36 protein-coding genes, 1 tRNA gene and 1 pseudogene (2 of these 38 running past the window's edge) are annotated in these 57,671 nt (G+C 37.2%); 17 read left to right on the top strand and 21 right to left on the bottom strand.

Features of this window, described 5'->3' with window-relative positions:
* From pncB to aroA, 5 genes are all read right to left on the bottom strand, one after another.
* Window positions 1-397: the 5' end (the start) of a nicotinate phosphoribosyltransferase gene (gene pncB / locus ACFIMG_RS07975; protein ID WP_375678818.1), read on the bottom strand. Its footprint begins 908 nt before the window's first position; only the first 397 of its 1,305 coding nucleotides appear in the window; its start codon is at window positions 395-397; its stop codon lies off the left edge, out of view.
* A gap of 132 nt (window positions 398-529) precedes the next feature.
* A complete protein-coding gene (locus ACFIMG_RS07970; RefSeq protein WP_375678819.1) occupies window positions 530-9,100 on the bottom strand; it encodes a GH36-type glycosyl hydrolase domain-containing protein in 8,571 nt (2,856 codons plus the stop codon).
* 225 nt (window positions 9,101-9,325) lie between these two features.
* On the bottom strand, window positions 9,326-11,026 hold the full coding sequence (gene rpsA, locus ACFIMG_RS07965) for a 30S ribosomal protein S1 (protein WP_026500132.1): 1,701 nt from the start codon (window positions 11,024-11,026) through the stop codon (window positions 9,326-9,328).
* Between the two features lie 131 nt (window positions 11,027-11,157).
* The gene (cmk, locus tag ACFIMG_RS07960) at window positions 11,158-11,805 is read right to left on the bottom strand and encodes a (d)CMP kinase (protein WP_375678820.1); all 648 of its coding nucleotides are present in this window, start codon (window positions 11,803-11,805) and stop codon (window positions 11,158-11,160) included.
* The gene (gene aroA, locus ACFIMG_RS07955; RefSeq protein WP_375678821.1) at window positions 11,802-13,130 is read right to left on the bottom strand and encodes a 3-phosphoshikimate 1-carboxyvinyltransferase; all 1,329 of its coding nucleotides are present in this window, start codon (window positions 13,128-13,130) and stop codon (window positions 11,802-11,804) included. The genes cmk and aroA overlap by 4 nt, the downstream gene beginning before the upstream one ends.
* Before the next feature lie 187 nt (window positions 13,131-13,317).
* Here aroA and ACFIMG_RS07950 point away from each other — a divergent pair, with 187 nt between their 5' ends.
* Window positions 13,318-13,698, top strand: coding sequence for a TIGR02300 family protein (locus tag ACFIMG_RS07950; RefSeq protein ID WP_375678822.1), 381 nt, complete (start codon window positions 13,318-13,320; stop codon window positions 13,696-13,698).
* A 118-nt stretch (window positions 13,699-13,816) separates the two neighbouring features.
* Window positions 13,817-13,892, top strand: a tRNA-Ala gene (locus ACFIMG_RS07945).
* Between the two features lie 1,598 nt (window positions 13,893-15,490).
* On the opposite strand, the gene ACFIMG_RS07940 is transcribed toward ACFIMG_RS07945, so the two are convergent.
* Both ACFIMG_RS07940 and ACFIMG_RS07935 read right to left on the bottom strand, forming a co-directional pair.
* Complete coding sequence (locus tag ACFIMG_RS07940) at window positions 15,491-16,078, bottom strand: hypothetical protein (protein ID WP_375678823.1); 588 nt, start codon at window positions 16,076-16,078, stop codon at window positions 15,491-15,493.
* 111 nt (window positions 16,079-16,189) lie between these two features.
* Window positions 16,190-17,371 (bottom strand): DNA recombination protein RmuC, encoded by a 1,182-nt coding sequence (locus ACFIMG_RS07935; RefSeq protein WP_375678824.1) that lies wholly within the window; start codon window positions 17,369-17,371, stop codon window positions 16,190-16,192.
* 90 nt (window positions 17,372-17,461) lie between these two features.
* Here ACFIMG_RS07935 and def point away from each other — a divergent pair, with 90 nt between their 5' ends.
* The 3 genes from def to truA are packed head-to-tail and all read left to right on the top strand — an operon-like array spanning window position 17,462 to window position 19,672.
* Window positions 17,462-17,998: a peptide deformylase gene (gene def / locus ACFIMG_RS07930; protein WP_375628478.1), complete on the top strand. Its 537-nt coding sequence runs from the start codon at window positions 17,462-17,464 to the stop codon at window positions 17,996-17,998.
* Window positions 17,998-18,927 carry a methionyl-tRNA formyltransferase gene (gene fmt / locus ACFIMG_RS07925; protein WP_375620855.1) on the top strand — a complete coding sequence of 310 codons (930 nt, stop codon included), beginning with the start codon at window positions 17,998-18,000 and terminating at the stop codon, window positions 18,925-18,927. The genes def and fmt overlap by 1 nt, the downstream gene beginning before the upstream one ends.
* Window position 18,928: 1 nt before the next feature.
* The gene (gene truA, locus ACFIMG_RS07920; RefSeq protein ID WP_375678825.1) at window positions 18,929-19,672 is read left to right on the top strand and encodes a tRNA pseudouridine(38-40) synthase TruA; all 744 of its coding nucleotides are present in this window, start codon (window positions 18,929-18,931) and stop codon (window positions 19,670-19,672) included.
* Between the two features lie 32 nt (window positions 19,673-19,704).
* On the opposite strand, the gene ACFIMG_RS07915 is transcribed toward truA, so the two are convergent.
* Entirely contained in the window at window positions 19,705-20,568 is an 864-nt protein-coding gene (locus ACFIMG_RS07915) for an LOG family protein (RefSeq protein ID WP_375678826.1), read from the bottom strand.
* Between the two features lie 106 nt (window positions 20,569-20,674).
* Between ACFIMG_RS07915 and dapD the strand changes: the two genes are divergently transcribed.
* Window positions 20,675-21,523: a 2,3,4,5-tetrahydropyridine-2,6-dicarboxylate N-succinyltransferase gene (dapD, locus tag ACFIMG_RS07910; RefSeq protein ID WP_375611393.1), complete on the top strand. Its 849-nt coding sequence runs from the start codon at window positions 20,675-20,677 to the stop codon at window positions 21,521-21,523.
* Between the two features lie 578 nt (window positions 21,524-22,101).
* Here the strand turns inward: dapD and lepA are convergent.
* From lepA to dnaK, 5 genes are all read right to left on the bottom strand, one after another.
* Window positions 22,102-23,907, bottom strand: a complete 1,806-nt coding sequence (gene lepA, locus ACFIMG_RS07905; RefSeq protein ID WP_375611467.1) for a translation elongation factor 4 — start codon at window positions 23,905-23,907, stop codon at window positions 22,102-22,104.
* 1,448 nt (window positions 23,908-25,355) lie between these two features.
* Window positions 25,356-26,270: a DMT family transporter gene (locus ACFIMG_RS07900; RefSeq protein WP_375617501.1), complete on the bottom strand. Its 915-nt coding sequence runs from the start codon at window positions 26,268-26,270 to the stop codon at window positions 25,356-25,358.
* 32 nt (window positions 26,271-26,302) lie between these two features.
* Window positions 26,303-27,208, bottom strand: a complete 906-nt coding sequence (argB, locus tag ACFIMG_RS07895; RefSeq protein WP_375612884.1) for an acetylglutamate kinase — start codon at window positions 27,206-27,208, stop codon at window positions 26,303-26,305.
* 1,732 nt (window positions 27,209-28,940) lie between these two features.
* Complete coding sequence (gene dnaJ / locus ACFIMG_RS07890) at window positions 28,941-30,083, bottom strand: molecular chaperone DnaJ (RefSeq protein ID WP_375611466.1); 1,143 nt, start codon at window positions 30,081-30,083, stop codon at window positions 28,941-28,943.
* A 158-nt stretch (window positions 30,084-30,241) separates the two neighbouring features.
* The gene (dnaK, locus tag ACFIMG_RS07885) at window positions 30,242-32,134 is read right to left on the bottom strand and encodes a molecular chaperone DnaK (RefSeq protein ID WP_375678827.1); all 1,893 of its coding nucleotides are present in this window, start codon (window positions 32,132-32,134) and stop codon (window positions 30,242-30,244) included.
* Window positions 32,135-33,093: 959 nt separating this feature from the next.
* On the opposite strand from dnaK, the gene ACFIMG_RS07880 reads away from it, so the two are divergent.
* Window positions 33,094-33,648: a copper chaperone PCu(A)C gene (locus tag ACFIMG_RS07880; RefSeq protein WP_375611390.1), complete on the top strand. Its 555-nt coding sequence runs from the start codon at window positions 33,094-33,096 to the stop codon at window positions 33,646-33,648.
* 110 nt (window positions 33,649-33,758) lie between these two features.
* On the opposite strand, the gene lysM is transcribed toward ACFIMG_RS07880, so the two are convergent.
* Window positions 33,759-34,214, bottom strand: a complete 456-nt coding sequence (lysM, locus tag ACFIMG_RS07875; RefSeq protein WP_375611389.1) for a peptidoglycan-binding protein LysM — start codon at window positions 34,212-34,214, stop codon at window positions 33,759-33,761.
* Between the two features lie 386 nt (window positions 34,215-34,600).
* Here lysM and ACFIMG_RS07870 point away from each other — a divergent pair, with 386 nt between their 5' ends.
* The 6 genes from ACFIMG_RS07870 to thpR all read left to right on the top strand — a co-directional run bounded on the left by ACFIMG_RS07870 (window position 34,601) and on the right by thpR (window position 39,647).
* On the top strand, window positions 34,601-35,323 hold the full coding sequence (locus ACFIMG_RS07870; RefSeq protein WP_005774392.1) for a response regulator transcription factor: 723 nt from the start codon (window positions 34,601-34,603) through the stop codon (window positions 35,321-35,323).
* Window positions 35,324-35,362: 39 nt separating this feature from the next.
* A complete protein-coding gene (locus ACFIMG_RS07865; RefSeq protein WP_375678828.1) occupies window positions 35,363-37,147 on the top strand; it encodes a stimulus-sensing domain-containing protein in 1,785 nt (594 codons plus the stop codon).
* 23 nt (window positions 37,148-37,170) lie between these two features.
* Window positions 37,171-37,635: an HPr kinase/phosphatase C-terminal domain-containing protein gene (locus tag ACFIMG_RS07860; RefSeq protein WP_375678829.1), complete on the top strand. Its 465-nt coding sequence runs from the start codon at window positions 37,171-37,173 to the stop codon at window positions 37,633-37,635.
* 136 nt (window positions 37,636-37,771) lie between these two features.
* Window positions 37,772-38,170, top strand: a complete 399-nt coding sequence (locus tag ACFIMG_RS07855) for a PTS sugar transporter subunit IIA (RefSeq protein ID WP_375611386.1) — start codon at window positions 37,772-37,774, stop codon at window positions 38,168-38,170.
* Window positions 38,171-38,187: 17 nt separating this feature from the next.
* Window positions 38,188-38,481: an HPr family phosphocarrier protein gene (locus tag ACFIMG_RS07850; RefSeq protein ID WP_012754483.1), complete on the top strand. Its 294-nt coding sequence runs from the start codon at window positions 38,188-38,190 to the stop codon at window positions 38,479-38,481.
* A gap of 626 nt (window positions 38,482-39,107) precedes the next feature.
* Window positions 39,108-39,647 (top strand): RNA 2',3'-cyclic phosphodiesterase, encoded by a 540-nt coding sequence (gene thpR, locus ACFIMG_RS07845; RefSeq protein WP_375611385.1) that lies wholly within the window; start codon window positions 39,108-39,110, stop codon window positions 39,645-39,647.
* Window positions 39,648-39,753: 106 nt separating this feature from the next.
* Here the strand turns inward: thpR and grpE are convergent, their stop codons facing one another.
* Together grpE and hrcA are read right to left on the bottom strand one after the other, a co-directional pair.
* Window positions 39,754-40,416 (bottom strand): nucleotide exchange factor GrpE, encoded by a 663-nt coding sequence (grpE, locus tag ACFIMG_RS07840; RefSeq protein ID WP_375611384.1) that lies wholly within the window; start codon window positions 40,414-40,416, stop codon window positions 39,754-39,756.
* 124 nt (window positions 40,417-40,540) lie between these two features.
* Complete coding sequence (hrcA, locus tag ACFIMG_RS07835) at window positions 40,541-41,611, bottom strand: heat-inducible transcriptional repressor HrcA (protein WP_273790224.1); 1,071 nt, start codon at window positions 41,609-41,611, stop codon at window positions 40,541-40,543.
* A 512-nt stretch (window positions 41,612-42,123) separates the two neighbouring features.
* On the opposite strand from hrcA, the gene rdgB reads away from it, so the two are divergent.
* Both rdgB and hemW read left to right on the top strand, forming a co-directional pair.
* Entirely contained in the window at window positions 42,124-42,771 is a 648-nt protein-coding gene (rdgB, locus tag ACFIMG_RS07830) for an RdgB/HAM1 family non-canonical purine NTP pyrophosphatase (RefSeq protein ID WP_375678830.1), read from the top strand.
* On the top strand, window positions 42,768-43,967 hold the full coding sequence (gene hemW, locus ACFIMG_RS07825) for a radical SAM family heme chaperone HemW (RefSeq protein ID WP_375678831.1): 1,200 nt from the start codon (window positions 42,768-42,770) through the stop codon (window positions 43,965-43,967). Before rdgB ends, hemW begins: the two co-directional genes overlap by 4 nt.
* Window positions 43,968-45,569: 1,602 nt before the next feature.
* Here hemW and dapE read toward each other — a convergent pair.
* From dapE to ACFIMG_RS07810, 3 genes are all read right to left on the bottom strand, one after another.
* Window positions 45,570-46,742: a succinyl-diaminopimelate desuccinylase gene (dapE, locus tag ACFIMG_RS07820; protein WP_375678832.1), complete on the bottom strand. Its 1,173-nt coding sequence runs from the start codon at window positions 46,740-46,742 to the stop codon at window positions 45,570-45,572.
* A gap of 222 nt (window positions 46,743-46,964) precedes the next feature.
* Window positions 46,965-47,711, bottom strand: coding sequence for a M48 family metallopeptidase (locus ACFIMG_RS07815; protein ID WP_375611379.1), 747 nt, complete (start codon window positions 47,709-47,711; stop codon window positions 46,965-46,967).
* A gap of 31 nt (window positions 47,712-47,742) precedes the next feature.
* A complete protein-coding gene (locus ACFIMG_RS07810) occupies window positions 47,743-48,522 on the bottom strand; it encodes an alpha/beta hydrolase (protein ID WP_375612802.1) in 780 nt (259 codons plus the stop codon).
* Window positions 48,523-48,718: 196 nt separating this feature from the next.
* On the opposite strand from ACFIMG_RS07810, the gene infC reads away from it, so the two are divergent.
* Both infC and ACFIMG_RS07800 read left to right on the top strand, forming a co-directional pair.
* A complete protein-coding gene (infC, locus tag ACFIMG_RS07805; protein WP_026500140.1) occupies window positions 48,719-49,237 on the top strand; it encodes a translation initiation factor IF-3 in 519 nt (172 codons plus the stop codon).
* 599 nt (window positions 49,238-49,836) lie between these two features.
* A complete protein-coding gene (locus ACFIMG_RS07800; RefSeq protein WP_375678833.1) occupies window positions 49,837-51,603 on the top strand; it encodes an ABC transporter ATP-binding protein in 1,767 nt (588 codons plus the stop codon).
* A gap of 1,508 nt (window positions 51,604-53,111) precedes the next feature.
* Here the strand turns inward: ACFIMG_RS07800 and ACFIMG_RS07795 are convergent.
* Window positions 53,112-53,389: pseudogene (locus tag ACFIMG_RS07795) on the bottom strand (integrase arm-type DNA-binding domain-containing protein); the annotation flags it as partial.
* 438 nt (window positions 53,390-53,827) lie between these two features.
* On the bottom strand, window positions 53,828-57,671 hold the 3' portion of the coding sequence (locus ACFIMG_RS07790) for a translocation/assembly module TamB domain-containing protein (RefSeq protein WP_375678834.1). 815 nt of this gene lie beyond the right edge of the window; 3,844 of the gene's 4,659 nt are visible here — the last part of the coding sequence; its start codon lies beyond the right edge, outside the window — the gene reads right to left on this strand; the stop codon is at window positions 53,828-53,830.

Here is a 57,671-nt window from a genome sequence, read left to right as displayed (position 1 = left end):
GTCCATGAAAATGAAGGATATATTGGCCATCTTTGCGGGTGAGTTCATATTCTGGAAGTTGAAAATTCTCAAGCCACTGAAGAAAATCCGGTTCAAAAATTTGTTTGCGTCCATAAAATGTATTACCAGCAAGCCAAATCATTTCTTTTTTTGTAAAGCGCAAACTAAGAGCATGATCAAGTTGGGCACGCAATTCACTCTCATCAATATCATCGACAAGACGTATTGTTTTAGAGCGATTTATGAGGGAAAAAGTAACATTAACATTAGGATATAACCCCCAAATCATCTGCACCATTAGAAGCTTATAAAAATCCGTATCAAGAAGTGACCGAATAATGGGATCAAGTTTCCAAGTGTGATTGTAAACACGTCTAGCAATATCCGGATGATTCATAACCTTTTTCTTTCATTTTCATAAAATCTAAAATATTATGCACCAACACGGCTAATATAGGCGGTGCAATATAACAACTCTACAGTTTTGGACAAGAATAAAAAGTCTGCTCTCTTTTTTCATCTTTAATCTTTAAGATTTGACAATACGTATAATTTCATGCTGACCTGTTTTTTGTAACTTTATCCCTGTATGAACTTCGGTATATTCTTTGCTATTAATATAGAGCATATTTTTAGGTCCCCATTTTACTTTAATGCAATAAACGGCATCATAAAACTTCATTGTTGCTTCATATTTTGGCCAAATAGAGGGTAAATGTGGCTGCAAAAACAATAGGTCTCCCTGACGCTGTATTCCAAGAATAGCTTGTGTTGCGGCGCGATAAAACCAACCGGCTGAACCTGTATACCAAGTCCAACCGCCTTGACCACATCGTGGTTCAACAGCATAAATATCTGCGACCATTACATAAGGTTCAACACGATAAATTTCAGGATCTTGTCCATGGGTAATTGGGTTTATCATAGAAAATAAAGCATAAGCTTTATCGTTTTGTTCCATTTCAGCCAACGCAAAAATACTCCAAATGGCACCATGCGTGTATTGACCACCATTTTCTCGAATTCCTGGAGGATAACCTTTTATATAACCAGGCTCGAGCGTACTTTTATCAAAAGGCGGCCAAAAAAGGCGAATGAGTCCGCCTTTTTTATCATAGAGATGTTCCAACATTGATGTCATTGCTTGTTTTTGACGTTCAGGCGATGCCATTTGAGAAATGACAGCCCAAGATTGAGCAATGGTATCAATTTGACATTCATCATTGATTTTAGAGCCAAGAGGTGTTCCATCATCAAAATAACCACGTCGATACCAAGCACCATCCCAACCATTTTTCTCTAGGGATTTTGTTAAATGTTCAAGGTACGTACTCCATATTTGCATATGGCTATTGTCACCACGTTTTTTGGCTAAAGGGATAAATGCTTGTAATGTGTACCCAAGAAACCATCCTAACCAAATGCTTTCGCCTTTTCCTTCCACACCGACCAAATTCATGCCATCATTCCAATCCCCACCTAAAATAAGAGGGAGACCATGTGGTCCGCAGCGTTTAATGGCAAGGTCTAAAGCTAAAACACAATGTTCATAAACTGTTGCAACCTTTGGGGATTGGGTGGGTTGAAAATAAGCATCCTGTTGCCCACTTTTGAGAACATCACCTTCAATAAAAGGAATGAGCGTATCAAGAAAAGCGTCATCACCAGTGGTAGTGACATAGAGAGCTGTTGCATATGCAAGCCAAACGATATCATCAGAAATGTATGTACGAACACCAGCATTTGTGTCAGGCAACCACCAATGTTGCACATCACCTTCAAGAAATTGGTGCGCTGCTGCATTTAACAATTGTTCACGTGCTAATTGTGGTTCCAGCAATAACAAAGACAAGCTATCTTGTAACTGGTCACGAAAACCAAATGCACCACTCGCTTGGTAAAAGCCTGCGCGTGCCATGATGCGGCATGCGTAGATTTGATAAGGAAGCCAATGGTTGACCATAAGATTAAAAGAAGCATCAGGTGTTTTGACTTGGAAAGGAGAAACAAAATCACTCCATTGCTGTTTTTGTTTTGTGAGCTGAATTTCAAAATCACTTGCACGTACTTGATTGAGTAATTTTTCAGCTTCTTGCCTATTTTCAGCACTGCCAAGATAGAAGATGATTTCTTTTGTTTGCCCTGGTTGAAGATCAATATCATAGGCGAATGCTGAACAAGGATCACATCCTGCTTCAATGGTATTTGAAAGAGCAGCGGCTTTACGGATCGCATTTGGACGTGTTACGGTTCCCGTTGCACCAATAAATTCAGCGCGATTGGTCGTCGTGCTGGTTGGCATTTCGGATGCTGATAAAAATGTAACTTGTTGAGATTTCTCGATGTGATAGGGATTTTGAATAAAATGTGCACCCCATCTGGTCTCATAAGAGGAAACAATAAAGGGGGCATATTTTGTACGGACATTTCCCAAAACCCATTCAACATAATTATAAAGGCGTAAACTGCGTGGTTTTTTCCCTTCATTCGTAAGGATAAGACGTGAAAAGCGAATAGGTTTTTCGGGATCAAGTGTATGAGTCAGTTCTAATGCGATTTCTGAATGTGTTGATTTAAAAGTTGAGAATCCAAACCCATGACACGCCTCATAGACAATATTTTCGTCACATTCAACAGTAGAAACGGGTGAGAAACGTTTTAAAGACTGGCGATCAACCAGATAAAGAGCTTCTCCTGGCCGGTTAGACGTTGGATCATTCGCCCAAGGAGTTAGTTGATAATCGCGGCTATTGTTAGCCCAAGTAAAAATTGCACCTTCAGCAGAGACATGAAAACCAAATCTGTGATTAGCAATGACATTAATCCACGGATGCGGTGTAGTGGTACGTCCATGAAGACGTATTACATAATGATTGTGCTGATTAAAACCACCGTAACCATTCCAATATCTTAGATCTTCTCCATTTGGGAGTAAAGAGGATGGTTTTTGTTGGCTAATAAGACCAATGGAAGAAAAAAGATTTTGTTCAGTTTGTGTTGTAAATTGCTGTCCTTCATTATATCTTGGCAAGTCTAATTGATCATAAGGTTCTTGATAATTTTTACGAACTGTGAGATTAAAATCATTCTCATCAAGTCGTTTAAGTTGTTCAGATAAAGAGCCATTTTGGGCATCAAGAACGATACGCGCTGATGCAAGAAGCGTTTTAAAACTCTGTTCACTCATTTGATCGCGTCGAAGCATGAAAATATGTTGGCGTTCATCTGCTTTTTGCATGTGGTGATAATAAGATTCACAGACCCACTCAAGAGCGCGTTGTGTACTTTGTATATAAGAAAATGTTTGTTCATTAAGAATGACCAAATCAACAACAAGACCGCGCATACGCCAATATTCATGTGCTTTAAGGAGCTCGCGCAGTACAGTTATATTTCCCTCGTTATTTAATCTAAGAAGACAGAGTGGATTGTCTCCTGAGATAGACATGGGCCAAAGATTAGACTGTTTTCCTAGCGTTTTTGCTAATATTTCAGAAGGAAGACGCCACGTTCTTTCTGGATAAATAAGCGGTGTTGCATATTTTTGATAGATAATAGCTTCTTTAAGCTGGGTTCCGCTCTGATACAGTGCGACTTGTGAGCGCGTCCATGCCATTGAAAGTTCTTTTTGAAACATATCAGGTTGTCGATAATGTTTAATATGATTATTTAGTGCTTCTTTTGTATGAGCAGCGAAAGTCCAAAAAATAAGTTCTGCTTTTTCATGGGCTGAAATTTTTATACGGCATCGCAATGACATAACAGGGTCAAGAACACAACCTTGACTGTTACTAAAACGAGTATTTTGGTCAAATGCAGCGGGACGATGAATAGATCGCCCCCGACCAATAAACAGAGAGCGATCTGTTTCAGCTTCTGTCTCTTGGAGAGTATCTGTTGTACTAGAAACAAAATGAGCAATATGAATATCAGGGTCGCTAGGTGAGCGTTTACGCCTTTTGGCAAAAATTGTTTTACCTTCTTCAGTAATTTCTGTCTCTATAAACATACGGGAAAAAACAGGATGAACTTGGTCTGTATCCATTGTGGCAAGTGCTAATTCACCATAAGAAGTCACTTCAATGAGTCGGTCTTTATTTGTCGTATTCATCAGTTGAATACGTCTCCCTTCGCCACATCCTTCAGATGTAATAAGACATTCAAGTGTTGATTTAATACCATCAACCATTTTTGTATATTCAGCCTTTTCATCTGTAAAAATGCTGACAGCGTCTTCTTCAATAACACGTGTTGGCTCACCAGTAACAGACCACCACCGTCCACTATGCGTGTCACGTAAGAAGAATAAAGTACCTTGTTGATCTTCTGTTGCATCAGGAATAAAGCGCGTAATCGCATAATCGTGCCAACGACTGTAACCAGAACCGTTCGCTGTTAACATGGTAGAATAAAAGCCATTAGACAAAAGTAAAGTTGCTCGTGGTTTGAGTAACGGGTTTGTAATAATGCGCAAAGGGGCTGCGTCAAATGCTTGAGACTTATTGCGCATACGATTAACAGCTTTGGTATGAATAATAGGAATGAGATGAGGCGCTCTTTCCTGTAAGAGCAATTGTGTTGCTTCAATAACGGGATCACGATGAAAACGATCACGCATTCGCCCTTGAAAAATAACATTGTTAAGAGCAAGAATAGACATGCCATGATGGTGCGCATAATAATTGCGTACAATGGCGTATTTTTCCCCTGTTTTCACACGTGTTGGAGTAAAATCAACAGAGTCATAATAACCATATGTTCCTAAAGCTCCAAGATCACGGAGTCGTTTTAAATTAGCGACAGCGCAAGCAGGAGCATATTGTGCCGCTAGAAGGCTGGCATAGGGAGCAATGACAGCATTGCGTGAAAGACCACGTTGGAGTCCGAGGTTTGGAACACCAAAATGAGCGTATTGGTAATTCATTAAATGATCGCGAGCATTAAATGCGGCTTCTGAAATACCCCATGGCAATTCCCGTTTATGGGCATATTGTATTTGACAACGAATAATCAATCGATTTGTTTGATCTAGGAGAGATCCTAAAGGTTCATGCATTACGAGAGATGGCATAAGATATTCAAACATTGATCCAGACCATGATAGGAGTGCACCTTTCCCACCTATGGGTACGAGAAGTCGACCAAGACGAAACCAATGTTTAAGTTTTATATCTCTTTTTGCGATGGCAAAAAAGCTTGCAAGACGTGCTTCTGAAGCAAGTAGGTCATAACAATTTTCATCGAGTTTGTTTTCTTGAACACGATATCCAATGGATAAGAGATGCCGTTTAGGCTGTTCTAAAAAGTCAAATTTCATATCAAAGGCTATTTGCCGTGCTGCTATAGCCAGCCTGTTTAGTTTTTTACGTAATTTTTCAGTATCACAATGAGCAGTCGCATCATTATGATGAGCGTTACAGGTGTCGATAAGGCATTTAGCCCAAGAAAGCGCACCAGCAGATTCTATCGTTTGAATTTTGTGGTCAAGTTCACCGACTAAGTGCACAATATCGTGGGCTGCAAGTGAAAGATCTATGATGTGAGAAGGGACCGTATTTTCTTGTTCTAAAAAAGTGAAGACAGAGTCATGAAAACGAGTGATGTTTTCTTCGATTTTTTGGCGTAAAGAGCGTAAACTGGGTTGATGATCTGGAATTTCTCTGACAGTTTCTTCAAGAATAGCAAGAACATCCGATAAGCCTTCTCGATCACTTTGGAAAAAAAGAGGCGGTTTTTCAGCCCATTCACTTAAAGCAGAAGAGAGTGTTACCAAATGACCAGCAAGATTTCCTGAATCAACGGTTGATACATAAGTAGGTAAAAGAGGCCTGAGTGTATCCGTTTCATACCAATTATAGAGATGACCGCGGAACTTTTCCATTTTTGTAAGAGAGCGTAATGTACATTCAATACGGGTAATGGTCTCTTCAAAACCAATCCAACCAAAATCACGTGCTGCAATAATAGACAGGAGATAAACGCCAATATTCGTAGGCGATGTACGTTGAGCAACAAGAGGTTCAGGATCTTCTTGAAAATTATCGGGAGGCAGATGGTTGTTTTGTGCATTGACAAAGGTTGCATAATAAAGCCATGTCCGCCGTGCAATAGAACGGAGTTTTTTTTCATCTTTTGAAGAAAGATCAAAGCTATCTTGAAAGGTTGAAGGTTGACTCACAATCCAAGCAATGAAGGGTGAAAAAAACCATGCTATCCCAAAAGGCAAAGCAACCAAGCTTGCAAAACTATCAGAAAAAAGAGGGAGTGCTATAGTAAGAATACCAATAAGCGATGCTGGTGCCATTGTAAAAACATAGAAACGCAAACTATTGGGTATTGATTTTGTTGCGGCAGAAGTTTTCCATTCAAGAAGATGCTGTTTTGAAATCGTCATACGATAGAGTGTACGAATAATCGCATCGGTCATAAAATACGCCGAATGAGCAAGAAACGTCGTTTTAAGAAATATATCAGCGCTTGTAAGAGCAATTTTGTTCCAAATTAATTGAAAATGTCCACGCAAAGAATGATCTATATTGGATGAGACAAGCGTTTTTAATACACATAGAATGGGTGAAATGAAGGAGCTAAACAACAAGAATAGTTGCCAGACGATTGCACTCTTTAAAGACAAAAAAGCCCATCCTGCAAATGCTGCGATTAACCACATAAGTGGAGTGAGAGAACGACGTAAATTATCCTGCATTTTCCAACGCGTCACGGAACTTATTTGACGGTGGGGAAAAAGATAAGGCAAAAGCTGCCAATCACCACGGACCCAACGATGATAACGCATAACATCAATATTGTAAGCGGTTGGATAGTCTTCAATGACTTCTATGCTACTTACCAGAGCAGTACGAGCATAACCTCCTTCTAAGAGATCATGACTAAGAATAGTATTTTCTTTAATTTTTCCATCAAGTGCTTGTTCAAATGCATCAATATTATAAAGACCTTTACCGATAAAGGTGCCTTCTCCTAAAAGATCTTGATAAGTATCAGAAACAGCAAAAACATAAGGATCAATGCCACGGTTGATAGAAAAAACCCGTTGGAGAATTGATGTTTTTTTTCCTGTTGTAAGAGAAGGAATAATGCGTGGTTGTAAAATGCTATAGCCCTTTACAACCTTTCCACTTTGTGGATCAAAAACGGGATAATTGAGTGGATGGTTAAGCTTTCCAACAAGTTTCGCGACGCTCTCTGGAGTAAGACGTGTATCACAATCTAGCGTCATAACAAAACGGCAATCCATAGGAAGATGTGGATTGGGAGGATAAAAGCTTGTATTTTTATCGCCTCTTAAGAGCCGATTAAGTTCATGAAGTTTTCCTCGCTTTCGTTCCCATCCCATCCAACATTTTTCGCTTGTATTATAAAGGCGTCGGCGATGTAAAAGGAAAAAAAGCGGAAGTTTATCACGATGATAACGACTATTGAGTTTATCAATACTCTTTTGCGCATAGTGCAATAAATCAAGATCATCTTGCGTTTCTCTCAATGGAGCATCCACCCAATCTGTAATGAGTGCAAAATGAATGGCACCTTTAGGATTGGAAAGATAGCGCACTTCAAGATTGCGCACTTGTTCATCAATGTCAGCGCGTGATGTCATCAAAGTAGGTACAACAACCATTGTCCGTGCATGTTTTGGAATACCTTCTTTATATTCATAACCAATGAGTTGTTTTGATGGGACAAACCACGAAACAACAGTGTTAAATAAAGCAAAAGCAGCATCGATAGCAGGAAAAAGCGCCAATCCAGTAAAGCAAAAAGACATCCATTGTGTCATGCCAGATAGCTGTAAAAGGGCGTAAATTACCAGCAAAAGAGCAAGCGTCAGAAAAGAGACAGGAACGGCGATGACTCGCAATTTTGAGCAACAGGAAGCGCGTGTCCATTTTATGAGAAAGGGCGGAATATACCCACAAGCCTTTTCAAATATGCCACGACCATCATCAACAAGGTACCACCCCACACAAGAATGATGAGGCATATCTTTAGAAGTGGAATTTGCCATTTCTACAACTTTATGTGCAACTTCCAGTTCACTAAGAGGCGAAAAGCGAGAAACTTTTTCAATGACTTGTCGATAAATATTGCGTGAGTGAGCATCAATTTCAGAAAAATCACTATTTTTACGCAAAATAGAATCGACACAACTCACTGTTTCAAACCATGCTGTCCAATCAACATCATCTATAGCTTTAAGAGAACGGATAATATTTCCCATGGTCACACCATCTGCTGCTTGTCGGGTATGTTCATCAGCTGTTGCAATCTCTAAGCTACTGCCTTGGCTTTTCAATTGCTTTTCAAGCCAAGTTAATGCTACGGTTGAATCGACAGATGCACTGCGCAGGCGATAGAATAAATGTGCTGAAAAAGTTGGATCAACAGTAAATGGTTTATATTGCGTAAAAAGAGAGTGTAGATTTGTTTTATTTTCTACAAGAGAAATTTTATCAGCTACTTGACTAGCAAGATGGCGCATATGTCGCGCTTTTTCGATACGTACTGAAAGACGACGGACATTTTCAATGAGCAGCATTTGCATAACTGAAGGAAGAGCCCACAATTCACCAATTGTGAGCGCACAAACTTCTTGAAATCCGTTGGTCATAGCAGTGAGTGTTTCTTGTGAAAAGCTGCTATCGGTATGCGCAATATAAAGCCAAGTTAAAGCAAAAATTCGTGGTATTCCGGCTTTGTGTGTAGAAAGAGGAAGTTGCTTTATGAAGGACTTGGGTAGATTACGACGTAGCTTTTGTATGGTTTTATCAATGGTGTAATGATTATCAATGAGCCATTGAGCAGATGGTGCGATGGTTTCATCATTTCGAGCAGCAAAATCACTGGTATGAAAGGCATGAAGAATAAGTTTAGCATTTTCATTCAATCTCTTGCGAAAATCTCCTACTCCTTCATATTCAGGGAGTAAAATTTCTTTACCAGAAGCTATATCATGCCCTAAGTTATAAAGATCTTCCTGTACCTTATAAATTGCACGAAGAGGAAAATCCGTATTAATAAAATGATCTTTTTTCTCTTTTTGAGAAAAAAAGCACTTTATGAAAGGTATTATGCACGTCATAGTGTCCCATTGTTATTCAATTACATCGTTTTTTATTTAAATTTTAAGCATTTTATCTGAATAGTGAACCGTTGTTAGACAAAAAACAAACTTTTTGTTTTTATTTGCAAGCATTTATAATTTTTTTTCAATAATTTAAAAATAAGCAGACAATTTTTTTAGAAAATAAAAAGGTCACTCCTAATGAGTGACCTTAATAATAAAACCAACTTTAATGATTGATGATTAATCTTGTTCTTGTTTTTTTAAAGCTGCACCCAGAATATCACCAAGAGAAGCACCTGAATCTGTAGAACCATATTGTGCAACAGCTTCTTTTTCCTCTGCAATTTCTAAAGCTTTAATCGATACTGAAATTTTACGTGTTTTTTTATCAAATGCTGTGATGCGAGCATCAACCTTTTGCCCAATTGCGAAACGCTCAGGACGTTGCTCATCACGATCACGCGCAAGATCAGCACGCCGAATGGTTGTCTCAAGGTTGTGGTCAATCAATTTCACACCAATATCATTGTCGTTAACAGCAATCACTTCGCATGTTACAACTGCACCTTTTCGCAATTCGCCAGAAGCAGCTGCTTCTCCAACTTTATCGCTGGAAAGCTGCTTAATTCCAAGAGAAATGCGCTCTTTTTCAATGTCAACATCAAGGACCACAGCTTTAACAATATCGCCTTTATTGTAAGTATCAATAACTTGTTCACCAGGACGGTTCCAATCAAGATCAGACAAATGAACCATACCGTCAACATCGCCTTCAAGCCCAATAAACAGACCAAATTCTGTTTTATTTTTAACCTCTCCTTCAATTTGCGAATTGACAGGAAATTTATTGGCAAAAGCTTCCCATGGATTTTCAAATGTTTGTTTTAAGCCAAGAGAAATACGCCGTTTAGAAGGATCAATCTCAAGAACAACCACTTCTACTTCTTGTGATGTAGACAGAATTTTTCCAGGATGAACATTTTTCTTTGTCCAGCTCATTTCAGAAACATGGATCAGCCCTTCGATTCCTGGTTCAATTTCAACAAAACCACCGTAATCAGTAATGTTGGTAACAGCACCCGTAATTTTTTTACCAATCGGATACCGGACACTGATGCTTTCCCAAGGATCACTTTCAAGCTGTTTCATTCCAAGAGAAATACGGTGCGTATCTTGATTAATGCGAATAATCTGCACTTTAATCGTTTGGCCAATTGTGAGCACTTCAGATGGGTGATTAACACGCCGCCATGCCATATCTGTAACGTGCAAGAGACCATCAATCCCACCAAGATCAACAAAGGCACCATAATCTGTAATATTTTTCACCACACCTTCAACGATTTGATTTTCTTCAAGATTTTGTACGATTTCTGAACGTTGCTCAGCGCGACTTTCTTCTAAAACAGTGCGGCGTGAGACCACAATATTGCCACGACGACGATCCATCTTCAAAATTTCAAAGGACTGTGAATTATGCATGAGGGGTGAAACATCACGAATGGGACGAATATCAACTTGGCTGCGAGGCAAGAAAGCAACGGCACCATCAAGATCAACTGTAAAACCACCTTTTACTTGGCTAAAGATCACTCCATCAACGCGTGCACCAGCATTGAATTTTTCCTCCAAACGGACCCAACTTTCTTCGCGCCGTGCTTTTTCACGCGATAAAACAGCTTCACCCATCGCATTTTCAATGCGTTCAATGTAAACCTCAACTTCATCGCCAACTTGCAAAGAACCATCTTTTGCTTTAGCTCCAAATTCTTTGAGAGGAATACGTCCTTCGACTTTAAGACCAGCATCAATAATGGCCATGTCTTTTTCGATTGCAATAACACGACCTTTAACAACAGATCCTTCATTAAGATCATTAGTTTGAAAAGATTCTGTTAAAAGGGCTTCAAAATCCGCTGTTGTGGGATTGTATTGTGACATAAGAACTCCTAATATATACCTTGTATTATAAGGTATGAGCGCTAGGTTAGTGTTAACATAAGTAACTCCCTAGCCTTTTCCTTGAATAAAGGAAAAAAGTTAGCGCTAGGCTGGAAGTTACCTTAACGAATTTATCCAATTATATGCATTTTTATGATTGGATCAACAAAACTGCATGCAATTTCAAATGTTGCTTCTATACTCAATTCTGACGTATCAAGCAAGTGGGCGTTTTTTGCTGGTTTTAGTGGACTTTGTTTGCGCGTTATATCGCGACTGTCGCGCTGTTCAAGTTGAGCTAGGATTTCATGATAATTTGCTTGAACACCTTTTTTTAAAATCTCTTGGTAGCGGCGTTTGGCGCGTGTTTGAACATTGGCTAGAATATAAAACTTGATATCGGCATCAGGACAAACAATCGTTCCGATATCACGCCCATCAAGCACACAGCCGGGCAAAACTTTAGCAAAGTTGCGTTGTTTTTCGACAAGAATTTTGCGTACAGCAGGGTTAATTGCTATTTTTGAAGCCGCTTCACCAAGTTCATGAGAAGAAAGAAGAGAAGGATTTAAGGTATTACAATCAAGTTCTTTAGCATAAATAATAGCATTTTTTTCATCATTAAGAGCTAAATTTTGTTGTAAAAGCGTATGAGCAACACTACGATAAGTAAGACCAGTATCGAGATGACGAAGGCGATAATGTGCAGCAATTTTGCGTGCTAAGGTTCCTTTGCCTGAGGCAGCAGGTCCATCAATGGCGATAACAAAAGGCTTCAAGCGATTTTTCCCCCAAGTTGTTTTATAAAAGGAATAAATTCTGGAAAGCTCGTAGCGATCATTCGTTTATCATCAATGGTAACAGGTTTTTCTGACACAAGCCCAAAAATGAGAAAACACATAGCAATTCGGTGATCAAGATGTGTGGCAACATACCCACCCCCCAAACCTTTGGCAGAACCTTTTCCATAAACAATAAGAAAATCTTGACCTTCTTCACAGTCTACGCAATTAATTTTTAATCCTTGAGCAACAGCAGACAATCGATCCGATTCTTTTACACGCAATTCTTCAATTCCTAGCATCACTGTTTTGTCTTCTGCAAAGGCTGCTGCTACTGCCAAAGCAGGATATTCATCTATCATCGATGGAGCACGTTCTTTGGGCACCGTAACGCCTCTAAGGACCGATGATTTTATCCGTAGATCAGCAACATCCTCTCCACCTGTTTGACGCCGGTTCAAAAATTCAATTTGAGCACCCATTTCCCACAATGTTTCGATAAGTCCTATTCGAGAGTTATTTATCAAAACATTTTCAATGGTGATATCAGAGTCTTCTATAAGAAGGGCTGCGATAATTGGAAAAGCAGCAGAAGAAGGATCACCCGGAATATGAATCGTTTGTCCAGTAAGATGGGGTTGACCATTAAGATGAATCAAACGCGCACCTTCGTTATCTTTTTCTATTTCAAGTTGCGCACCGAATGCTTTTAACATTTTTTCCGTATGATCTCGTGTCAGAACTGGTTCAATAACAGTTGTAGTGCCGGCGGTATTGAGTCCAGCAAGCAGGATTGCTGATTTAATTTGGGAGGAAGCTATTGGAACACGGTAACGAATCGGATTAGCCATTTTCGGACCATAAAGCGTTAAAGGAAGGTAATCGTCGCGCGTTGCCTCAATTTCAACCCCCATGAGACGCAGTGGATCAAGGATACGTCCCATTGGACGTTTAGAGAGAGAAGCATCACCAATAAAGGTTGTTTTCATATGATACGGACCAACCATTCCCATAACCAAACGAGCACCTGTTCCAGCGTTTCCAAAGTCTAAAGGTTTTTGTGCAGCTAAAAGGCAACCATTCCCTGTTCCTCGTATGATCCAGAAGTCTTCTTTTTTAATAATACAGGCACCCATAGCTTGCATAGCAGCAGCTGTATTGAGTACATCAGCGCTTTCAAGTAATCCATGAATATATGTCTCACCACTTGCTAATCCTCCCAATATAAGAGAGCGATGAGAGATTGATTTATCTCCTGGTATTTGAATTTTTCCAGAGAGACTACTCGATTTATAGGTGGTTATAGGGATTGCTTTTTGCATGGAAATTCTATTTAATTCTATCTAACTTTTATGAAATTGTGCATCCTTTAGCACATGCTTTAAAAGACGTCATGAAAAAATCACTGTGGAACAGTGTATTTATCTTTGACAAAGGTATTATTTTTCGATTAAGCACCATAAAATTTATCTTTTAATGGAATAATAGTTAATCAAAGAGGCACGGTTTATGGCAAAACAAAAACTTGGAACTAAACGTGTTGATCCAGAAACAGGAAAAAAATTTTACGATCTAAATCGCGATCCTATTGTGTCGCCCTATACAGGAATTTCTTATCCGCGTTCTTACTTTGAAGTTGCAGCAGCTGAAGCAAACAATGAGGAAGAAGTTGATACTGAAGAGCTTGATACAGCACTTGAAAAATCTGCTTTTATGCTTCTTGAAGATGATGATGTGGATTCTAAAGATGACGATCTTCCTGATTTAGAAGATAGTGATGTAGATCTTGGTGATGATGATGATACATTTTTGTCTCATGATGGTGACGATGAAGATGATGACGTTACTGATATTCTCGGAGGCGGTGTTTCTAATGATGACGATGCTTAAAAGAAGTAAAAGAGGACATCTTTTTCCATTGAATGTAAATTCTTCTTGATCTTCAATTTTGATCGTTCTAGAAAAGCTGGAATTGTATACTGTCTTTTTGGGACAATTTGTTTTTATAGGGGCTATAGCTCAGCTGGGAGAGCGCTTGCATGGCATGCAAGAGGTCAGCGGTTCGATCCCGCTTAGCTCCACCAAAAAGACCAACTGTTCTATCAAGGGAATCAATTATAATAAAAGATGTGTGCATCAATTTAAAAGGTTTATGTGCTATTTAATTATCATTCCAATAGCGCCTGTTCCTTGCATTTTAATGATATTATAATACATTTTTAATCATTTGTTGGATTATAAAATTTATTGTCGCAACCGTGAAAGTAGATAATTTTTTTATGCTTTGCACAGAAATAGAAAATGAGCTGTTTAACTTACGCCTTGTCTTAAAGGATAAAATTTGAATTTCCTTTACCACAATATTTCCACAAATATCATAATATGTTGGTTACCGGTATCTTTTTAAAAGATATGAAGTACTTAAACAAAGAGTAGAGAATAAAATATTAAAATATACTTTTCAATTATTGCGAAACAGAACTTTTTTCGAGTATTTTTAGCCTGATCAGATGTTCTGCCAATTAAAAATTATCCACCTTGAGTAGCGTATACCTGCTCAATACTAAGGTATATTAACACTTAAATAATATATTGAATCAATTAATTTTTTTCCTTGCACGTCATAAACAAGGTCGAGGTGTAAGAGCAAAGTGGTGCTATCATTATATGTGCTAATTCCCAATGTTACGGATAATTCTTACATTTGAGAATGTATGTTCATAAAAAAACATTTTTAGTCTTTTCTTTCACAGTTTTTATCCACATACCCATTGTGCTTGTTATGTGCAAGCCAATGGTTTTATTGATTCAACCTCAAGAGATCTGAAACGATAAAACCCTACGCCATTCGAGATTCTTACTTTAATATGAATAACGATATATTATCTTTATAAATCAATATGCTTAAACCATTTAAGAAAAAGAATAAAAATGCTTCTCATAAATATTCTCAAATGCAAAAGCTATCACAACATTGGAGACTGACTTGTTACTTCATAGGCGTTACAAATCTTTCTCTGAATATTCCCTACCCTGAATATTCATTGTGTAAAGTTGCATATACCTTATCATCCTATAAACGGGAGTGTTTTTACAATACAATAAGATAACTTCTTTCAATTAAGATGAACTGGATGGACGACTATGTTTTATTTCATACAATACTAAATACACTTAGTTTTTTTGAAGACTGTAGCGCCCTCTTTATACAAAACAACGTTTTTTCGTTTAATACATTTCTCGTTTTTTTATATTGAATATTTTACCCTTTTTATGAGGCCCGAATTGCATTTGTTTTAATTGCTATTTTATACGCTTAACAAAGAAAATATTCATATAATAATCAGCCAGTAATACGCATAATGAAAATAAAAAATGATATTATATTTTAAAATTTTTCTTCAATAATCTCTGGCACTTAGCCCAAAGCGAAATGCCAGCGCTAAATAGAAGATAGTTTCTATTATAAATTTTTTTAACAAAGGAGGTAAAAATGTCGAGAGTATCTTCAAATATATTGTGTATTGCAAAAACTTTCTGTTGCTTGAGTTTATTCTAAAAAATAACAATTTATTTCATTGAACGATCGGAAAACGACACTATTTTATCATATCATGTGGAATTTTGCTTTCGAATAATTTTATCCCATCAATTCCCTGATTGAGATTTTCAAAAATCTTCCCTAATGCCATCCACATCTTTTTAATTGCTGTTCATAGAGCCTCGAGATCCTTGCCATGCGCTGTGCTATCTGTGAAAGCGCAGCACTGACATGCCCACCACTACGTGCATAAGCACCATGCCCCATATGATAATTTAAATAAAGGCTATATGCATCATCAAACCTCACCCCATTGCGTTGAACACTTTGGCTATGATACCAAGCAACAAAATCAGCAGCATCTGCGAAATTCGTACGCCATGCAAAAGACTTTCCTGTAGAGCGAAGATACATTGCCCATGTACTATCAAGCGCTTGAGCATAACCATAAGCTGTCGACCGACGCTTCCATGGGATAAAACCAAGTAGTTTTTTGCGTGGAGGACGTGCATTGTGACGAAAGCTCGATTCCATCTTAATGGTTGCAAGAATAATAGGCATAGGAATTCCATAGCGCATTTCCGCTCTTTGAGACACCTTACCCCAATTGTCAAAAAAACCATTTTTTTGTGCTAAAATAGCACAAGCATTATTTGTGTGGATGGGAGTGGTTGTTGCACATCCCTCTAGCAAAAACACCAGTGCCCCTAAAAACAAAAGGTGTCGCATATTCCTATTCCTCTCGTTTAAGAAATAAAACAAGATAGAGATACTAAAAAATGATTACCAATCAATAAAGAACATGATCTAACTTGTAATATTTAAGAAGCTTGCTTTGCTTTATTCCTCATCAGCAAAACGCAATGTTTGCGACTGAGCCAATGTTGTCATTTTTGTTGGTTCAGAGTAATTTTCTTTTAATTCGACAGTTTCAATGCGATTTGCCCGTTTCATGATTTTGGAGGACGATATCAAAATTCCCTCTATATCTTCACCTGCTTTATGAAAGTGCTTCTGTAGTGCGCGAACACGCGTATCCATTCGTCCAAAATCTTCCATCAATTTTGCTACTTCTGATTGAATTAAATGCGCTTGTTCACGCATCCGCGCATCTTTCATAATGGTTTGTACCACTTGGACAGAGAGCATCAACAAAGATGGTGAAACAATAATCACATGGGCTCTATTGGATTTTTGTACCAATGCCTCAAAGTCCTCATAAATTGTTGCGAAAATCGATTCAGATGGCACAAAAAGGAAAGCAGTATCATGGGTTTCTCCAGGAATCAAATATTTTTGTGCAATATCACGAATATGAACTTCCATATCGGTACGAAATTGGCGTTCTGCCTCTTGACGCTCTTGCGCTGATTCTGCCTTACGCATAGCATTCCAAGCTTCCAGAGGAAATTTAGCATCAACAACAAGAGAAGGAGCTTTATTGGGCATATGAATGAGACAATCTGGGCGCTTTCCATTAGAAAGAACAGCCTGAAATGCATAGGCATTTGTTGGTAAGGCATCGGCAATAATTGCTTCCATCCGCCCTTGACCGAAAGTACCACGCGTCTGCTTATTGCTTAAAATGGACTGCAACTGAACAACTTGTCCCGTAAGCGATTGAATATTATTTTGTGCTGCATCAATCACTGCTAAACGCTCTTGCAAACGATTCAAATTTTCATAAGTGGATTTGGTCTGTACCTGAAGTGTTTGGCCTAAGCTTGTTGTCATCCCATTGAGTTGCTCACTGAGTGATTTATTCAATTCAGCCTGCCGTTGACCAAAAATTTCCGCCATCGTTTGCATTCGTCCTTGCATTTCAGCTTGTGTTTTCAGCAAGGTAGCCATCTGCATTTGTGCCTCACGTGCGCGTTCAGCAATTTCATTTTCCAAAAATGCTTTTTTTCGATAAGAATGTATCAACATAAAAAATGCCAAACAGACAAGTATAAATAAAAGCAAAAGCATTAGTTTAGAAAAAAAATCACCAGCAAGTATGGAAAAAAACGAATCAAACATAAATTGTAATATAACGCTCTTATTGTAAAAAAACGCAAGAATCCGTTATTCAATATTGACCAATAACAAACCATTGATTAATCTCTACTTATGCCAATGAGATCTTTAGTTACTTTACCTGATCCGATTTTACGGGAAGTGTCCAAACCTGTTGAGCAGGTCGATTCAGCTCTCCAAAAACTTGCGGATGACATGTTGGAAACCATGTATAATGCTAAAGGCGTTGGTCTTGCTGCTATTCAAATTGGTATACCGCTACGTATGTTGGTTATAGATGTCTCTGGAAATTCTGAAGATGAGCAGAAAAAACCACTTGTTATTATCAACCCTGAAATTTTATGGCTTTCAGATGAGCGTAATATTTACAAAGAAGGTTGTCTTTCTATTCCTGATTATTTTGCAGAGGTTGAACGTCCTAAACGCCTTCGTGTTCGCTATCAGAACCGTGAAAGAAAACAAACAGAAATTGAAGCAGACGATCTCTTAGCAACTTGCTTGCAGCATGAAATTGATCATTTAGATGGGCGCCTTTTTATTGATTACATTTCAAAGATCAAACGCGATATGGTGATACGAAAATTTAAAAAACGCGCAAAAGAAAAAAACATGCAGGAAGCAGTTTTGTAATGGCTTTACGATTAAGTTTTATGGGAACACCAGATTTTTCTGTTCCTATTTTACATGCTTTATTGGATGCAGGTCATGATGTTGTTGCTGTTTATAGTCAACCCCCTCGTCCAGCAGGACGTCGAGGACTTAAATTAATCCCCTCCGCTGTTCACACCGTAGCAAAAGAAAAATCCATTCCTGTCTTCACGCCTCAAACACTCAAAACAATCGAACAACAGGAGCAATTTGCAGCACTTTCTGTTGATGCTGCTATTGTGGTGGCTTATGGACTCCTTTTACCCAAAGCTATTCTCGAAACGCCACGTTTTGGTTGTTTTAATGCCCACGCTTCACTCTTACCACGTTGGCGTGGTGCTGCGCCTATTCAACGAGCAATTATGGCTGGTGATAAAGAAACAGGTATCATGATCATGAAAATGGATGAAGGACTTGATACGGGGCCTATCGCTCTTTCTCGCTCCATCCCCATTACTGATAACACCACCACTGCTGAGCTTTCAAACAGACTTTCACATATTGGCGCAGAACTTATGGTAGAGACTTTATCCACTCTTGAAAAAGGACAACTTAAACTGACCCCACAATCAGAAGAAGGCATCACCTATGCCGCCAAAATTAGAAAAGAAGAGACCCGCATTGATTGGACAAAACCTGCAGAGTTTATTCATAGGCATATTCGCGCGCTCTCTCCCTCTCCTAGTTGCTGGTGCAATATGAATATCGGTGGACGAGAAGAACGTGTAAAAATTCTTGATAGTCGCTTAACAACAGGTCCTTCTCTTGAAATTGGACGGATAGAACCAGATTCTTTGATTATCCATTGTGGGCAAGGACGGATAGAAATAACCTCTCTCCAAAGATCTGGCGGTAAAATTCTTGAGTGCGCAACCTTTTTGCGAGGTGCTCATATTTCTGCTGTTTTTTAAGATGCCACGTTTTAAACTCACTCTTGAATATGATGGTTCAAATTATGCTGGTTGGCAGCGTCAAGCAAAACTTCACACGATACAAGGAGCTCTTGAACAAGCGATTTTTTGCTTTAGTGGACAACAATTGACCATAACAACAGCAGGAAGAACCGATGCGGGCGTACACGCTACCGGACAAGTTGCGCATGTTGATTTTGAAAAAAACTGGCTCTCCCATACTGTGCGTGACGCGCTCAATACTCTTTTACGTAAACAGGGAGAGGCGATTTCAATCTTAAATGTAGAAAATGTCCCTGATGACTTTGATGCACGATTTTCCGCTGTAAAACGCCATTATCTTTTTAAAATACTTAATCGTCGCTCTCCACCAGCTTTAAATGCCAAACGCGTGTGGTGGATACCAAAACCTCTTCATGCTGAAGCCATGCATGAAGCTGCGCAAAAGCTTGTAGGACAACATGATTTTACAACTTTCCGTTCAGCACATTGCCAAGCCAAAAGCCCTATTCGCACCCTTGAACGTCTCGATATTCAAAGAGAAGGTGAAGAAATTTTCCTTTATGCACAAGCTCGTTCTTTTCTTCATCATCAAATCCGTTCATTCGCAGGAAGCCTCATGGAAGTGGGTATTGGACGTTGGACAGCTCAAGATCTCGAAACAGCTCTTCATGCTAAAGATCGTAAACGTTGTGGTGTTGTTGCCCCCCCCTCAGGACTTTATTTAACCAAAGTAGAGTATTAATTATCCTTCAAGAGTGAGTATCTCAAAAGTCGTTAAGGCAGTTTATAAAAAGAACGAATTTCTTCAAAAGCTTCTGCTGCTGTATTAACAAATTTCACAAAATTAATATCAGTAGGAGAAATTGTACCTTGTGCAGACAGATACTCAAAATTGACAGTATTGCTCCAAAATTCTTTGCCAAACAATAAAATTGGTACCTGTTTCATACGCCCCGTCTGTACTAAAGTTAACGTCTCAAACAGTTCATCCAGAGTTCCAAATCCGCCAGGGAAAATGGCTAATGCTTTCGCTCGTACTAAAAAATGCATTTTGCGCATCCCCAAATAATGAAAATTGAAACATAAATGCGGCGACACATACGAATTAGGCTCTTGCTCATGTGGTAAAATAATATTCAAGCCAATCGTTGGGGCACCAACATCACAAGCACCACGATTTCCCGCCTCCATGATTCCTGGTCCGCCCCCCGTAACAACCACAAATTCACGATATTCTGTCGTAGCAGAATAGAGTGAGCACAAACGTGCAAACTCTCTTGCTTCATCGTAATAATGTGACATAGCATGCAAATTTTTCTTTTGTATTTCATTTTTTGCAGCCCATGCTGCTTGCCCAGCTTCAGGAATACGCGCACCACCAAACAAAACAACTGTTGATTGAATATCATATTCTTTAAGGGTTATTTCCGGCTTTAAAAATTCAAGACTAATACGTTGTGAACGCAACTCTGGACGCATCATAAAATCTTGATCGATATAGGCTAAACGATAAGTAGACGAACGCACCTGTGCTGAATTAGAGACTTTATGGATCTGTTGTAGAGCATCCTTCGTATGGAGAAGTGGCGTCCAGTTTTCTTGCTCCCTTTTTCTTTTTTCTTTACAGCTTTTTTTCATGCACCTGTCCTACTTCCTCATCGTTTTATTGACTGAACACATTTCTTCGCGTAGTTCATAGAGAATAAATCTTGAAGCTTTCAACTTGTTTAACGGAACTCTCGTCATGACTCATATCACACAACTTGAAATTATTATCGAACAAGCTTTTGACGATCGCGATTCTATCGATACTACCACAAAAGGCGAAATACGTGAGAGTGTTGAACATGCATTGAACCTTCTTGATAAAGGTGAAATCCGTGTTGCAGAACGACAAAAAAATGGACAATGGCATGTTCATCAATGGTTGAAAAAAGCGGTTTTACTCTCTTTTCGGCTTAATCCTATGCAAATTATTACTGGTGGAATCAATGGGACACATTGGTGGGATAAAGTTCCTTCAAAATTCTCTGGTTGGCAAGAGGCAGATTTTAAAAGTGCTGATTTCCGTTCCGTTCCTGGAGCCATTGTACGTCATTCTGCTTACATTGCACCCAATGTTATATTGATGCCATCCTTTGTCAATCTTGGTGCTTTTATCGATGAGGGCACAATGGTTGATACATGGACCACCGTTGGTTCTTGTGCACAAATTGGTAAACATGTCCATCTTTCTGGCGGTGTTGGTATTGGAGGTGTTTTAGAACCACTGCAAGCAAATCCAACAATCATTGAAGATCATTGCTTTATCGGTGCTCGCTCTGAAATTGTTGAAGGCTGTATTATCCGTGAAGGTGCTGTTTTGGGAATGGGAGTCTTTATTGGAAAATCTACAAAGATTATTGATCGTACAACAGGTGAAATTTTTATTGGTGAAGTACCAGCCTATTCAGTGGTTGTACCAGGTTCTCTCCCTGGAAAACCTTTACCAAATGGTGAAGCAGGCCCAAACCTTTATTGTGCTGTTATTGTAAAACGCGTTGATCAAAAAACACGAGAAAAAACATCCATTAATGATCTTTTACGTTCTTAGACACAAGATTAATTCATAATAATATTTCATCGTTTTTTAACTTGAATAATAACCTCGAATACAAGGATTCTCTCATTTCAAATCCTTTCATAGTGAATCAATCACTATCATTTCCTTGCACGTTACAAACGCAGTTGGTGTGTGGGTAAGAAACACTTCAAGAAAAGAGTGAAATACCTTTAATGAATTCTCTCAAGTGATAAGGACTGTCATAATATTTTGAGCTGAAAAAGAGTATGATGGGTGCGCTTTGCACCTTTCTGACGCGTAAAAGCGGTAATGCCAAATGGATTTTATATCATTCACAGTGTATTTTACATTATATTTTGTTACATCCCCCGTTGTGAAATGGAGTTTGATGTATTGAGAAATGTTTCTTTGAAACAAGTGCACAAATATGCAACATAAATGTATTTTGTTTAAAGCATTCTGTTTTACGTGAGCAACATGACACAATGAAAAACACTATATCCAAAAGTGTGAATATTGCGCAATTTCCATTAAAAAGCACTCTTGAACAACGGAACCAACCGACAAAAGCAAAACACAATTAATGAAGGAAAATACTCCTTTTTTCATTATTTGTTCATTTTGAGCGCTTGAATAAATGCCGATTGTGGAATTTCTACTTTTCCAAATTGGCGCATCCGCTTTTTGCCTTCTTTTTGCTTTTCCAAAAGTTTGCGCTTACGCGTAACATCACCCCCGTAACATTTCGCTGTTACATCTTTACGCAAAGCACGAATCGTTTCGCGCGCTATAACTTTACCACCAATAGCCGCTTGAACTGGAATCTGAAACATATGCTGAGGAATAAGATCTTTCAGTTTTTCACACATTGAACGCCCGCGCTTTTCTGCAATCGTGCGGTGAACAAGCATCGATAATGCATCAATAGGCTCTCCATTCACCAAAATAGACATTTTAACTAAATCACCTTCTGCATAATCTGTCATTTGATAATCAAAAGAAGCATAACCCTTTGAAATCGATTTTAGCCGATCATAAAAATCAAAAACAACTTCATTCAGTGGTAAATCATACGTTACCATAGCACGGGTTCCAACATAGGACAAACCAACCTGTACCCCACGCCGCTCTTGGCATAGCTCTAAAATTGACCCAAGATAATTATCAGGAGTCATGATTGTCGCTCGAATCCATGGTTCTTCTATGGAAGAAATTTTAACCACATCAGGCATATCCGCTGGATTGTGCAACTCTTTAACAGAACCATCATTCATATTCATGCGATAAACAACTGAAGGTGCTGTCGCAATTAAATCCAAATTAAACTCACGCTCTAATCGCTCTTGAATAATTTCAAGATGCAGAAGTCCCAAAAAACCACAGCGAAAACCAAACCCCAAAGCCGCAGACGTTTCCATTTCAAAAGAAAAACTCGCATCATTTAAGCGTAATTTGCCCATGGCTGCACGCAAATCATCAAAATCAGCAGCATCAATTGGAAAAAGTCCACAAAAGACAACCGGTTGCGCCGGCTTAAAACCAGGCAAAGCATTTTCACAAGGACGACGCTCTTCAGTAATCGTATCCCCAACCCGTGTATCTGCTACCTCTTTGATAGAAGCAGTGATAAAACCAATCTCGCCTGGTCCTAATTCATCAACCTGTACCATTTTAGGTGTAAAAACCCCAACGCGCTCAACTGGATATTTTGCACCTGTACCCATCATACGAATGGTTTGGCCTTTTTTTAAAATACCATCTATCACCCGTACCAAAACAATGACACCAAGATATGCGTCATACCAGCTATCAACCAACATTGCTTTCAAGGGATTTGCAACATCGCCTGTATGTGGAGGTGGTAATTGTGCAACAATTGCCTCCAGAACATCAGGAACACCCAAACCTGTTTTTGCTGATATTTCTACTGCTTGAGATGTATCAATGCCTATCACATCTTCAATTTGTTCTTTAACTCGCTCAGGTTCTGCTGCTGGAAGATCAACTTTATTGAGAACAACAACCAACTCATGGGAATTATCAATGGCTTGATAAACATTTGCTAACGTCTGCGCCTCTACGCCTTGGCTTGCATCCACCACCAACAGAGAACCTTCACAAGCTGCCAGTGAACGCGAAACCTCATAAGCAAAATCCACATGACCTGGTGTATCCATAAGATTTAAAATATAGGTTTCACCATTCTTTGCCTTATAGTGTAAACGTACCGTCTGTGCTTTAATAGTAATTCCACGTTCACGCTCAATATCCATGGAATCGAGTACTTGTTCTTTCATCTCACGTGTATCAAGCCCACCTGTTATTTGAATCAAACGATCAGCTAAAGTGGATTTGCCGTGATCAATATGCGCCACGATGGAAAAATTACGAATATAATTACGATCTATTGTCATATAAGGCGATTTAGCAAAGAATAATACAAAACGCAAAGACCAATTATGCTCCGGCTTCTATCAAAAGAATATAAACCTAAAAAGCTTCTCAAAACACAACTTTTTATAGCCTAAAAAATGAGGCTTTATTTGCTAAATTAAATCCAAGGCTGCTAAAATGATCTTTTCGCATCTTATTTGATAACTCATATGCTGTAGTAAGCTAGCACCATCACACACTTTGCCAATCTCCAATATTGCGACGATCCTTTACACTTGAAAAAGTTTATAAGAGATATGCCTTTCTTGTACAGTCTTTACCCACATGCCCCCACCCACTTGTGATGTGTAAGAAAGTGATTTGGATTGATTTAACATGAAAATGATTTGACGTGAGAAAATTTTACGGTATTCAGGGTTCTAATTCAATGTGAATAATGCTTATAATTATAAATCAATGTATTATCATATTTATATGATATGCGTGTATATCACTTAGACTTGCAATAAAATTCGCAAGAAATGCTTTTTTATTTGTACGCAATAATCTGCTTTTTTAGTAATCTTATATAAAATAATATGAATATCGAGGGAGTTTTTTCTCAATTTTTAAAACTTTAGAAATATGCTCTATTGAGTGATGTTTTATATACTTTTTATACAACTCCTTCCTTCCTCCATTAAATATAAAACACACCAATCCTCTTCGATTCATTGGATAACGCATTGATTTATAATGATCGTTTATTATTTTGCAATTTAAATGAAAACTCTGAATATCGCGAGCCTCTCTCATTTTAAATCTTCTCATAGTGAATCAATCAATTTTTTTGCCTCTCCATTATAAAACAGGGCTAGTGTATGGATAAGAACGTTTAAGAAAAGAGTAAAAATGCCTCTCTCTTTTAAATGCCAAAGGCTATCGTAATATTGAGAACAGATAAAGAAAATGCTCGTGCCTTTTATTTTAAGTAAAATGATGATGCTCTGTGGTTTTTCTATACTTCATGCAAACCGTCAATGAATATGATGTATATTGAGAAAATTATCTTTTAAAAAACGCTTTAATGTACAACGTTATGGGGATACTTTGGGCGTTCTATTTTGCGTATGAAGCGTAACTCTATTAAAGGACAAAAGAAATAACGTGCGACAGTGCGTAATTTTCATTATTCAAAAAATTACCGTAGATGTTTTTGAAAGTTGTAAAGCCGAATTTAAAAATGATCGTAAAGATGGGCGTTAATTTTTACCTTTATATCACCTCATGCTTTGGCTCAATGAAGGTTGTCTGCCCGTTTTAGAAACTAGGCAAAAAGATAGAAGCATACTATTTCTCCAATTTGGCATGCAAAAGCTGGAATAACTTATAGAACTTCTTAATCATCTTAATATTAAAAAAGCTTCAAAAATGAAAACTCTATAAGCAAAAAGCTCATGCAATAAAATCATAATAAAAAAATGTATAGCTAATCAATTTTTTTAATTGCTTTATTTTTTTTACGCCATTGTGAAGGTTGTAATTCAGCCACAATTATCCCAATCAGAATAAGCAAACCGCCCAATAAAGCTAAGGGAGATAAATGTTCGCCAGCCAAACGCCCAACAATACCAGCCCATACCGGTTCACCTGCGTAAATGAGTGTCGCACGCGTAGGGGAAATAGACTTTTGTGCCCAATTCATAGCTAATTGAATGATGGCACTCATTAATGCCAATCCTATACCAATATTAAACCACACCCACGAAAATTCAGGGATGCTTTCACCCATCAACGGCATACAAGCAAATGAAAAAAAACCACTAAAAAATAACTGAATAATGGTTACACGCCGACTATCAACCTTGTTCGCAAAAATTCCGATGAGTATGACTTCTCCAGCAATCGCTAAAGCGCCTAACAAAGTTAAAATTTCGCCTTTTGAAAAATCAAAATTTCCCGGCTTTTGTCCTGAAATCAATACAAGCCCAATAAAAGCGAAAATAATACCAATCCAACAAGCTAAACGGGGAGGTTTTTTAAAAACAATCCATTGCAAGATTGGAACCATCGGTACATAAAGCGCTGTGATAAAAGCTGACTGACTACTAATAATTGTTTGAAGTCCAGCTGCTTGAAAAGCATAACCAAAAAACATGGCTAAACCTATTGCCATCCCAGCGAAAACTTCATAAACAGTTATCCCTTTTATAGAGCGCCAAAAAATTACCCCACATATAAGAGATGCAACAATAAAACGAAATCCAACAAAAAACAGAGGACCACTATAGCGTACCGCAATGTGAATGACTAAAAATGTAATGCCCCACAATATTGTCGCAGTAAATATTGCCAATTCTGGCTTACTTAATAAAGGATATTTAAACTGTTTTAGATTCACCATGAAAAACTTTCTCTTCCAATTTTCCCCACAATTTATGAAACAATAAGCGTTCCAACTCCCTGTTCGGTAAACAGCTCTAGTAAAACAGAATGAGGAGTTTTACCATTTAAAATGACAACACCTTCCACGCCATTTTGAAGGGCTTTTATACAAGTCTCTACTTTTGGAATCATGCCTCCTGAAATTGTCCCATTTTTAATAAATTTCTCAGCTTCAGCAACTGTCAATTCTTTTAAAAGTTTACCCTGTTTATCCAAAACACCAGGAACATCAGTGAGAAATAAAAGGCGTTTAGCCTCTAATGCACCAGCAATAGCTCCAGCAAAAATATCAGCATTGATATTATAAGTTTTACCATCGCGTCCTGGAGCTACAGGAGCAAGAACTGGTATCATTTCAGAAGATGCTAAAAGATCTAGCAATGTGCGGTCAACTTCAACAGGCTCACCAACAAACCCCAAATCTAAAACACGTTCAATATGCGAATCAGGATCAATGACAGTTTTATAAGCCTTTTCGGCAAAAACCATATTGCCATCCTTGCCGCATAATCCTATTGCCCATTCACCCTCAGCATTGATGAGAGCAACAATTTCTTTATTTATGGAACCCGCTAAAACCATTTCAACCACTTCAACGATCCGCTCATCGGTTACCCGTAGTCCGTTTTCAAATCGTGATTCAATCCCCATTTTCATTAAAATTTCAGCAATTTGAGGACCACCACCATGAACAACAACAGGATTAATCCCTGATTGCTTTAATAGAGCAATATCACGCGCAAATGCTCGCCCCAAAGCAGGATCACCCATAGCATGGCCGCCATATTTTACCACGACCGTTTCATTTTCATATTTTTGCATATAAGGTAAAGCAGACGATAAAAATGCTGCTTGTTTTTCCAAAACATCTACATCACCGTTTTTAGCATCATCCATCAATAGAGCCTCCTCATCACTTTTTACCATCTCTTAATGAAATTTAGGAAAAGTGAAAACAATAAAACCAAACTTTACTCTATCCACCCCCTCCCCTGAAAACCGTCAATTTTCCTCTAAATTACGAAAAAGGAATAGCAAAATGAAATACAAAAAACTTCCTTTAAAAATTGACAGCGAAAAATTAAACAAAATAGACGTAAAAAAATGTCATTATTTTATGATCTTATATATAAAATTGAAAAGCAAAATTTTGAAGCTAAGCCGTACATTCAACTCATTAGTTTATCCCTACGGATACTTAACAATGAATGGGAATATATACAACCATTGATTTTATAAGATAAAAATAAAGTTTCTTATAATAATAAAATTAACATATTCCCAAGATTAAGAAATCACTCAACCGCTTTATAGCTTATCTCAATAAACTATAACTTTGGTTTTAAAAATTTGACTTTTTCTCAATCATAAAACATGAGGAAATGTCAACTGAACGCTCCTTATGGAGAATCATAATAAGTTGATTTATAATAATAATTTATCTTTTTATATCGTAAAATCGAAAAAAGGCTTTGCAACATTATCCATATATTGTGATAGCTCTTCAAAAGCATCTTCGTAAAAGCATTTAATTGTTTAGATTACTCTCTTCGTAAGATTTGATAAAATTTCTCATTTTCATGATCTGTCATTAAGTTTTTCTTTTTGCATAGCAATACATGCTTGAATTATTCAATGTTTTTTAGAATTGTTAATTCTTTTAATGTATTATTTTAATTATGTTATTTTATGAAAAAAGATTCATTTCGTATACTTCTCTTTCCATATCACTAACAATTTCAATAATATGTCGTGCTGTTTTCTAAGCATATTGTGCTATTTTTTTATTGTATTTGTTTTTTCTTTTTAAAGGTAACTTCCTCTATCTTCCCACCAACTTTTTATTATGCCAATAAATTCAATTAAGTGAATTCCATCGAATCTGCTTCCCCACAAGAGAGATACATCGAATACCTCAAAAAGTGTTTTGTTATGTCTTCTTTAGCATTCAACACACATTATCTCATTCCACAATTTCTTTGGAACAAAATAAACTTGATTATAGTGTTTTTATTATCTGGAAGAACTATTTATGACATCAGAAATACAAAACTAAATCCGCATCTAAAAAGACATGATTACTGCTAAAAGCTAAGATGAAGCATGTAAAAGCTATTCCGAACAAAATAACCCTTATTTTAAAGGAAGCAGTGATTAAAACTATGAAAAATGCCAAAAATAAAATCGGTTATAAGAAGTTGATACTTTATTTGAAAAAGATGGATTGCCTAACAGCTTATTTAGCGTTTCTTGGCAAGCCGCTACCTATTTTATAGTTTTATTATAGAGCCTTTAAAAAGAAATTTTGAGTGAAAAAATAAACACCAAAAATACTGAATGCATAAAGGCAGTTATCATGACACTGGCAATATTTATTATCAATCACTCAATTGCGTTCTTATATGGATAAGCCCTTTTTAAAATGTCATAGACACTCAAAAATAAGACTTATCCATAAAACTCATGAAATATAAAAACTATCAGCAGCAGGAATTTATCCTAAATTAGCTGTCTCTCTCTTTTCTTTTCAAGAAAAAATGCTTTTCAAAGATAATGAGACAATAGAAAGCTTAATGAAAATAACTTTCCCACAGTTCTCTCTAATTATTCTGAGAACATTCACATAATTTTAACCAGAAATATTTTCAAAAAATTCTTTCATACGTGAAAAAAAACCATGTGATTGCGGTGAATTTTCATGATTTGAGAGTTTCTCAAATTTTTGCAACAATTCACGTTGTTCTTGCGTTAATTTCTGCGGTGTCTCAATCGTGATATGGATGTAAAGATCACCCCTTGCTTGCTGACGGCGCAACATGGGCATACCTTTGCCTCTAAGGCGGAATTGACGTCCATTTTGTGTCCCTTCTGGAATCTTAACGCGTGCTTTAACACCATCAAGGTCGGAAACTTCAAACTCTCCTCCTAAAGCAGCTGTTACCATTGAAATAGGAACGCGACAGTGAAGATCTGCTCCTTCTCGCTGAAAAAACTCATGCGGTTTAATGGAAAGGAAAATATAAAGATCACCATTGGGGCCACCACGAATACCAGCATCACCCTCACCAGAAAGGCGAATACGCGTTCCATCTTCAATACCAGCTGGAACATTTACGCTTAATGAACGTTTTTTCTCTATACGCCGTGTCCCCTGACATTTGGGGCATGGATCCGTAATAGTTTCACCACGTCCATGACATGTAGGACATGTCCGCTCAATAGAAAAGAAACCCTGTGCAGCACGCACACGACCAGATCCATGACATGTTCCACAAACTTGCGGCTTAGAGCCTTTTCTCGCTCCTGATCCTTCACAAACATCACACGTAACGGAACTGGGAATATTAATTTCTGCAGTTTTTCCTGAAAATGCCTCTTCTAAAGTCACTTCCATATTATAACTCAAATCTGCGCCACGTTCGCGACTATCACCACGCTTACGGTGTGTCCCTCCCATAATCTCACCAAAAAAGTCTTCGAAAATATCCGCAAATCCACCACCAGCAGCAAAACCACCAAAGGGATTTGCTCCCCCTTGACCACCGCTATTTTCAAAGGCCGCATGGCCAAATCGATCATAAGCAGCACGCTTCTGGGGATCTTTAAGAACTTCATAGGCTTCGCCAATTTCTTTGAATTTTCGCTCTGCCTCTTTATCCCCCGCGTTGCGATCAGGATGATATTGCATTGCCAACTTACGAAAAGCAGATTTCAACTTTTTATCATCACATTCGCGAGTCACGCCAAGAATTTCATAATAGTCAACCTTCATCATGTATTCCTGATAATTTTTCTGTCATCCATCTTTATGGATAATATTGCTTTTAATTTATATTTTTAGCAACAAAGTTGCAACTTATCTCAAATAATAAAGCCCAGCCTTATATTTCAAAGGCCGGGTTTATCAATTAATCAACACATATGCTGACACTATTTCTTCTTATCATTAACTTCTTCAAAATCAGCATCAACAACATCATCATTCTTTGCCTCTGTTTCAGTGTCAGCGCTCGCTGCTTGTGAGGCTTCGTACATAGCCTGTCCAAGTTTCATACTGACTTCTGCTAATTTTTGCATCTTTGTTGTTACTTCTTCCGTATCACTGCCTTCAAGCGCAGATTTCAAATCAGATATTGCTGTTTCAATCTGTCCCTTTTCTTCAGCTGATACTTTATCGCCATATTCATTGAGCGACTTTTCAGTTGAATGAATAAGAGCCTCCGCTTGATTTCTAGCTTCAACACCTTCACGGCGTTTTTTATCCTCAGCCGCGTGCTCTTCTGCATCCTTTACCATTTTTTCAATATCAGCATCACTTAAACCACCTGATGCCTGAATACGAATTTGATGCTCTTTACCTGTTCCCTTATCTTTGGCCGAAACATTAACAATACCATTCGCATCAATATCAAAAGTAACTTCAATTTGAGGTATACCACGTGGGGCTGGAGGAATACCAACAAGATCAAATTGAGCCAATAACTTATTATCACTTGCCATTTCCCGTTCACCTTGGAAAACACGAATCGTCACAGCACTCTGGTTATCATCAGCTGTCGAAAAAACTTGCGATTTTTTCGTCGGGATAGTGGTATTGCGCTCAATAAGGCGTGTGAAAACCCCACCCAAGGTTTCAATACCCAAAGATAAAGGTGTTACATCTAGCAACAACACATCTTTGACATCGCCTTGCAATACACCTCCTTGGATGGCAGCACCCATTGCGACCACTTCATCAGGATTAACGCCTTTGTGTGGATCCTTACCAAAGAAGCTCTGCACAACTTGCTGAATCTTGGGCATACGTGTCATTCCACCCACTAAAACAACTTCGTCAATCTCACCGGCCTTTAATCCAGCATCTTTCAACGCAGCTTTACAAGGTTCAATGGTACGCTGCACTAAATCGTCAACGAGAGATTCAAATTTTGCCCGAGTCAATTTTATTGTTAAGTGCTTAGGACCTGATTGATCGGCCGTGATAAATGGTAAATTGATTTCTGTTTGCTGTGACGAAGAAAGCTCAATTTTTGCTTTTTCTGCCGCTTCTTTTAAGCGCTGTAAAGCGAGTTTATCATTTTTCAGATCAATTCCTTGTTCTTTTTTGAATTCATCGGCAAAATAACCGACCAAGCGCATGTCAAAGTCTTCACCCCCTAAAAACGTATCCCCATTGGTTGACTTAACTTCAAAAACGCCATCTCCAATTTCAAGGACTGAAATATCAAATGTACCACCACCAAGGTCGTAAACAGCAATTGTTTTTCCGTCCTTTTTGTCCAAACCATAAGCTAAAGCAGCAGCAGTTGGCTCATTAATAATCCGTAAAACTTCAAGTCCAGCAATTTTACCTGCGTCTTTCGTGGCTTGACGTTGCGCATCATTAAAATAAGCAGGAACCGTAATAACGGCTTGTTCAACTTTTTCACCAAGATAAGATTCTGCTGTTTCCTTCATCTTTTGCAAAATCATAGCTGAAATTTGTGACGGAGAATATTTCTTTCCCGCCTCTTCAACCCATGCATCACCATTGTCACCTTTAACAATTTTATAAGGAACAAGCGCTTTATCTTTTTCAACCATAGGGTCATCAAAACGGCGCCCTATCAAACGTTTAACTGCAAAAACTGTCCCTTCAGGGTTTGTCACCGCCTGCCGTTTAGCAGGCTGCCCAACAAGCCGCTCCCCCCCATCAGTAAAGGCAACAACGGAAGGTGTTGTTCGCGCTCCTTCTGAGTTTTCAATAACTTTTGCGTTTTTGCCATCCATAACAGCCACACAAGAGTTCGTTGTCCCCAAATCAATACCAATTACTTTTGCCATATTATAATCTCCATTCAGCAAGCTACCTCAACCTTCATAAAGCATCTTTTTAAGATAGCTCCTCATAACACCTAAAGCCCGTATATTGCTTCAAGCAATATAAATAATAATAAACTGCAAGTCGCAACAAGCCTTGCTGCCTCGTATATAAGAACAGGCTTTTATTGCTACAAGAGAATAATGAGAGAAACATCTCCAAAATAAAAAATTTATTTTAAAATAGGCACTCTAATGACCCATAAATACCATATTTATGAGAGACTTGAGAGCATAATATATTTTTCTTGCAATTCTCAAAAAATATATCTTTCTATAAAAATTAAAAAATAAAAGAATGATTGCACTCTCGCTCTTGATCTTCTCATCATTGATAAAATCATACTCACGTAAAAGCTTTTTAAAAGGCGAATAATTTATATCACAAATATTATAAATTTTCCTTGGACTAAAATAGTCATCATATCTAATGCTCATATCAGTAAAGGTATTATCTATCGATCTCCTTTCAAAAATTCTCCTTCTAACGGTCTCATTGTTTGCGGCTATTTGAAATCTGTGCTTTAAATTCATCTAAAGCGTTTTTTCTTAACTGTATAATTTTGAACTTTGAAAATATATAAAAATACCTCTGTATAAACGCTTTAAAATGCCAAGAGCTGTCATAATATTAAAATTGGTAAAGTAGTTGATGATTGTTCTGTATTATATCTTCATTAAGTAAAATAGTAGTGCATCATAGATTTTATACCATTTGCAAATACTATTTATGAGATGAACACGGAAGCGTTAAGAGGTGTGTTGTCATTGTAAATCTTACTGTCTTCTTTTAAATTTCAAGAATTCTATGATTTTTATATTCAAATCAATTTCATTTTAGCATTTCTTTCTTTTATTTTAAATAAAAGCTCTGCTAAAATAAAAATATTCAAAGTGTGAATCTTATGACGGAGGGTAAATCAATGATGACATCTATTATTAAGAAAATAACAAATCTCATCTTTAAGAATATAATACATACACAATATCCATACAAAAAGGTTATCATAAATATCGTGTGTGCTCTTCTCTTTGCTGGTATAACCTTGCCAGCAGGTGCTCAGCAATATAAACTTGGCGACATAGAAATTCTCAATCCTTGGACACGCGAAACACCTAGAGGTATAAGAGTTGGTAGCGGTTATCTCTACATTATTAATCACAGTAATACCCCAGACCGTTTGGTTTCTATTTCCACAAACGGAGTAAAAACAACAGAGATACACTCTATGGCTGTCGTTAATGATATTATGAAAATGGAAAAAATGCACAATGGCATTGAAATTCCGGGAAATGGCGAAATCACGCTTAAGCCTGGCGGTGATCATATTATGTTCATGGGGCTTTCACAACCATTTAAGTTAGGTGATAAAATTAGCGCAAAATTAACATTTGAGAAAGCAGGAACCATTGATGTTGATTTCTCTGTAAACGCTATGAAAGTACCATCACCTTCTAAATCCTCTCCTGTTCACTAAGCTCCTTTTATTATAAATACACACTTTATAAAATGAAGAAGCGTGAAATTTTTTACGCTTCTTTATTTTTTGTTTAATACCATCAGTAAAAAATTATCCCCTTTGATGAATTAACTATGGTCAATTTCAGGAATACGTAAAACTTGTCCAGGATAAATTTTATCGGGAGATTTTAGCATTGGCTTATTGGCTTCAAAAATAAATGTGTTTTTATTACCTTGCCCTTTTCCATAAACCTCTTCAGCAATTTTCCAAAGATTATCACCAGATTTAACCTCATAAAAGCGAGAAGTTTTTCTAGGCGTTGTATCTATAACCTTTAATTGATTAACATCTACAGAAGAGATACCTTGTGAATTGCCAACAACCAGCAGTGCTTTTTCAAGTGTTTCCCTATCTGGAACTTCACCGCTTAAAATAGCTTTACCGTCTTCAACTTGAATATTGACTTTTTCTGTACCGAGTTGAAAATGATCAAATGCTCTCTTAAAATCCTTTTCTTTTGGTTCATGGTCCCCAATACCTAACTTTTCCCCTACAGTTTTAATAAAATTAAAAAATCCCATTACGACCTCCTTTCGTGTAGCAGAAACAAATTTTTGTGCATATATTGCCACATTCTTTTCTTTGCTCTTAAAACACATAGGCAGATTTTCTAAACTTCAACAATCAAAACTACATCTGTTCAATTATGAGACAAATACAATAATAAACTTTGTAATAAACCTTGATAAAAAAAGCCTTTATGAAAATTTTCTCTCAAATGAAGGGATCTTAATAGACGTAGAAACATTATAAATTATGAAAGCAAAACAAGATTTTACAGTAATGACAAAAGGTTTTTTACTTTGCTACAATTTGTATCATATTTGTTTTGCAAAAAAAATATGAACTCCCATATAAATAAGTGTGGGTAATTTGCTACCACAGCAATAGAAAGGTCTAAGAAACCATGAAAGATACACCAACAATCACACAAACGATTGTACTTGTTGATGATGATCGCAATATTTTGACATCTTTATCTTTTGCGCTTGAGACAGAAGGATATCGGGTTGAAAGCTATACAGATGGAGCATCTGCACTCAAGGGTCTCACACTTCACCCTCCACACTTAGCTATTTTTGATATTAAAATGCCCCGAATGGATGGGATGGAACTTTTGCGTCGTTTGCGTCAAAAATCTGATCTTCCAGTTATTTTTCTTACCTCTAAAGATGATGAAATTGATGAATTATTTGGTCTCAAAATGGGAGCTGATGATTTTATTACTAAACCTTTCTCCCAACGTCTTCTTATTGAACGCGTGAAAGCTATTTTACGCCGTTCTAATGCACGTAACCAACCGCTTTCTACAGGAACTTCTTCCACCTCTTCTCTCAAACGCGGAGATCTTGTGATGGATCAAGAACGCCACACCTGTACATGGAAAGATAAACCTGTTATTTTAACCGTTACGGAATTTTTGATTCTGCAAACCTTAGCACAAAGACCAGGAGTTGTAAAAAGTCGTGATGCTTTAATGGATGCTGCTTATAGTGATCAAGTCTACGTAGATGATCGCACCATTGATAGTCACATTAAACGTCTGCGTAAAAAGTTTAAACAAGTGGATGATGATTTTGCAATGATTGAAACACTTTATGGTGTAGGTTATCGTTTCCACGAGGTATAAAACTACTTTGTCGCAAAAATTTGAATGGCAATCAAATCGATGACAGACAATTCTCAACTGGAAACTTTACAAAAAACAACCGTTAATGGTACATTCTCAACGCCATTTCTTATGTTCGCTCGTTTGCATCTTCGAACACAACGTCTCTTTAGACAATTGCTTTTTTCCAGCCTCACACGTCGCATTGTTATATTAAACATTGCTGCCCTTGCCGTTTTAGTTACAGGCATTTTATACCTTAACCAATTTCGCGATGGTTTAATTGAAGCAAAAATCAAAAGTTTATGTACCCAAGGAAAAATTATTGCTGGGGCTATTGCTGCTTCTGCAACAGTAGATACAAATTCTATCCTCATTGACCCTCAAAAACTCTTAGAGTTACAGACTGGTGAAAGCGTTACACCCGCTCCTCAATCAACCGATTCTTGGGATTTTCCTATTAACCCTGAGCAAGTTGCCCCTCTTTTACGGCGTCTTATTACACCTAAAACGACAAGAGCACGTATCTATGATCGTGATGCTACTCTCCTTCTTGATTCGCGCGTTCTTTATTCTAGTGGAGAAGTTTTTAGTTATGATTTACCCCCACTTAAAACAGAACAAAACATGTGGGATCGCCTTACTTCATGGTATTCAAGCGCATTTTATGGCAAAGGTATTGCTCTTGACAGAGAACAAACAAAAACCAGTGGTATTGCTTATCCAGAAGTGTACCGCGCATTAAACGGATCTCTTGCTACGGCTAAAAGACGCAACAGACAAGGGCAATTAATTGTTTCTGTTGCCGTTCCTGTTCAACGCTATCGCGCAGTGGTTGGAGCTCTTCTTCTTTCAACCACTGGTTCCGATATTGATAACATTGTAAAAGGCGAAAGACTGGTTATCTTTAAAGTTTTTGCCGTTGTAGGTAGCGTACTTTTGGTTCTTTCTCTCTTTTTGGCCCATACGATTGCCCATCCATTAAGTAAATTATCTGCCTCGGCTAATCGAGTGCGTAATGGCAATAATCAGCGTGTAGAAATTCCTGATTTTTCAATGCGTGAAGATGAAATTGGTCACCTTTCAACTTCTATTCGTGATATGACCAATGCCCTTTATATGCGTATTGAAGCCATTGAACGCTTTGCTGCTGATGTAAGCCACGAATTAAAAAATCCTCTCACCTCTCTACGCAGTGCTGTTGAAACGCTCCCTCTGGCTAAAAATGAAGAAGCACAAGAAAAATTGCTGGAAATTATTCAACATGATGTGCGCCGCCTTGATCGATTGATTACAGATATTTCTGATGCATCGCGACTCGATGCAGAGCTTGCACGAGAAACCGCAGAGATTGTTGATATGACACCGCTTTTGGAAAGTCTTGTTCATGCTGTTCAGGAAGTGTATCGTAATACGCAAACTATTGATATAAGCCTTAATATTGTCCCACGTCCTCATGGAAAAGCTTATCTTGTATTGGGACATGAACTTCGTTTAGGACAAGTGATTTCAAATCTTCTTGAAAATGCGCGTTCTTTTATTCCTCGGAATCGTGGCAAAATTTGCATTACTATGAAAAGTCATGCTTCAACCCTTATTTTAACCATTGAAGATAATGGCCCAGGTATTCGTTCAGAAAATATTGAACGCATTTTTGAACGTTTTTATACAGATCGACCAAATGAAGATGCTTTTGGACAAAACTCTGGACTTGGCCTTTCTATTAGTCGGCAAATCATCGAGGCTCATAATGGGACAATTACAGCCGAAAATATTATCGATCCTACACTTGGGAAGTGTAAAACTGGTGCACGTTTTACTATTATGCTTCCGCTTGCTAAATAAATCTTTTATCCAAAGTAAAAGGCATGAAAACAAAATGTGAGATACTCCACGCAAATTGCCTTCAACTGGGCGGCAAGGGGCTGTTAATTATAGGTCCATCGGGATCAGGAAAATCAACCATCACCCTTTCTTTGCTTGACCGCGCTGAGTGGTCAAAACGTGAAGCGAAGCTTATCAGTGATGATTATACAATGTTGCGTGCGGAAAATGGAAAGCTTCACGGATACACTCCCGATAATTTAGAGGGCGGCATCGAGATTCGTGGCGTTGGTCTTTATATGATAGAATTCAAAAAGCACACAACTATCGATTGTGTTATTTTTCTCGGTCCGGAATATGAACGTTTTTCCACAAATAAAACTTTTCAATTTGAAAATTTGCACATTCCTCTTTTAAAACTTCCCTCTCTTCGTGAAGCCGATTGTACAGCCATTTGTCAAGCTATTGAAGCATTTTTCTTTAGAAAAATATGGCAAAAATCTGTCTAATTTTTTTCTAAAGATAAAAAAATCACAATTTTTGCCTTTTTTTTGCAAATTTTTCTTGGCAGCAAGATAAAGCCTTGTACAATGTCTTTCCCACCAACTATGGTTGGGTCTTATTAGTTAACAGGAGTTTGCGTAAATGATTGGACTCGTGCTTGTAACGCACGGTGAGCTGGCTGTCGAATTTTTACATGCCGTGGAACATGTTGTTGGAGTACAAGAAAAGTTCGCAACAATATGCGTTTATCCCGATGACGATATAGATCAGCGCCGAGGTGATATTATAGCCGCAGTAACCGATACAGATACGGATCATGGCGTCATCATATTAACAGATGTGTTCGGTGGAACACCATCAAATATAGCTATTCCTGCTATTGAAAAAGGACGCGTTGAAATGATTGCGGGTGTTAATTTGCCCATGCTTATTAAACTGATTTCTATTCGCAAATGTCCTGATATTTCATTATCAGACGCGTTAAGAATAGCACAAGAAGCAGGGCGTAAATATATTAATGTACCAAGTATGATTTTATAGCGGATAATAAAATACCAATGTTTTCCAAAGATACCCTCCCATGTATAAGTCGTCATTTCAATATCTGTAATAAACGTGGGTTGCATGCACGTGCTTCTGCAAAATTTGTACAAACTGTTGACAATTTTAATGTTACTGTTGAAGTTGAAAAGGACGGGAAAATTGTTGGCGGATCATCAATTATGGGACTTATGATGCTAGCGGCTTCATCCGGTTGCAACCTCACCATTCGTGTTTCAGGACCAGAAGCAACAGATGCTCTTAATGCTCTTGAAAAGCTCATCAATAACAACTTTGGAGAGGAAAACTAGTGCTTTTTCATCATAAACAAAGATGATAATTCTTAGAAAATAGGAACTTTCGATCATTATTTTGAATTTTAATTTCTCTTCCCGCTTTTATACCAATATTCATATCCATTATAGATTGGCATAATTATCATAAATGTAAAAGCTTATAGTAATTTTGTTATGCTCGATTTTTTTCTTCCTTTCCTAACATTATTTGACCAATTTGAATAGTTTTGCGTATTATGGCTATTCCCCGACTTAATCATATAATTAAATTTTTACAGAAAAGAGAACTCTTCACCTTGTATTAAAGTATGCTTTATTTTAGGCTAAAGATAAATGTCAAAATAATTTCGCACATCAAAAATCTATCAACTTTTCTTATTTTCTGCTAACTTTGTAGCCTTTATAATACACAAGTAATCTTCCATTGCACATCATTGTGATACAGATCCTGAAAACGCAATTCTTATCAATATCATAACCATTTTCTTAAAACGAATAAGCTTTGTACGACCATAATTATAGTAAGCATTTTTTAGACATTCTTTTTCTATACTATTGCCTTGTTTTCTGTGGTACGTGCCCCGCCCTTATTATCTATATTGCGCTTGGGATAGCATCTTTCATTATAAGGAGATAATATCATGGGTCGTCTATTTAGTGCTCTTCAGATTCCTCAACAAACAACAAAAGCCCTCGTATCATTGCAAAATGGCTTACCAAAAGCGCAATGGATCAACCCGCAAAATTTTCATGTCACCTTATCTTTTTTTGGCGAAGTTGAAAGCTCCTTAGCAGATGAAATTATGCATACCTTTAACACTATAGAACTTCCTTCTTTTACGCTACAGATAAAAGGTTTTGAAGTTTTTGGTTCAGAAAATGCTCCTCATTCTCTTGTGGTTCGCATTGAACCTTGTGAAAAGCTTACTCTTTTACATGAAAAGATGCAATATATTCGGAATAAATTAGAGTTAAAGCCTGATGAAAGACTGTTTATTCCGCATATCACTCTTGCACGAATATTTGATATTAATCTTAAAGATCTTTCTTCTTATCTATCTTTTCAAGATGATTTTTTTGTCCCTCCTTTTGAAGTTGATCATTTTGTTTTATTGTTATCGGCCTCTCCCTTAAATAAGGCTCCCTATATTGTAAAAGGAAGTTGGGCGCTTCAAAGATGAAAGGGTGTTTATAACACCCTTTAAAAACCCTTTAAGAAAAGACTTCATATATGTGTAATTGCAGGGAATACTGCATTTTATGTTGGAGATTTATTATTGATGTGTTTTAAGCCGAATCAGCTTCAACAGAAGCTTCTTTTGCTCCTCCTTTAGCTACACCCACTATAGCTGGACGTAGTACCCTTTCCCCGATAATATAACCTGCCTGAACCACTTGTTGAACAGTATTATCTGGAACATCAGCATTGGGAATTTCAAACATCGCTTGATGAAAGTGAGGATCAAATTTTTGCCCCTCTGGATGAATTTTTTGCACCCCATGACGTTCTAATGCTGCCATCATGGCACGTTCAGTCATTTCAACGCCTTCTGCCAATGATTTCAAACCAGCATCACTCTCCCGTGCACCTTCTGGAATAGCTTCCAAAGCACGATTGAGATTGTCAGAAACCGATAACATATCCCGTGCAAAATTAGCAATGGAATAAGCTCTTGCATCCGCCACATCTCGCATAGTACGGCGTCGAAGATTTTCCATATCTGCAACAAGACGTAAAAGCTGATCTTTCAGTTCTTTATTTTCATCCTGCAAAGACGCTAAAAGATCACTAACCTCATTGCTTTCTGTTTCAACGACTTCGTGTTCCTCTGTTTTATGTGTTTTTAAAAATTCATCGGCTGCCTGTTTAAGTGTATTACGATCAGCTGGATTTTTTAAATCACAATTTTCAAATGAAGCGTCAGTAAATTTGTTTTTTTCATCAGACATAAAAATTTTATTCCTTCATAAGATTCGTTATTCTCGATATCGAAATTCTACAGACAAAAATCAAGGGGTAACAATGTATATAATACAATGAGCTTTTATAGTACAAATACTTACTTGCATCGTTTTAACGCAATAACTGTGACACAAGTTGAGCTGTATAATCAACCATGGGCACGATCCTTGCATAATTAAGCCGTGTAGGACCAATAACACCTAAGGCACCAATGACTCTTTGTTGTGAATCACGATAAGGTGCTACAACTAAAGAAGAACCAGAAAGAGAAAATAACTTATTTTCTGAACCAATAAAAATTCTAACCCCAGAACCTTCATCCGTTAAATCGAGAAGCTGTGCCATACTCTCGCGCGTTTCAAGATCATCAAACAAATGGCGTAACCGTTCTAAATCTTCTTCTGCTTTCACATCTTCAAGTAAATTGCTACGCCCGCGAACAATGAGGTGTATTTTATGATCAGCATCTTCTCCTCCCCAAAGAGCTAATCCCGTTTCAACAAGATGATGTGATAAATCATCAAGTGCGGCCCTTGTTTCTGCGCATAAGCGGGCAATTTCCCCTTTAGCTTCACTCAATGTACGCCCTTGAATATGGGCATTGAGAAAATTCGTTGCTTCCGTCAATTGTGCATGGGTAACCCCTTCTGGTAAATGAACAATACGATTTTCAACTTCACCTTGTTGAGTCACCAAAACGGCAAGAGCGTGCTCCCTATCAAGGCGCACAAATTCAATATGTTTCAATGTTCCTTCTTGTTTTGTTGCTAAAACAAGCCCTGCCCCACGTGAAAGATCTGAAAGAACTCGGCTTGCTTGAACAAGAAAATGTTCAACCGATTGTGCATGACCAGCCTCTTTGACTTGCATTTCAATATTTTCTCGCTCTTCGTTTGGCAAATCACCCGCTTCCATAAATGCATCAACAAAAAAGCGTAAACCTGATTGTGTCGGCATTCGACCCGCAGAAACATGTGGTGCATAAATCAAACCGAGATGTTCAAGATCACTCATCACATTGCGAATCGTCGCAGGCGATAATGTCTGTTGTAAAAGCCGCGAAAGATTACGTGACCCTACAGGTTCACCATCATTAAGATAAGCTTCAACAATATGGCGAAAAATATCACGCGAACGTTCATCAAGATATTTTAGTTCATTATCAATAGTTTTGTGCTTCATCACAATTGTTTCACTACTTTTAAAATCCTCATCTCTTATATAAGTTTTGCCAAGGTTTGGTCAAATAGTCTAAAGTAGTATAAAAACATATTATCCTATTGAGCTGTAAAATGCTACCTTTCAGAGTGATGCTTGATAAATTACGCAGGAAATATTTTTGTTAGAGTGTGTGAGAAATATTTAAGATTAAGAATTGATCTGTAAAGTGGTCTGCTGTAGGGACTTGTCAAGAGAATCTAGATTGATTAAAAACCGCTGTAAATAGAAAATTTCACCCTTTAGAGCAAGCAGAAAATTGGAAGTTTACCATAAAATGCTATCATAAAAAAGACATGTCTTTCCTATCTTTGCAAGGTTATCTTCGTGCAAGATAAAAAATTTTATTGGAATAAAATATCATAAAACGTGTAAAATAATCATATTATGTGAAATCAAGCAGAATATGTGTGTATGAGCATTTAAACCGTTTTTAGCACAAAAATAATTTCCCTTTCATTTTTGGAGAAATCTATATGAGAAGCATAGCAGATAAAAAACTTGTCATTGCTACACATAACACCGGAAAATTGCATGAAATCACTACTTTAATTACGCCTTTCGGTTTAATAATACAATCGGCAAAAAAACTAGGCTTGCCAGAACCAAAAGAAACGGGAAAAACATTTGAAGAAAATGCTTATATTAAAGCTTTTTCAGCAGCAAAAAAAACAGGACTTCCTGCGCTCTCTGATGATTCAGGCTTAGAGGTAGATGCATTGGAAGGTGCGCCAGGCGTTTATACCGCTGATTGGGCAATTCAAACCGATGGTACACGTAATTTTCCAAAAGCTATGAAAAAAATAGAAAATGAACTCCAAAAAGTCGGAGCACGAGAAAAAAGCCAACGGAAATGCCGTTTTATATCCGTCATTTGCATTGCATGGCCTGATGCTCATGCAGATTACTTCCGCGGATGCGTTGAAGGAACGTTCATTTGGCCTCCACGAGGAGACAAAGGCTTTGGTTTTGATCCTATTTTTTTACCCGATGGATATGAAAATACCTTTGGAGAAATGTCAACAGAGCAAAAACACAACTGGAAACGTAATGATCTTCCCCCTCTTTCACATCGCGCACGTGCTTTCAAACTTTTGGCAGAAAACCTTTTAGCATTCTCATGAATGAACCTTTTGGCATTTACATTCATTGGCCCTTTTGTGTAGCTAAATGTCCTTATTGTGACTTTAATTCGCATGTTCGCATCCATGGTGTTGATCAACCACGTTTTGTCACCGCCTTTAAGCGCGAAATAGAAACGCAATACCACAAAATAGGCCCACGCCATATTACAAGTATTTTTATTGGTGGAGGAACCCCCTCTCTTATGGCGCCACAGACTGTCGATGCCCTATTGCAAGCACTTGCAAAAAAATGGGTAGTCGATGATAAAGTTGAAATTACATTAGAAGCCAATCCATCCAGTGTGGAAGCAGAGCGCTTTCGTGGATACCGTGCGGCAGGTGTTAATCGCTTATCTCTAGGAATACAAGCGCTCAATGATAAAGCATTGCGCAAACTTGGCCGACTCCATAATGTGGAACAAGCTCTTTGCGCTATTACTTTAGCACGGCAAATTTTTCCACGTTTATCTTTTGATCTCATTTATGCCCGCCCCGAACAAACCCTTGAACAATGGAAATCTGAACTTGTACAAGCAATTGATTTAGCAGCGGACCATCTTTCTCTTTATCAATTGACAATCGAAGAAGGAACTGCCTTTAAACGGCTTCATGATGCAGGAAGACTTATCCTTCCCCCATCAGAGCTAGCAGCAGATCTGTATCATCTTACTCAAGAAATAACGGCACTACATGGACTTCCTGCCTATGAAATCTCAAACCATGCAATGCCCGGTGCCGAATCAGCACACAATCTTCTTTATTGGCGTTATCACCAATATGCAGGCTTTGGTCCAGGAGCACATGGACGTTTCATTGAGCATACACCGAATCATTCCTCTTTCTGTTCAAAAACATTGTCATCACACCTTGAAAACCGCGAACGTTATGTCACAATAAATGAAAAGCATCCCGAACAGTGGCTTAATTTGGTAGAAACAACAGGACATGGCTGTATTGAAACAGAACATTTAACCACTGAACAACAGGCAAATGAAATGCTCCTTATGGGATTACGCCTTTGCGAAGGCTTAGAACTTATACGCTATGAAACCTTAAGCCCTAAACGCATTCCAATGGAAAAACTGATCGATTTACAACACCAAGAATTGATAGAAATGGTGGATAACCAACGCTTAAAAGCAACAACCAAAGGACGTATTGTTCTTGATCACATCATCAGCCAACTCGCAAACTAAAGTTTTTATAACAACATACTTATTTTAATCATAATTATCATTTTTCACAGCAAAGGTGAGATTAAAATATCGTGAGATTCTCTCATTTCAAAACTATTTATAGCAAGTTAGTTACCGCCATTTGCTTACACCTTAAAAAGGGAGAAGCATGTGGATAAAAACTATAAAAAAGGAGTAAAAAGGCCTCTGATGAACACTCTTAAATGCTAAAAGCTATTGCAATATTTTGAGCTAGAAAATGTATGGTGCTCTAACTTTATTTTTCATAAACATAAAGATGAGGAGGCATTATAGATTTTATATTACAACATTCATAAGCACCGTAGTAGCACAAATGTGATAAACATTGAGAAAATTTCTTTAAAACAAGTATGTGAATGCATAATACGATAATGTATTGTTCTTTATGAAATCGTGGCACCATTTAAAGAACCAGAGAAATAAGCATGAAGCCATGCATCAGTCTCTGATTATTTAAAAAGATATTACTCTAGTTACTTTTGAAAACCGTAAAGCCGAATAAAAAAAGTAAAAAAGCACGCTGATTTTCACCTTTATACCTTTTATATTTTCCCTCAATCAGGTTGTGGTTGTATGTCTGTTTCAGAGATTATAAAAAATAGATATACACAATGCTTTTATCCCATTTTGGCATATAAAAGCTGTTGTCGCAAAAAATACTGAACCAATATTTATTTGAGATACGCGGCTGTATGATCGGTATTAATTTATAGGTAACAGCAACATCATGAGCTTTACTAAACAAATAATGCGCTCAAATGGCAAATATACTAAATATGAATCGGTATTGCTTTGTTAGCGAGCGAAACGATGTTAATCTCATATGATCTTACTTGTATGCGTATATGCTTATAAGTGTCTGTACCCGTCCTTTAAAGTTATTTAATTTAAAAAATTGAGAATAATACTAGGACAATCTTTGGTTAAAGAAATCAACCTGCTGCTACAAAAAATTCTGTGTATCTTTATCATAACCAAGATTAAAGCTGATTAAATAAGCTCACCTTCTATCTCGTAATGATTTGCAACGGAAGTTCTTGGGGACAAAAAAGCAGAGCAAAATATATGAAATAAAACAAACTTAAAGCGCTTTTCCTATAGGCTTTATTCTAAGAGAGTCTAATTGGAACAAGAAGTACCTTTTATGCGAGTGCAGAAAACATATAAAAACATGAGCTGTGAATGAGCGCATTTATGTTGTACGAACTTTTTACAATAGCAGCATGTTTATGTGTGTCTTTATGGCATCAACCTGTCATCACACAATGATGATATAATATTCATTGTTTTCCATATATGATTGCGTGTGACTTCCTTTCTACACTTTAAAGAACGAATATTTTCAATCCAATATGGTCTAAACAGTTCTGCTTCTTCAAGCAGATCTCTTTTGGCTTTTCAATTATGTAATTCACTTAACTAAAGACTCTACAGGCAAGAATCCCAACTTAAGAATATTCATCACTTACTCTAAGACTACTTAATATATTAAGTTTTACGAGTCTCGTATCACCACACCATAAATGGCAATATCTTATGGCACAACAAGATAAAGGTATTTTTGAACCAGCAACCTTTTCTTTATGCAAAAAATTCAATAATAAAACGCTCATAAATAGTAGTAAGTGTTTCTATTGCATCAAGGGCTACACACTCATCTACCATATGCATCGTTTGCCCCGGTAAGCCAAATTCGACCACTGGGCAATAATCCTTAATAAATCGTGCATCTGAAGTACCACCAGAAGTGGAACATTCTGGTATATTCCCTGTTACACTTTTAATAGCATTGGATAAAGTTTGAATGAGTTTATCATTTTTGGTCAAAAAAACATCTCCTAAACTTGGAATCCATTCAAGCTGATAAGAGGGATATTGGTCACCATTGTTTTTTGATTGCACCAAAGCAAGACGCTTTTCAATTTCCTTCATCAGTGTTTCTTTTGTCCAAAGATCATTGTAGCGTATATTAAAATGAACTGTTGTCTGCGCTGGGATAACATTGACCGCTAAATTACCGGTATCGATGCTTGTTAGCTCTAAATTACTGGGTTGAAAATTTTCTGTCCCTTTATCTAAAACGGTTTGTGTCAATGCTTGAATAAGCTTACTTGCCAAAGGCAAGGGATTGGCAGCCCTCTCTGGAAAAGCAACATGACCTTGACGACCCTTCACGGTAATGACACCAGAAATCGATCCGCGGCGACCAATTTTGATAATATCACCAACAGTCTTTACGCTTGTTGGTTCTCCCACAAGAGCCGCAGTCCATTTTTCGCCTTTTTTTTCTGCCCATTTGAGAAGTTTTACCGTACCATTAACAGCAGGCCCCTCTTCGTCACCAGTAATTAAAAGGCTTACCCTTCCTTTAATGGGTCGTTTCTCAAGAACTCGCGCTAGAGCCGCAATAAAACAAGCGATACTACCCTTCATATCAACAGCACCCCGCCCATATAATTTCCCCTGATCTATAACAGCTTCAAAAGGTGGGTAAGTCCAATCTTCCAATGCACCTGGCGGTACGACATCCGTATGACCCGCAAACATAAGATGGGGTCCTTCACTTCCCATTTTTGCATAAAGATTTTCAACATTATCTGTATTTTTATCCGTAAAAACAGGGCGATCGACGTGAAATCCCATTTTTTTCAAAAATTGTTCCAAAGTTGATAAAGCCCCTGCTTCATGAGGTGTAACAGAAGGACAACGAATAAGTGCCTGTAATAGCTGAAGTGGATCTGTAAGAACAGACATAAAAAACCTTCCCATTTTTTTATAAGTCATCGGAACTTAGGGTTATTACGCTGAATTACAAAAAAGATAAAGCAAAACATTGAAGACACTCAGCAAACCAAGCAGGGGAGAACAATCGTGCTGAGAGCTTCAATGGCTTCCTCATTATGCATGAGCAAGCACACACTCAACAAAACACTCAACAAAAAGTTCCGTTAAATATTGCCTTCATTTGAAAGTTTTTTACGCCTCTAAATTATATGAATCAAAATTAATTGCATGCAGTCTAGGAGCATTTTCTTTCAACCAAGCACGATATGTTTTACTATCAGGACATAGCTCTTCACAAAGAGCCCAAAATCTTGGCCCATGATTCATTTCAACAAGATGAGCAACTTCATGGGCAACAACATACTCAACAACTTCTTTTGGTGCCATAATAAGGCGCCAAGAAAAAGAAAGACGCTTATCGATTGAACAAGAGCCCCAACGACTTCTCGTATCTTTATAACAAATGGATTTGACTTTACGCTCTACCTGATGAGCATAATGTGCCACCAAAGGCGTTATAATAAGCGCCGCTTGTTTTTTCAAAACGTCAGCAATGCGTCTTGGGAGATATTCTAATTGACCATAAACAATAATTTCAGGCCCTTGCTCCGCATCTGCTGTAATGATTTCTGTTACCCCACGTCCCTCTCTATGCTTTATGGTATGAGAAACACCCAATAAGGGAATTGTCGCCCCCTCTTTGAGATAAGCATTTTTATGAGAGATTTGTACATGAGCAAGACGTGCCTCAATCCAAGATCGATGCTTTTCAATAAAATTTTCAACCGCATAGAGATTTATTGCTGGTGGTGTTGTTACACAAATCTCCTGACTTCTGGCATCAATACGTAAGGTAAGACGGCGCGCATACTTATTTTCCCGCACCCGTACAGGTACAGAGCGCTCAGAAAAAATAAAATGCTGTTTAGAAATGCTCATATATTTTTATCTTTATCAATAAATGTACCCCTTACTTTGCATTAATCTGATTAATAAAAGATCTCAATACTGTTTCAAGGCAATCTAAATCTTGTGGACGAGAAAAGCGATGATCCGCATCACGAACAAGTGTCAATGTTACATCATGGAGAGGTAAATGATCAAGTAAAGTCAATGTATGCTGATAGGGGATATCTTCATCTTCCATCCCTTGTAGAATATGGACTGGACATCCAACATCAATGCATCCTTTCATAACACAATTTTCGCGCCCATCTTCAATCAATGTTTTTGTAAAGGGCATTGGCTCTGTATCATCAACTGCAGGTCGTTCAATATAGCCTTTCTCCTCCAAAATCTTCCATTCTTCTGGGCCTAATTTTGGTTCCACCAATGTTTGTGTAAAATCAGGTGCTGGAGCAATCAATATCATGCCAGCAAGCTTCTTATTTTTCTGTGCTAGCATCATTGCAAGCCTTAGCGCAATCCACCCCCCCATAGAGGAACCAATCAAAATTTGTGGACCCTCACAATAGGTTTCAAAAGTCGCTAAACTTTCCTTAACCCAACGCGAAATTGTTCCTTGAAAAAAATCACCTTCAGATTCTCCATGTCCAGAATAATCAAAACGTAAACAAGACAAATCATTCTTCTGAGCAAACTGATCAACTAACGTTGCCTTACTTCCTAACATATCGGATTGATAGCCAGGAAGCCAAACCAAACCTGGAGATTGGCGCCCCTTGCGATAGCGTACTGCAAGTGCGGTGTTCTCAAATGAAAAAAACTGACAAGGAATATTTTGATCCATGATTTTTTATCCTCTATAAAACAATTTCTTTAAATTAAGAGAAAAACTTTTATAATCTAAATCATTCCAAAAAGTAATAAATCAAATAATGAAAATAACACGAATTATAGTTGTTTTTAGGTACATAATTGTATATTAAATTAGCTGTAGTTGAATCAAAATTTAAGGAGCATAAACCATTCGTAAACCGTTTAAAATGACACCTACCCAAAAAGACGGACCACGTTCAAATCAGGATATTCGGGTACCTCATGTTCAGCTTATCAATGATGAGGGACAACATCAGGGAGTTGTTGCGATACAAGAAGCTCTTGCTATGGCTGCAGATGCGGGACTTGATTTGGTTGAAATTGTACCAAATGCGGAGCCACCTGTATGTAAAATCATCGATTTGGGAAAATTAAAATATCAAACCCAAAAAAAAGCTGCTGAAACACGTAAGAAGCAAAAAGTCATCGAAATCAAAGAGATTAAGATGCGCCCAAATGTTGATGTCCATGATTATGGAGTTAAACTCAAGGCTGTTCATCGCTTTATTGATCATGGTGATAAAGTAAAGATTACTTTGCGTTTTCGTGGTCGTGAGATGGCTCACCAAGATCTTGGATTAAAGCTTCTTCAGCGTGTGAAAGAAGATACAAGTGAAATTGCCAAAATCGAATTGGAGCCAAAGCTTGAAGGCCGGCAAATGATGATGGTGATAGCACCTAAATAGTTTTGCATTGGAATAATATTCGCATGCAACGCATCAAAATGATGTGTATAGTATTATTTAGAAGCACCACATAGAATTTTTGTGGTGCTTTTAAGGTTTTATAAATGTGTATAAATCCTTTTAAGAGTTTAATAATGCTTTATCAATTTATAAGAAGAATTCGTTATTTTGCATATTAATGAGAAAGCTTAAACATCGTAAGGTCTTCTTATTTCAATCTCTCTTATCATGTCATGCAATGCGGCAAAATTGTTTGCTTACACATCACAAATGGAGATGATACATAAAATTATTAAAAAAGCAGAAATGTTTTTTGTGAACCATTTCAAGTGCCAAAGACTATCACAATATGGAAATTGGTAAATACAATAGAGAAACTCGCCGGTACCTTTTATTGAAAACTAAAAATAATGATGAACAACGAATTTTCGTTATACCTTTCACAGAAACTTTGCACTACATTCTTCACTCTCACCGTCGTGAAATTGATGTGATGAACCTTGAAAGAAAAAGCTATTTTTGTAAAAAAGATTAAGGGGCTTTTTAATTAAGAGTGTTTCAATCTTGCATAAAATAATGAGAGAATATAGAAGCTCTTCATGGCTAAAAAACAAATTTCCTCTTTTGACAAACATCTTATTATCCGCCTTTTGCGAGAAAATTTTCGTAAACATATGCGTTGGTACAGTGCGGCTATCTTCTCAATGATCATCATTTCTTGTACCACAGCAACCAGTGCATGGATTATGCGGGATGTTGTTAATCAGATTATTGATGCACAAAATTTTCCTATGATTGTTTTGATTTCTAGCTTCATTGCTTTTATCTTTATTCTCAAAGGAGTTGCAACTTTTTTCCAAACTTACTTTCTAAACAAAGCAGGCAATAGTATCATTGCTGAACAACAGCGTAAAATTTTTGCACGACTTATGGAACAAGGAGTCTCTTTTTATCATAATAACACTTCATCTGATCTTCTTGTTCGTGTAACTCATAACGCGACAGCCGTACGTAATATAATTGATACTATTATCACAACTTTTGTACGTGATTTGCTTTCCGTTAGTGGTCTGTTGCTTGTCATGTTCATTCAAAACTTTGTGTTAATCTCCATTACTTTAATCGTAGGACCACTAGCTTTTTTAGGCGTTCGAATGGCTTTAAAACGCGTTCGCAGCTTGATGGAAAAAGAGCTCCTTTCACTTGGTGAAATTATCAAAATCGTACAGGAAACGGCTGTTGGTATTCGAATCATCAAGGCCTTTTCACTAGAAGAAGTCATGAAAAAACGGATGGACAAAGCCATTTGTGATGTTGAAAAACAAACAAACAGTATTGCAACACTCGAAGCTATTACCAATCCAATTATGGAAACACTCACGGGTGTTGCCATTGCAGGTATTATTTGTTTTTCCGGTTATCTTGCAACCCAACGCGCAGGTGTTCAAGGTGAATTTATGTCCTTTATTGTTGCTTTACTTTTAGCTTATGAACCCGCAAAAAGACTAGCAAATGTACGTGTTAAAATTGAATCTGGCTTGGTCAATATCCGTACGATGTTTGAAATACTCGATTGTCCCCTTACAGTTGTAGAACATAAAGAAGCTAAAGATCTGAATAAAACGCAAGGAACTATTCGTTTCGAACATGTTTCTTTTGCATACACTAATAACAAAATGATATTGAAAGACATCAACCTAGAAATAGAAGCCGGAAAAATGACAGCATTGGTGGGACCATCCGGTTCGGGAAAATCAACCCTTATCAACCTTATTATGCGCCTCTATGACCCCACAAAAGGACGCATATTGATTAATGATCAAGACATTCGCTACACAACATTTCGCTCTCTGAGAAACCTGATGGCCTATGTAGGACAGGATACTTTTCTCTTTCAAGGAACTGTTAAATATAATATCGGGCTTGGAAAAGAAGGAGCTAGTGATGACGAAATTATCGAAGCAGCAAAAGCAGCAAATGTTCATGACTTTATTATGAGTTTGCCAAATGGTTATGATACACAGATAGGTGATAATGGCTGTAATCTTTCAGGGGGGCAAAAACAACGACTCGCTATCGCTAGAGCAATGATTCACGATAGTGAAATTCTGATTCTTGATGAAGCAACAAGTGCGCTCGATTCACACACCGAAGCACAAATTAATGAAGCTATTCATCACCTTACTAAAGGACGCACAACGATCATTATTGCTCATCGCCTTTCAACGATTGCTCGTGCTCATAAAATTGTGGTCATACAAAATGGACAACTGATTGAACAAGGTACTCAAAAAGAATTGCTAGCAAAAGAACATGGGTTTTATAAAAAACTTCATAATATCCAGTTCAAAAAATATACCTCCTAATTTCTAGATCCTTAAATAAAATTTGAAATAAAAAATGGATAGAAGGTAATGCTTCATTTATAAAAAAGACTTGTTACCAATAAAAAGCATTACTTTAATCAAAGTTGGCAAAGAATTTATAGTTTATTGAAAATAAACTTCTTGGATTTAGATGAAAACTTTACTCGCTATTTTGTTGAATGCAATTGACTTTAACCATGAAATTTCAAAAACCCCTTCCCTTCCTCAAATAAGTGTTGAAACATTCATAAGTGTTGTGAATCCTGAAAGAGAGAGCATCAAAGTTTGAAAAAATTATCGCGGATGATGATGAATCTGGATTAATACAACCTTTATCCGTGTTTATCCCTGCACTGATAATTTTTTTCTCCACACAACTTTTAAAGGACAAAGACTCTACCCAATCTGATCTGTAAACAATCTAGATTTTTATTGAGCTCATTCCTCTTGATAACAACTTATGTGATTCACTTATACAAGGCTTACCCTAAATATTCACCACGTGCTTTCAGAATACTGTGTCAAAAAGGCTTACATACCTTATATCACCACACCTCAAATGTCGGTCTTTTATGGTACAACAGAATAAGCTAACAATTATAAATTGTGTTGCAAATTATAGATACACTCCGTTTAAAAAAAAACATTGAAAAAATAAGAGAGGTTTTATTATAAAACTTTTTTACTGTTTTAGCTTGCTTTAAAGCAAGCTTTGCTGTTTTTTCTACATTTAGAAACTAAAATGATATTCCTCCAATACCTTAACTGCTTGAAGAGTTTATAAATGCACAACGTTAGTGCCTATATAAGGCTATAATTTCAATATGCAAAATGACATTCCTCTTTCTTTTAACCGCTAAAATAGAAAAATACGACATATAATTCTGATAAATATTTTTACAAAAATATCTTTTAATATACATTTTAATACTTTGATTTATAATCATAATTTGTTATTTTATATCTTAAACAAAAGATAAGATGTAATTTGCTTATTGCAAATTTTCTTTATATTTATGATGAATCAATCAAAAGCGCTTGTTGTACGTCATAAGAGATATTGGTATATGCATAAAAACTCTTAAGATAAGCAATAAAAATACCTCTACACTTTCAAGTGAAAAGATTGTCAGCAACATGAGAAGCTGGAAAATAGAATGATAATGCCGGCTTATAGCTTTAGTAAATACTTATACCTTTATTAATAATGGTAGTGTGGATTTTATACCATTCATAAGAGGTACTTTATACCATTTCACAAGCAATCTTATGAAATAGACTCAAGCGCACACTGAGAAATGTTGCTTTAAAACAAGTACATAAACTTGCAATACAATAATGTTATATTTTGGAGTACTCTGTTCGCGGAGCTATTCGTTATAAGAAAAGTGATCTCATTCAAGACACAATAAACAAAAATCTAAAATAATAGATAATTTTTATTATTAAAAAATATTGCTTTAAATGCGTTTGACAATAAAATCGATATCTTATGAATTCTCCGCTTAACGCTTTTGTTTATCACGTTCTTTAATGGAATCATGTCCTTCACATAAAAACAGAATGCCATTGTGTTGCAAATTCACCTGCTTGTTTTAAAGAAACCTCTCTCAAAGTCTTCCCCAAGCCCATTTCGCGATAACGTCCGTGAATTGTATAATGATAAATCCATTAAGCTGCCTTATCTTTACGCTTATGGAGTAACAAGCTGGCACCATTCACACTATTCTGCCAACTCCTAATGTTGCGACAGCTCTTAGCTCTCGAGATGATTCATAAGAGGCATTTTTAGTCATTTCTTAATAGTTTTATCCACACAGGATTCTCCGCTTGTAGTATACAAACCGAATGGTTTTGATTGATTCAATACGAAAGAGATTCGTACGATATGCAAAGTTCTAATTCAAGTTGAATAACAATAAATTATCTTTATAAATCAATATATTGCACACACTCCATTCTTTAGGCAACAGCACGATATGGGCTTGAAAACAAGGTAAGGTACTTCTCTAAAATAAATATATAGCAGCAAAATAACATACTATCTTTCGTGAAGATTTTGTCCCTTTAGAGAATAGCATAACAAAAATCGAATATTTCAGATATATCTCTTCACGCCTCAACAAAAAGCTTCTTCTTTTATAGGATTTCTAGTCTATGCCTCCTTCCTCAGATTTAGAAATGAGAGACAAAACGAAGAAATTGTTTTTTTAAAATTCAATCTTTAATAATCTCTTTCATAAAAGAGACCTATACTAGAATTTTGTTCATTTCCTATGGCACCTTTAGCTTTGAGATGACGCGAAATATCTAAATTAATTGTCCCTTTCGTCGTTCCATCAGACCCTGCTTCAAAACCCAAATAAATATTATTGTGTATGTAGCGTCCAATACGTAAGCCTGTATTCCCCTTCTCATTAACGATAACATCAAGATCATCAAGTCCAATTTTAGTTCGTAAAGTATTCAACAAAGATGTATTAGAACTACCGGCAAGATCAGCCGCTGCTGCTGCAAGTTGAGCAATCTGAAATGGTGATAATTCATTAAGAGAGCGATTAAAAATCAAACGCGCCAAAATCTCATCCTGAGGCAAATTTGGTTGTGATGAAAAATTAATATCAAGATTATCAACCGTCCCACTTACAGTTACAGTGACACGAATATCACCACTGTTATTGTTGGTTACAAAATAAACCGTAGGATTAAGATTACCACTAAAACTCGCTTGTCCTTGATCAAAATTAAGACGTTGCGACAGGATATCAAAACGTCCACGAATCATTCTAAATTCACCAACTGGATGCACATCATTCAATGGACCTGCTAGATTAATGCGTCCTCCCAGTTCAGCATCTAAGCCTTTTCCGCGTACAAAAAATTGATTGCGTGCTGTAATACGCATGTTTGATAGCACGACAGATGAAGATTCTTGTGTAACTATACGGCTTTTGCTTTTGTTCGTGTTCTTAACATCAGCACGTTCAAGTGTTGTTTGAATCGATTTAGTTAAATTCTTATTTCTAACATCAAGAAACTTGGCACTTTTAAAATGATCAGGAACAAAAACTTCAGCTTTTTCAACGATGATATCACCACCAAGAACAAGACTATTTAAAAAATGACCTGTCATTGTCATCTCACCTGATAATGTTGCCAGAATCATAGAACCATCATTATAATTGGCATTATCAAGATGAAATATCAAATCTGTCTCTAGACCATTAGAGATACGACCTGAAGCAGAAATTCCTCCCCCCTCAAATGAAGAAGCTGAAGCTTTTTCTATAAGGATATGATCACCTTTCAATTTGCCTTCAATGGTTATATTATTCAATCCTACATTTGTTTGTGAATCAAAAAAGCTACCGTCGCCTATAGAAATATTTCCTATCAATTGTGGCTTTGATAATGACCCATTAAGAGCTGTATCAATTCTTGCTGTACCCGTTATATGTGCACCACGCTTGGCTAATAAGAGATTAACAAAATCAAGAGGCATTATCCCTTTAACGTTTAATTTTGCCTCTGAACCATTAAGAGATACAGGCCCATGAATGGAAAGATCTAATCCTTTATCTCCAGTAGCTATCATATTTTCAATATGAAATGTCGATTTTTTATAAGAACCACGAGCATTTATATTGATTGACATCGGTCCTTTATGCGTCATAGCGCTTAAATTTTGACTAGAAAGCTCAAAATGAGCAGATGGATCCTTCATTGTTCCACCAATATCAACTTTACCTATCACTGTCCCATCAAGCGCTTGTCCTGCAATAAAACCATTCGCCAAACGTGCAGATAAATTTTGCAAATTAATATGAAAATCAAGCGCATTTTTCTCTAGAGATATACGCCCCTGAGCTTGTGCTTGTACTCCTTCTCCTGTTAAATTTGCATTCAAAGTAAGATTTTGATCTACAGTATTTCCCGTAGCAGAAAGAGAAAAAGGCATAATTTTTTTATCTTGAAAAGCAACGGTTGTCAGTCCCTCACCTTTTATATCGTAAGTTATATCAGGTTTTTTTAAATGACCACGAATCATAACCTGCCCTGTTACACTCCCTGCTGCTCCAAGATCGGATTTCCACAAATTGACTAAAGTAGCAGGAAGGGCATTCATTGTAAGTTGTAAATTCAGGGTATCTTGAATATTTCCTGCTAGGATGATGTTGCCCCCATTTATTGCAATTCCTAATTCATTGATTGTCATTCCATCTTTATCAAAAGAAATTATAGATGGCTTCGGCAATGTTGCATGAAAAGTATGTTGTTTTAAGTCCACAGCTTCAATTTGCACTTCTCGTTTTATACTTTCTGGAAGTTCCTCAACCATTAAACGACCAGAAAGCCGTGCATTGAGAGTATCATGCAACATCGCCTGGACAGTAAAAACCGTTTGTCCATTATTCCTATCAGCGTGAGCATTTAAACGATTGACCATTACCAAAGGTGTTTGAATATGTTCTGCATTGATAACTCCTTCAAACTGAGTCATGCCAAAAGGATCGAATATGTCAGCATCTATTGCCAATTTTTTTATTTTATTCTTGGAAAAATTCAAATGGTTAACATGCGCCTTCACATTGGTTTTTTGTCTGCCATTTTGTTCATCAAAAATAAAATCTCCTTTTACTTTTCCACTACCATCCTGCAAAAATAACGCTGAAAGTACGGAAATATCATCGGCATCAATATGCAGGGCTCCTTTCAAAAAACCGCCAAGTTGTTGAGAAAGATCACCCGTTATTTTTGCACTTCCCCCTCTAATATCGATATTTTTAAGTTTTCGAATTTTATGAGAATCTTCAAAAGAGGCCGATAAATGCAAAGGTTTCTTAGCAAAAATTCCTTCACCCTTTACCACCCCTGTTAAAGAAGTAACTGGTGCTGTATTATCTACAAATGCATCTATGTTAAATGTTGTGTTTTGAAGTTTCTTCCCTACAATTAATGCTTCAGAAATATGGGCACGCGTATTTAGTTTTATATGGCTATTGCGCCCTCTCGCCGTACTTTGAATTGTAAGTGCACCGCTTATCTTTGAGTCTAATTTGGACAAATCAGATATTTGAGCAGATAGATCCATTTTAGCGCTTTCATCTGAAAAATAACCATTAACCTCTATATTTGTATATTGATTTTTCAAATTAAAATGACGTAAAGTGAAGCCCATTGTATTTCGAGCAGTGCCACCTGAAAGAGTAGTATTTCCTTTGAATAAACGATCAAAAGACTGCACGCCTATTTTCATATCGTCAGCCATTCCTGATAATTGGAGATCAAAAATGCCACTCAATAAACTGATCGTTCCTTTGGCTTTAATATCTGCATTACCAGAAAGTGATTGTTTACTGAACACTTCCAAAGGAGTTAATGTTTGAGCTTTTAAACCGAGATCGCCTTTAAAAACAAAATTCTCCATTGTCCCTTTTAACCAAGAAGAAAAACCCTGAGCCGTAACACTCAGATCATGAATCAAAATTGGTTTGTTCGAAACAATATCCGTATCTAAATGCACATGAACCGCTTGGCTTAAATTTTCTACTAACGCTCCCTTAATCTTTTTAACCCCTTGAAGCGTCCCTTTAACCTGAACACCAACATGACGAGAAGCTGCATTATCAAGATTTTCGCTTACTCCTCCCATATCAAAAATTGCATCGCGAATATAAATATTTTTATTGCTTAAATGATTTACAACCAACCGCCCATTCCAAGATTGTTGACCTTCGCGACCATAATCAATGTTCAAAGCAAGAGTATTCGCAGGTTTTGGCACTTCTGATATAGGTAAATGAACAGACTCTTTTTCGTTATCAAGAGCCATTTTGCCATCAACAAAAAGCCGTCGCAAGAATCCATCGGCGGTTATTTCAGCATTGGCTATAACATTCATTGCTTTGTTCTGAATAACCATCTGATCAAGGTGTGTCACACCTTCTTTTGTTCTTCTTGCCTTTGCTTTTAATGTTATATCAGATTCGAAGAGACTACGATATTGAACAGGTATTAAAGGGCTCAGTGTTCCCTCTAATTTCGTAGAAAAACTCTGTCCTTCTGGA

Source organism: Bartonella sp. AP11XZML (genome assembly GCF_042196445.1).
Classification (GTDB): Bacteria; Pseudomonadota; Alphaproteobacteria; order Rhizobiales; family Rhizobiaceae; genus Bartonella.
Note: the sequence above shows the minus strand (reverse complement) of the source record. Positions and strands in the feature narration are given on the sequence as shown.

What these genes read in the sequence shown, in the direction of transcription:
- ACFIMG_RS07800 (WP_375678833.1), top strand. Translation starts at nt 49,837, where the DNA reads ATGGCTAAAAAACAAATTTCCTCTTTTGACAAACATCTTATTATCCGC.
- def (WP_375628478.1), top strand. Translation starts at nt 17,462, where the DNA reads ATGCCAATGAGATCTTTAGTTACTTTACCTGATCCGATTTTACGGGAA.
- lepA (WP_375611467.1), bottom strand. Translation starts at nt 23,907, where the DNA reads ATGACAATAGATCGTAATTATATTCGTAATTTTTCCATCGTGGCGCAT.
- ACFIMG_RS07880 (WP_375611390.1), top strand. Translation starts at nt 33,094, where the DNA reads ATGATGACATCTATTATTAAGAAAATAACAAATCTCATCTTTAAGAAT.
- ACFIMG_RS07940 (WP_375678823.1), bottom strand. Translation starts at nt 16,078, where the DNA reads ATGCGACACCTTTTGTTTTTAGGGGCACTGGTGTTTTTGCTAGAGGGA.
- ACFIMG_RS07860 (WP_375678829.1), top strand. Translation starts at nt 37,171, where the DNA reads ATGAAAACAAAATGTGAGATACTCCACGCAAATTGCCTTCAACTGGGC.
- dnaK (WP_375678827.1), bottom strand. Translation starts at nt 32,134, where the DNA reads ATGGCAAAAGTAATTGGTATTGATTTGGGGACAACGAACTCTTGTGTG.
- ACFIMG_RS07855 (WP_375611386.1), top strand. Translation starts at nt 37,772, where the DNA reads ATGATTGGACTCGTGCTTGTAACGCACGGTGAGCTGGCTGTCGAATTT.
- ACFIMG_RS07810 (WP_375612802.1), bottom strand. Translation starts at nt 48,522, where the DNA reads ATGGATCAAAATATTCCTTGTCAGTTTTTTTCATTTGAGAACACCGCA.
- dnaJ (WP_375611466.1), bottom strand. Translation starts at nt 30,083, where the DNA reads ATGAAGGTTGACTATTATGAAATTCTTGGCGTGACTCGCGAATGTGAT.
- rdgB (WP_375678830.1), top strand. Translation starts at nt 42,124, where the DNA reads ATGAGAAGCATAGCAGATAAAAAACTTGTCATTGCTACACATAACACC.
- argB (WP_375612884.1), bottom strand. Translation starts at nt 27,208, where the DNA reads ATGGATGATGCTAAAAACGGTGATGTAGATGTTTTGGAAAAACAAGCA.
- lysM (WP_375611389.1), bottom strand. Translation starts at nt 34,214, where the DNA reads ATGGGATTTTTTAATTTTATTAAAACTGTAGGGGAAAAGTTAGGTATT.
- dapE (WP_375678832.1), bottom strand. Translation starts at nt 46,742, where the DNA reads ATGTCTGTTCTTACAGATCCACTTCAGCTATTACAGGCACTTATTCGT.
- ACFIMG_RS07970 (WP_375678819.1), bottom strand. Translation starts at nt 9,100, where the DNA reads ATGACGTGCATAATACCTTTCATAAAGTGCTTTTTTTCTCAAAAAGAG.
- hrcA (WP_273790224.1), bottom strand. Translation starts at nt 41,611, where the DNA reads ATGAAGCACAAAACTATTGATAATGAACTAAAATATCTTGATGAACGT.
- ACFIMG_RS07950 (WP_375678822.1), top strand. Translation starts at nt 13,318, where the DNA reads ATGGCAAAACAAAAACTTGGAACTAAACGTGTTGATCCAGAAACAGGA.
- fmt (WP_375620855.1), top strand. Translation starts at nt 17,998, where the DNA reads ATGGCTTTACGATTAAGTTTTATGGGAACACCAGATTTTTCTGTTCCT.
- infC (WP_026500140.1), top strand. Translation starts at nt 48,719, where the DNA reads ATGACACCTACCCAAAAAGACGGACCACGTTCAAATCAGGATATTCGG.
- hemW (WP_375678831.1), top strand. Translation starts at nt 42,768, where the DNA reads ATGAATGAACCTTTTGGCATTTACATTCATTGGCCCTTTTGTGTAGCT.
- ACFIMG_RS07850 (WP_012754483.1), top strand. Translation starts at nt 38,188, where the DNA reads ATGTTTTCCAAAGATACCCTCCCATGTATAAGTCGTCATTTCAATATC.
- ACFIMG_RS07900 (WP_375617501.1), bottom strand. Translation starts at nt 26,270, where the DNA reads ATGGTGAATCTAAAACAGTTTAAATATCCTTTATTAAGTAAGCCAGAA.
- ACFIMG_RS07935 (WP_375678824.1), bottom strand. Translation starts at nt 17,371, where the DNA reads ATGTTTGATTCGTTTTTTTCCATACTTGCTGGTGATTTTTTTTCTAAA.
- aroA (WP_375678821.1), bottom strand. Translation starts at nt 13,130, where the DNA reads ATGCAAAAAGCAATCCCTATAACCACCTATAAATCGAGTAGTCTCTCT.
- rpsA (WP_026500132.1), bottom strand. Translation starts at nt 11,026, where the DNA reads ATGTCACAATACAATCCCACAACAGCGGATTTTGAAGCCCTTTTAACA.
- ACFIMG_RS07870 (WP_005774392.1), top strand. Translation starts at nt 34,601, where the DNA reads ATGAAAGATACACCAACAATCACACAAACGATTGTACTTGTTGATGAT.
- dapD (WP_375611393.1), top strand. Translation starts at nt 20,675, where the DNA reads ATGACTCATATCACACAACTTGAAATTATTATCGAACAAGCTTTTGAC.
- truA (WP_375678825.1), top strand. Translation starts at nt 18,929, where the DNA reads ATGCCACGTTTTAAACTCACTCTTGAATATGATGGTTCAAATTATGCT.
- grpE (WP_375611384.1), bottom strand. Translation starts at nt 40,416, where the DNA reads ATGTCTGATGAAAAAAACAAATTTACTGACGCTTCATTTGAAAATTGT.
- ACFIMG_RS07865 (WP_375678828.1), top strand. Translation starts at nt 35,363, where the DNA reads ATGACAGACAATTCTCAACTGGAAACTTTACAAAAAACAACCGTTAAT.
- thpR (WP_375611385.1), top strand. Translation starts at nt 39,108, where the DNA reads ATGGGTCGTCTATTTAGTGCTCTTCAGATTCCTCAACAAACAACAAAA.
- ACFIMG_RS07815 (WP_375611379.1), bottom strand. Translation starts at nt 47,711, where the DNA reads ATGAGCATTTCTAAACAGCATTTTATTTTTTCTGAGCGCTCTGTACCT.
- ACFIMG_RS07915 (WP_375678826.1), bottom strand. Translation starts at nt 20,568, where the DNA reads ATGAAAAAAAGCTGTAAAGAAAAAAGAAAAAGGGAGCAAGAAAACTGG.